Origin of the sequence: Arthrobacter sp. Helios (assembly GCF_023167125.1) — a bacterium.
GTDB lineage: Bacteria > Actinomycetota > Actinomycetes > Actinomycetales > Micrococcaceae > Arthrobacter_B > Arthrobacter_B luteolus.
Map to the genome: position 1 here is coordinate 3751050 of NZ_CP095402.1, position 56567 is coordinate 3807616.

Annotated in this window: 50 protein-coding genes, 1 tRNA gene and 1 riboswitch (2 of these 52 cut by a window edge); of the genes, 21 read left to right on the top strand and 30 right to left on the bottom strand. The window is 67.0% G+C overall.

Annotated elements, in window-relative coordinates; genetic code table 11:
- On the top strand, nt 1–851 hold the 3' portion of the coding sequence (locus ArtHe_RS17210) for an MFS transporter (protein WP_248318090.1). It extends 466 nt beyond the left edge of the window; only the last 851 of its 1317 coding nucleotides appear in the window; its start codon lies beyond the left edge, outside the window; its stop codon occupies nt 849–851.
- Between the two features lie 137 nt (nt 852–988).
- Here the strand turns inward: ArtHe_RS17210 and ArtHe_RS17215 are convergent, their stop codons facing one another.
- Genes ArtHe_RS17215 through ArtHe_RS17235 form a run of 5 tightly spaced genes read right to left on the bottom strand, consistent with a single transcriptional unit; the run spans nt 989 to nt 5208 of the window.
- Entirely contained in the window at nt 989–1660 is a 672-nt protein-coding gene (locus tag ArtHe_RS17215; RefSeq protein WP_248318091.1) for a FadR/GntR family transcriptional regulator, read from the bottom strand.
- 38 nt (nt 1661–1698) lie between these two features.
- Nucleotides 1699–2889: an ABC transporter permease gene (locus ArtHe_RS17220; RefSeq protein WP_248318092.1), complete on the bottom strand. Its 1191-nt coding sequence runs from the start codon at nt 2887–2889 to the stop codon at nt 1699–1701.
- A complete protein-coding gene (locus ArtHe_RS17225; RefSeq protein WP_248318094.1) occupies nt 2886–3575 on the bottom strand; it encodes an ABC transporter ATP-binding protein in 690 nt (229 codons plus the stop codon). The genes ArtHe_RS17220 and ArtHe_RS17225 overlap by 4 nt, the downstream gene beginning before the upstream one ends.
- On the bottom strand, nt 3572–4690 hold the full coding sequence (locus tag ArtHe_RS17230; RefSeq protein ID WP_248318096.1) for a peptidoglycan-binding protein: 1119 nt from the start codon (nt 4688–4690) through the stop codon (nt 3572–3574). Before ArtHe_RS17230 ends, ArtHe_RS17225 begins: the two co-directional genes overlap by 4 nt.
- A gap of 2 nt (nt 4691–4692) precedes the next feature.
- Entirely contained in the window at nt 4693–5208 is a 516-nt protein-coding gene (locus ArtHe_RS17235; protein ID WP_151724006.1) for a hypothetical protein, read from the bottom strand.
- Nucleotides 5209–5371: 163 nt separating this feature from the next.
- Between ArtHe_RS17235 and ArtHe_RS17240 the strand changes: the two genes are divergently transcribed.
- Nucleotides 5372–6034 carry a response regulator transcription factor gene (locus ArtHe_RS17240; protein ID WP_066299948.1) on the top strand — a complete coding sequence of 221 codons (663 nt, stop codon included), beginning with the start codon at nt 5372–5374 and terminating at the stop codon, nt 6032–6034.
- Nucleotides 6015–7310 carry a HAMP domain-containing sensor histidine kinase gene (locus ArtHe_RS17245; protein ID WP_248318098.1) on the top strand — a complete coding sequence of 432 codons (1296 nt, stop codon included), beginning with the start codon at nt 6015–6017 and terminating at the stop codon, nt 7308–7310. The genes ArtHe_RS17240 and ArtHe_RS17245 overlap by 20 nt, the downstream gene beginning before the upstream one ends.
- On the opposite strand, the gene ArtHe_RS17250 is transcribed toward ArtHe_RS17245, so the two are convergent.
- Nucleotides 7297–8121 (bottom strand): crotonase/enoyl-CoA hydratase family protein, encoded by an 825-nt coding sequence (locus ArtHe_RS17250; RefSeq protein ID WP_066299954.1) that lies wholly within the window; start codon nt 8119–8121, stop codon nt 7297–7299. The two genes, ArtHe_RS17245 and ArtHe_RS17250, sit on opposite strands and share 14 nt — an antisense overlap.
- A gap of 104 nt (nt 8122–8225) precedes the next feature.
- Here ArtHe_RS17250 and ArtHe_RS17255 point away from each other — a divergent pair, with 104 nt between their 5' ends.
- Entirely contained in the window at nt 8226–8894 is a 669-nt protein-coding gene (locus ArtHe_RS17255; RefSeq protein ID WP_248318099.1) for a hypothetical protein, read from the top strand.
- Here the strand turns inward: ArtHe_RS17255 and ArtHe_RS17260 are convergent.
- The 6 genes from ArtHe_RS17260 to ArtHe_RS17285 form a co-directional block, all read right to left on the bottom strand.
- Nucleotides 8891–9913: an aldo/keto reductase gene (locus ArtHe_RS17260; protein WP_248318100.1), complete on the bottom strand. Its 1023-nt coding sequence runs from the start codon at nt 9911–9913 to the stop codon at nt 8891–8893. The two genes, ArtHe_RS17255 and ArtHe_RS17260, sit on opposite strands and share 4 nt — an antisense overlap.
- Before the next feature lie 104 nt (nt 9914–10017).
- The gene (gene lhgO / locus ArtHe_RS17265) at nt 10018–11220 is read right to left on the bottom strand and encodes an L-2-hydroxyglutarate oxidase (RefSeq protein ID WP_248319836.1); all 1203 of its coding nucleotides are present in this window, start codon (nt 11218–11220) and stop codon (nt 10018–10020) included.
- A 53-nt stretch (nt 11221–11273) separates the two neighbouring features.
- On the bottom strand, nt 11274–12632 hold the full coding sequence (gene mgtE / locus ArtHe_RS17270; protein WP_248318101.1) for a magnesium transporter: 1359 nt from the start codon (nt 12630–12632) through the stop codon (nt 11274–11276).
- Nucleotides 12633–12988: 356 nt separating this feature from the next.
- A tRNA-Ser gene (locus tag ArtHe_RS17275) sits at nt 12989–13079 on the bottom strand.
- Between the two features lie 72 nt (nt 13080–13151).
- Entirely contained in the window at nt 13152–15278 is a 2127-nt protein-coding gene (locus ArtHe_RS17280; RefSeq protein ID WP_066299964.1) for a prolyl oligopeptidase family serine peptidase, read from the bottom strand.
- A gap of 10 nt (nt 15279–15288) precedes the next feature.
- Entirely contained in the window at nt 15289–15483 is a 195-nt protein-coding gene (locus tag ArtHe_RS17285; RefSeq protein ID WP_248318102.1) for a hypothetical protein, read from the bottom strand.
- A gap of 80 nt (nt 15484–15563) precedes the next feature.
- Here ArtHe_RS17285 and ArtHe_RS17290 point away from each other — a divergent pair, with 80 nt between their 5' ends.
- From ArtHe_RS17290 to ArtHe_RS17300, 3 genes are all read left to right on the top strand, one after another.
- Nucleotides 15564–15980, top strand: coding sequence for a hypothetical protein (locus ArtHe_RS17290; RefSeq protein WP_248318103.1), 417 nt, complete (start codon nt 15564–15566; stop codon nt 15978–15980).
- An 87-nt stretch (nt 15981–16067) separates the two neighbouring features.
- Nucleotides 16068–16739: a DUF6766 family protein gene (locus tag ArtHe_RS17295; RefSeq protein ID WP_248318104.1), complete on the top strand. Its 672-nt coding sequence runs from the start codon at nt 16068–16070 to the stop codon at nt 16737–16739.
- A gap of 129 nt (nt 16740–16868) precedes the next feature.
- Nucleotides 16869–17507 (top strand): TRIC cation channel family protein, encoded by a 639-nt coding sequence (locus tag ArtHe_RS17300; RefSeq protein ID WP_066299967.1) that lies wholly within the window; start codon nt 16869–16871, stop codon nt 17505–17507.
- Between the two features lie 45 nt (nt 17508–17552).
- Here the strand turns inward: ArtHe_RS17300 and ArtHe_RS17305 are convergent, their stop codons facing one another.
- The 3 genes from ArtHe_RS17305 to ArtHe_RS17315 all read right to left on the bottom strand — a co-directional run bounded on the left by ArtHe_RS17305 (nt 17553) and on the right by ArtHe_RS17315 (nt 21495).
- Nucleotides 17553–18215: a dihydrofolate reductase family protein gene (locus ArtHe_RS17305; protein WP_161599352.1), complete on the bottom strand. Its 663-nt coding sequence runs from the start codon at nt 18213–18215 to the stop codon at nt 17553–17555.
- Nucleotides 18216–18380: 165 nt separating this feature from the next.
- Nucleotides 18381–19997 (bottom strand): amidohydrolase, encoded by a 1617-nt coding sequence (locus tag ArtHe_RS17310; protein WP_248318105.1) that lies wholly within the window; start codon nt 19995–19997, stop codon nt 18381–18383.
- Between the two features lie 37 nt (nt 19998–20034).
- Nucleotides 20035–21495: a cytosine permease gene (locus ArtHe_RS17315; RefSeq protein WP_248318106.1), complete on the bottom strand. Its 1461-nt coding sequence runs from the start codon at nt 21493–21495 to the stop codon at nt 20035–20037.
- A 110-nt stretch (nt 21496–21605) separates the two neighbouring features.
- On the opposite strand from ArtHe_RS17315, the gene ArtHe_RS17320 reads away from it, so the two are divergent.
- The 5 genes from ArtHe_RS17320 (at nt 21606) to ArtHe_RS17340 (ending at nt 24586) form a co-directional block, all read left to right on the top strand.
- The gene (locus tag ArtHe_RS17320) at nt 21606–22238 is read left to right on the top strand and encodes a TetR family transcriptional regulator (protein ID WP_248318107.1); all 633 of its coding nucleotides are present in this window, start codon (nt 21606–21608) and stop codon (nt 22236–22238) included.
- A 102-nt stretch (nt 22239–22340) separates the two neighbouring features.
- A complete protein-coding gene (locus ArtHe_RS17325; RefSeq protein ID WP_248318108.1) occupies nt 22341–22670 on the top strand; it encodes a PadR family transcriptional regulator in 330 nt (109 codons plus the stop codon).
- Between the two features lie 2 nt (nt 22671–22672).
- Nucleotides 22673–23056 (top strand): DUF1048 domain-containing protein, encoded by a 384-nt coding sequence (locus tag ArtHe_RS17330; RefSeq protein WP_248318109.1) that lies wholly within the window; start codon nt 22673–22675, stop codon nt 23054–23056.
- On the top strand, nt 23037–23825 hold the full coding sequence (locus tag ArtHe_RS17335; RefSeq protein ID WP_282568731.1) for an ATP-binding cassette domain-containing protein: 789 nt from the start codon (nt 23037–23039) through the stop codon (nt 23823–23825). The genes ArtHe_RS17330 and ArtHe_RS17335 overlap by 20 nt, the downstream gene beginning before the upstream one ends.
- Nucleotides 23822–24586, top strand: a complete 765-nt coding sequence (locus tag ArtHe_RS17340; protein ID WP_248318110.1) for an ABC transporter permease — start codon at nt 23822–23824, stop codon at nt 24584–24586. Before ArtHe_RS17335 ends, ArtHe_RS17340 begins: the two co-directional genes overlap by 4 nt.
- Nucleotides 24587–24627: 41 nt before the next feature.
- Here the strand turns inward: ArtHe_RS17340 and ArtHe_RS17345 are convergent, their stop codons facing one another.
- The 11 genes from ArtHe_RS17345 to ArtHe_RS17395 all read right to left on the bottom strand — a co-directional run bounded on the left by ArtHe_RS17345 (nt 24628) and on the right by ArtHe_RS17395 (nt 37520).
- A complete protein-coding gene (locus tag ArtHe_RS17345; protein ID WP_248318111.1) occupies nt 24628–25137 on the bottom strand; it encodes a hypothetical protein in 510 nt (169 codons plus the stop codon).
- A 65-nt stretch (nt 25138–25202) separates the two neighbouring features.
- Complete coding sequence (locus ArtHe_RS17350; protein ID WP_248318112.1) at nt 25203–26807, bottom strand: bifunctional hydroxymethylpyrimidine kinase/phosphomethylpyrimidine kinase; 1605 nt, start codon at nt 26805–26807, stop codon at nt 25203–25205.
- On the bottom strand, nt 26804–27511 hold the full coding sequence (gene thiE / locus ArtHe_RS17355; RefSeq protein ID WP_248318113.1) for a thiamine phosphate synthase: 708 nt from the start codon (nt 27509–27511) through the stop codon (nt 26804–26806). Before thiE ends, ArtHe_RS17350 begins: the two co-directional genes overlap by 4 nt.
- On the bottom strand, nt 27508–28332 hold the full coding sequence (gene thiM / locus ArtHe_RS17360; RefSeq protein WP_248318114.1) for a hydroxyethylthiazole kinase: 825 nt from the start codon (nt 28330–28332) through the stop codon (nt 27508–27510). Before thiM ends, thiE begins: the two co-directional genes overlap by 4 nt.
- Nucleotides 28323–28412: riboswitch (TPP riboswitch) on the bottom strand. (Overlaps the previous gene by 10 nt.)
- A gap of 699 nt (nt 28413–29111) precedes the next feature.
- Nucleotides 29112–29633, bottom strand: a complete 522-nt coding sequence (locus tag ArtHe_RS17365; protein ID WP_248318115.1) for a MarR family transcriptional regulator — start codon at nt 29631–29633, stop codon at nt 29112–29114.
- Between the two features lie 85 nt (nt 29634–29718).
- Complete coding sequence (locus ArtHe_RS17370; RefSeq protein WP_248318116.1) at nt 29719–30393, bottom strand: response regulator; 675 nt, start codon at nt 30391–30393, stop codon at nt 29719–29721.
- Nucleotides 30390–32900 carry a DUF4118 domain-containing protein gene (locus ArtHe_RS17375; protein ID WP_248318117.1) on the bottom strand — a complete coding sequence of 837 codons (2511 nt, stop codon included), beginning with the start codon at nt 32898–32900 and terminating at the stop codon, nt 30390–30392. Before ArtHe_RS17375 ends, ArtHe_RS17370 begins: the two co-directional genes overlap by 4 nt.
- A 3-nt stretch (nt 32901–32903) precedes the next feature.
- The gene (kdpC, locus tag ArtHe_RS17380) at nt 32904–33506 is read right to left on the bottom strand and encodes a potassium-transporting ATPase subunit KdpC (protein WP_248318118.1); all 603 of its coding nucleotides are present in this window, start codon (nt 33504–33506) and stop codon (nt 32904–32906) included.
- A 49-nt stretch (nt 33507–33555) separates the two neighbouring features.
- A complete protein-coding gene (kdpB, locus tag ArtHe_RS17385; protein ID WP_248318119.1) occupies nt 33556–35742 on the bottom strand; it encodes a potassium-transporting ATPase subunit KdpB in 2187 nt (728 codons plus the stop codon).
- Entirely contained in the window at nt 35743–37431 is a 1689-nt protein-coding gene (kdpA, locus tag ArtHe_RS17390; protein WP_248318121.1) for a potassium-transporting ATPase subunit KdpA, read from the bottom strand.
- A complete protein-coding gene (locus ArtHe_RS17395; RefSeq protein ID WP_248318122.1) occupies nt 37431–37520 on the bottom strand; it encodes a potassium-transporting ATPase subunit F in 90 nt (29 codons plus the stop codon). Before ArtHe_RS17395 ends, kdpA begins: the two co-directional genes overlap by 1 nt.
- Before the next feature lie 326 nt (nt 37521–37846).
- On the opposite strand from ArtHe_RS17395, the gene ArtHe_RS17400 reads away from it, so the two are divergent.
- The 3 genes from ArtHe_RS17400 (at nt 37847) to ArtHe_RS17410 (ending at nt 41437) form a co-directional block, all read left to right on the top strand.
- Nucleotides 37847–38032: a hypothetical protein gene (locus ArtHe_RS17400; RefSeq protein ID WP_066300030.1), complete on the top strand. Its 186-nt coding sequence runs from the start codon at nt 37847–37849 to the stop codon at nt 38030–38032.
- 74 nt (nt 38033–38106) lie between these two features.
- Nucleotides 38107–40143 carry an FAD/NAD(P)-binding protein gene (locus ArtHe_RS17405; protein ID WP_248318123.1) on the top strand — a complete coding sequence of 679 codons (2037 nt, stop codon included), beginning with the start codon at nt 38107–38109 and terminating at the stop codon, nt 40141–40143.
- 190 nt (nt 40144–40333) lie between these two features.
- On the top strand, nt 40334–41437 hold the full coding sequence (locus ArtHe_RS17410; protein ID WP_248318124.1) for an SDR family oxidoreductase: 1104 nt from the start codon (nt 40334–40336) through the stop codon (nt 41435–41437).
- 150 nt (nt 41438–41587) lie between these two features.
- Here the strand turns inward: ArtHe_RS17410 and ArtHe_RS17415 are convergent, their stop codons facing one another.
- Both ArtHe_RS17415 and ArtHe_RS17420 read right to left on the bottom strand, forming a co-directional pair.
- Complete coding sequence (locus ArtHe_RS17415) at nt 41588–42232, bottom strand: NAD(P)-binding domain-containing protein (protein WP_248318125.1); 645 nt, start codon at nt 42230–42232, stop codon at nt 41588–41590.
- A 105-nt stretch (nt 42233–42337) separates the two neighbouring features.
- Nucleotides 42338–42769: a DoxX family protein gene (locus ArtHe_RS17420; RefSeq protein ID WP_248318126.1), complete on the bottom strand. Its 432-nt coding sequence runs from the start codon at nt 42767–42769 to the stop codon at nt 42338–42340.
- A 215-nt stretch (nt 42770–42984) separates the two neighbouring features.
- Here ArtHe_RS17420 and ArtHe_RS17425 point away from each other — a divergent pair, with 215 nt between their 5' ends.
- The 6 genes from ArtHe_RS17425 to ctaD all read left to right on the top strand — a co-directional run bounded on the left by ArtHe_RS17425 (nt 42985) and on the right by ctaD (nt 51218).
- Complete coding sequence (locus tag ArtHe_RS17425) at nt 42985–43641, top strand: helix-turn-helix domain-containing protein (protein ID WP_248318127.1); 657 nt, start codon at nt 42985–42987, stop codon at nt 43639–43641.
- Nucleotides 43642–43690: 49 nt separating this feature from the next.
- Nucleotides 43691–45394, top strand: coding sequence for a urocanate hydratase (hutU, locus tag ArtHe_RS17430; RefSeq protein ID WP_248318128.1), 1704 nt, complete (start codon nt 43691–43693; stop codon nt 45392–45394).
- A gap of 103 nt (nt 45395–45497) precedes the next feature.
- The gene (locus tag ArtHe_RS17435; RefSeq protein ID WP_248318130.1) at nt 45498–46697 is read left to right on the top strand and encodes an allantoate amidohydrolase; all 1200 of its coding nucleotides are present in this window, start codon (nt 45498–45500) and stop codon (nt 46695–46697) included.
- Nucleotides 46694–48103, top strand: coding sequence for a formimidoylglutamate deiminase (locus tag ArtHe_RS17440; protein WP_248318131.1), 1410 nt, complete (start codon nt 46694–46696; stop codon nt 48101–48103). The genes ArtHe_RS17435 and ArtHe_RS17440 overlap by 4 nt, the downstream gene beginning before the upstream one ends.
- Nucleotides 48104–48144: 41 nt before the next feature.
- Entirely contained in the window at nt 48145–49332 is a 1188-nt protein-coding gene (hutI, locus tag ArtHe_RS17445) for an imidazolonepropionase (protein ID WP_248319838.1), read from the top strand.
- 134 nt (nt 49333–49466) lie between these two features.
- Complete coding sequence (gene ctaD / locus ArtHe_RS17450) at nt 49467–51218, top strand: cytochrome c oxidase subunit I (RefSeq protein WP_248318133.1); 1752 nt, start codon at nt 49467–49469, stop codon at nt 51216–51218.
- Between the two features lie 131 nt (nt 51219–51349).
- Here the strand turns inward: ctaD and ArtHe_RS17455 are convergent, their stop codons facing one another.
- Together ArtHe_RS17455 and ArtHe_RS17460 are read right to left on the bottom strand one after the other, a co-directional pair.
- A complete protein-coding gene (locus ArtHe_RS17455; protein ID WP_248318135.1) occupies nt 51350–52654 on the bottom strand; it encodes a chaplin family protein in 1305 nt (434 codons plus the stop codon).
- A 1286-nt stretch (nt 52655–53940) separates the two neighbouring features.
- Nucleotides 53941–56567, bottom strand: the 3' portion of a protein-coding gene (locus ArtHe_RS17460) for an ExeM/NucH family extracellular endonuclease (protein ID WP_248318137.1). It continues 1840 nt past the right edge of the window; the window shows 2627 of its 4467 coding nt (coding positions 1841–4467); its start codon lies off the right edge, out of view; the stop codon is at nt 53941–53943.

The following is a 56567-nucleotide window of genomic DNA, read 5'->3' on the forward strand; positions in this document are numbered from 1 at the left end:
GCGCGTGGGTACAACAGGGCTCTCCCGCCGGCTCGATCCTGGCGACCCTGATGTTCCTGGTGGTCGGGGGACTGCCGGACGATGCCTTCCTCTCCTGGGGCTGGCGCGTCCCGTTCCTGTTCTCGGCCCTCCTGGTGTTGGTTGGCCTGCTGATCCGCCTGAAGGTGGAGGAATCCCAGGACTTCATCGAAGCCAAGGCCCAGCAGGAAGTGGTCAAGGTTCCGATTGTGGAGGTCTTCCGCAAGGCCCCGGCGTTTGTCTGGCTCGGCGTCGCGGCGTCTGTGCTCGGTATTGCGGTGGCCTTCTTCAACAACACCTTCCTGCTCTCGTGGACCACGAGTGAACTGGGCATGCCGCGGCAGACCGTCCTGAACATCCTGCTGATCATGGCTGTCCTGCAGTTCATCTGGCAGCCGCTGGCTGCCCTGCTGGCGGAGCGGGTCGGTGCCATCCGCGTGATGATCGGCGGCCTGCTCCTGAACCTGCTCGTCATCGTGCCGATGTTCCTGGCGATCATGTCCACCAACCCCGTGTTGATCGCCGTTGTCCTCGGTGTGGCCACTCTGGGCGGCACTGCGTATTACGCAATGCTGGCCAGCTTCCTGACCTCAGCGTTCCCGGCCAACGTCCGGTACACCGGTGTGGCCCTCGCCAACGGATTGTGTGCCTCCTTGATCGGCGGCTCCACGCCGCTGATAGCGCAGTTCGTCCTCACCTCGGTAGGCCCGTGGGGTGTGGCAGCCTTCTACGCGCTGATCGCGGTTGTCACGGTCGGCGGAGTATGGGGGCTGCACCGCCGGATCACCCGGCGGGACACCGAAGCGTCCGTGCTGGAACCCGCTGCTTCCTAACGGGAGCGTCTTAACTGCCGGCGTCTTAGCGGTCCGGGTCTTGGTGGCCCGGGCCGCAGCCGGCGGGGCATTCCTCTTTAAACCCTGCTTTGATGCCAGTTCGTCCTCACCCGATTGGTCCGTGAGGTGCACCAAGGTCAGAGGGCCTGGCGAAGCCAGTTCTCCACGCCGCTGACATGCACCGTCATCAGGGCCCGGGCCAGATCAGCGTCCTTCCGCGCCAGGGCAGCGGCAATGGCGGTGTGTTCGGCGAGGGTGGCGGACACCGCTTTGTCCTGCGTCAGGCCGCGCCAGACCCGGGCCCGGACGGTGCTGCTGGAGAGCCCGTCGAGCAGGCTTTCCAGATAGGAATTCCCGGACGCCTTGGCGATCAGGCTGTGGAAGGCGAGGTCATGGGCCACCAGGTCCTCCACCGAGGTGTCCTCGTGCACGGTGTCCAGGGTGGCGGTCAGCTCGGCGAGCTGGTCCCCGGTGATCCGCTGGGCAGCAAGGGAGGCGGAGCCGGGTTCCAGGATGCGGCGGACCTCGAAGAGTTCCAGGACCGACGTGTCCTGGTGGAGGTCGACGACGAAGGCCATGGCTTCGGTCAGCAGCTGCGGCTCGAGGCTGGTCACGTAGGTGCCGTCACCGCGGCGGACGTCCAGGACGCGGATCAGTTCCAGTGCCTTGACCGCTTCCCGCATGGAGCTGCGGGACAGGCCGAGGCGCTCGCTGAGGTCCTTCTCAGGGGGGAGCCGGTCACCCGCCTTGAGCTCACCGCTGATGAGCATGTCCTTGATTTTGGTGATCGCTTCATCCGTAACAGCCATAGACCCATCCTAATGGTCGGATGTTTCGCGGGTGTTGCCTAGCTGCTGAGCGCGGCGGTGGGCGAGGTGCGCGCCGCCCGCATGGCAGGCAGCACGCCGGCAACCGCGCCCACGGCCACTGTGACCACAACGCCGGCGGCAAGCACTTCGGGCGGGATAGCCATGGCCCAGCCATTGCTGTACGCGGCGATGGCGGTGATCACCCACCCCAGGAAGGTGCCGGCGAGTCCGCCATAGACGGACAGCAGCATGGCCTCGAAGAGGAATTGCAGACGGATGTGCCGGCGCGTGGCGCCCAGGGAACGCCGAAGCCCTATTTCACGCTGCCGCTCCAGCACCGAAATGACCATAGTGTTGGCCACTCCGATTCCTCCGACCAGAAGAGCGATGGAGCCCACCCCGACCAGCAGTCCGGTGAACGCCTGGTCCACAGTGTTCTTCGCGGCGAGAGCATCAGATGGTCGGCTGACTTTCACCTCGCTAGGCGACTCAGGGTTGATGGTTGGCGGCAGCATGCTGCGCACATCCGCGACCAGGGCCACTTCTGAGCGTTCGTAGAGGGTGGTGGGGTTGCCGCCATGGCCGAACAGCTGTGCTGTGATGGGCTCACCGATCAGCGCCGACGCGTCCAGTTCCGGGGCCAGCGGGGAGCTGTCGAGGATGCCGGCCACAGTGAAGTGCTGGTTGCCGAGCCAGACGCTGGAACCCGGGCTTTGAATGCCCAGGCGTTCAGCCGTGCCGCGGCCGAGTACGACTACGGGGTACTGGGCGGTGGCTTCGTTGAGCCAGTTTCCGTGCAGGAGCTCAGCCCCCGTGGCCGCCAGGAGATCCAGATCGGTGGCAGCCACGCTGAGGCCGCCGGTGCGGGAGGGAGAGATTTCTGAGTTTCGGTAAATGTGGACGTTTTCAAGCACACTGGTGGAGCTCGCGTGCAGCACCCCGGGGATACGGCGCACTTGGGCCACAGACTCCGGAGGGAGCTGGGCTTCCTTCCCGAACAAGTCGTCCCCGGCGGTGACGGTGAGCAGGTTGGTGCCCAGCTCGGAGAGCTTCTCCTTCACCAGCGCCTGGCTGGAAGTGGAGATTCCAATAACCGAGATCATTGCGGCAATGCCGATGGCAATGCCAAGGGCGGACAGGACGGCACGACCCGGCCGGGCACGGGATCCGTGAAACCCCAGGGCCAGGAGATCGCCGGGGCGCAGCCGGGAACGCTTGATGGAACTCATGAAAAAACCTTTGCCGTATCTGAGATGATCTGCCCGTCACGAAGGCGCACCTGACGCGGCAGGCCGTCTGCGAGTTCCTGATCGTGGGTAATGACCACAACGGTTGTGCCGCCGGCGTTCAGCACCTGCAGAATCTCCATAACTCCCTGGCCGGACTTGGTGTCGAGGCTGCCGGTGGGCTCATCGGCGAGGAGCAGCGCCGGTTCACCCACCACCGCGCGCGCTATGGCGACCCGTTGACGCTCACCGCCGGAGAGCTGGCGGGGATGGTGCCTGAGCCTGTGGCCCAGGCCGACCTTCTCCAGGGCAATGACGGCCCGGCGCCGGCGTTCCCGGGCGGGAACGCCGGTATACAACAGGCCTGCGGCTACGTTATCGATGGTTGCCACACCGTCCGAGAGGTGGAACTGCTGGAAAATAAAGCCAATGGTGTCGGCACGCAGCGCGGACAGCTCGGTATCGCTGAGCTGCGCAATGTCATTGCCGGCGATCCGGGTACTACCCGCCGAAGCGCGGTCAAGGGAGCCAATAATATTCAGCATGGTTGACTTGCCCGAGCCACTGGGGCCGACGATGGCCAGCATCTCGCCTTCGACGATGCGCATGTCCACTCCGTCCAGTGCGACCGTTGGCGGGGACCCGTACTCCCGCCTCACTCCGCTGAGCTCAACAATCGCGGAGTTCATTTGGCAACCACCACTTTGTCGCCCTCAGCCAGCCCGCCGCCCGTGACTATGACCTGGCCATCGGCGAAGGTTCCGAGTTCCACCTCCACACGTTCCGTCGTCGAACCGCTGAGGCGTTCGACGGCGAAGCCGCCCCCGGGCTGTGCCAGCAAGGCCACAACTGGAACCAGCAGCGAGTCTGTGCCCAGGACCCGGCTGAACACCGTAGTCACTGCAACATTGTCCAGGTTTTCGCCGGCGGCGGGGTCATCCAAGGACAGGACCACAGGAACCTTGAGACTGGTACCCGTGGCTCCCTCCACCTCCGTGGGAGCATCAAGCCGGGTGACCGTTCCGGCGGTTTCCGAGCCGCCCGGGAGCACGACGGTCACTTTCGTGCCCGGTGCGGCCAGGGACTGCTGGGAAGTTTCAACGTTGACCTGCACAACCTTGTTGGTGTCGGTGACGGAGACGATCTCCGTGCCGGCCGCATCCCCAACCTGTGCCTTGTGGTCCTGGACCCGCAGGTCTGTGGGAGAGAAGAAGATCCTGCCCAGCTCGACCTTGCCCCTTACTTCCAGGCCTGCGGTTTTCTGCCAGTATCGAAGGGCATATCCGGTATTTGCATCAAAGTTCTCATCCGGCGCAAACCCGAAGAACCCCAGGGCGGAAAGGTTTTCTTCAAGCTGGAGCACGTCGCCGCCTGGAACCATGCCCTGCTCAAAGCCCCGCCACGCCGGAATTTCGCCCGACATCAGGATCACTGGACTCTCATTGACGCGGAAGAGTTCCTCACCGGCCGTGACCACGGTGCCGGCGTCGGGCAACTCGGTGAGCGTGCCTTCCAGAACGGTCCCCACGGCGCGTGGCTTGGAGTAGCCCAGGGTGCCCTGGAGCCTCAGCTGTTCCGTGAGATCCCCCCGGGCAACGGTCTGGGTTTCGAGGTTGAGATGGTTTTCTCCGGCGGCGTCATTGTCGGCGTTGCTGGGGGATGTGGGCAGGATGGCTACCGCTGTCACGACGGCGGCCACGGCGGCGATGCCCACAGCCGACACGACCAGTGCGCGGCGGGACGGGCGGCGCGTGGTCCGCTTTGCGCTGCGGACATCGGTGTGGAGCTGGTCCTCATTCGCCATCGCTAGTTGACCTGCTCCATGGACTGCTCTGAGCACTTGTCCACAACGTCGGGGTCGGTTTCGGGCCCGAGAGCCGAGGTCATTCCGCCCTTGACCGGGTCGGGGAAGTCGAAGCCGGCATCACGCATGCACTTAGCGAAAATGAGCTGGGATTCAAAGATCTCATCATCTGTGGGCTGGCTTTCATCCACTGGAGGTTCCCCGACCTCCTTGCTGCATGCCTGTGCCACCCGGTCGAAGGCCTCCATGTCGAACTGGGTCGTGTCGACGCTTCCGCTTCCACCCTCCGGGCCGCCCTCGCCGCCACTGATGTCAAAACCGGCGTCCAGGAAGCAGTCGTCCATGTCCTGCCGCCAATCCGCCATGGACATCTCATAGGAATCGGTCTTTAGCTGCCCGTCTTCGGGCTGGGCGGGGGAACAGGCAGAAACAGTGAGGAGCAAAGCGGAGGCCGCTATCAAGGCTGCTGATTTCCGGAGGCTAAGGTTGGCTTTCCTGAAGGTGGCGTTGGCTTGCAATCTACAGTCCTTTTTCGGGGTTCCCCGGGCGGTTGTCCGGGCAACTACCACTTCACCAGCGCAGGGGTTACGGGAAGGTAAAGCGCTGGCCTTACCTTTCCGTAACCCTCCATCTGATTGACTTAAGGTAGGGCCGAACGGGTATGCGCAAGGAGAGGGGCACATGAGGGTACTGATTGTCGAGGACGAGGAGTTCCTGGCCGAAGCCATCCGATCCCGGCTGGAAATGGACGCCATCGCAGCGGACATCGCCGGGGACGGCACCAACGCGCTGCTGGCTGTTGAAGACAATGATTACGACGTCGTCCTGCTGGACCGGGACATCCCCGGTGTCCACGGCGACGACGTCTGCCGCCAGTTGTCCGAAGACCCGGCCAGTCCGGCCATCTTGATGCTCACCGCCTCGGGCAGCCTCAACGACAAAGTGGGCGGGCTTGGGCTGGGCGCCGACGATTACCTGGCCAAGCCTTTTGAATTCCCCGAGCTGATCGCCCGCCTGCGGGCGCTGAACCGGCGGAAGTTCACATCCCACCCGCCTGCGCTTGAATGTGGAGCGCTACGGCTGGATCCTTTTCGACGCGAAGTGTCTTTGGAGAGCCGGTACGTGCAACTGACGAAGAAGGAATTCTCCGTCCTGGAACTGCTCATGAAGGCTGGCGGCGGCCCTGTCAGCGCTGAAACCATCCTGGAGAAGGCCTGGGACGAGAACGCCAATCCGTTTACCAATACCGTGAAGGTGACGATCAGCAACCTCCGCCGCAAGCTCGGCAATCCGGCCATCATCACCACCCTTCCGGGAGTCGGCTATGCCGTCAGCAGAGACTGACCCGGCCGCAGCGGAGCCCGTTCTGCGCCGGTACCGCCTGACGGTGCGGGCCCGGCTGGCCCTGACGTATTCGGCGCTGCTGACCGGTGCTGGAATCGTGATGCTTGCCCTCGTCTACGTGTTTATGCGTTTTGTGCCCACCTACGAATTCGCGCAGTCCGCGAGTACTCCGGCCATGACCGGGGAAAGCACCGAAGCCATACCCGCGATGCCTGTTCCACCGGGTGCTGCTGACAGCAGCCCTGCACAGGTGACTACTCCGGCAACGACCCTGCACATCGACTCGCCCGAACAGATGCTCAACGTCCTGCTCATTGCCTCAGCCGTGGTCCTGCTCCTGCTCGCAGTGACGGGTGTCGCCGCAGGCTGGATCGTTGCCGGGCGGATGCTCAAGCCCCTGCAGTACATCAACACTGCGGTGCGGAGCGCGGCGGCCGGGGACCTGGGGCATCGGATCGGCCTTGTCGGTCCGCGCGATGAAATATCCGATCTGGCCATGAGCTTTGACGACATGCTCAGCCAATTGGAGCGGTCCTTCACCGCGTCACGCCGTTTTGCCCAGAACGCCTCCCATGAGCTCCGCACACCCCTGGCTACCACCCGGGCCATGCTCGACGTCGCTATCGCCCGGCAGGAAGTGCCCGACGCGGAAATTCTGGCCAAGCTGCGGATCATGAATGAACGCAGCATCGAAACAGTCACGGCCTTGCTGGATCTGGCCAGCATCGAATCATCCACCACCCAGCCTGAAGTGATCGACCTGGCCGCGAAGGCCCGGGATGCGCTGCAGAGTTTCAGCGTGGAAGCTTCAGTGCGGGGAACGATAATCCGGCAGAACCTCGACACGGCAGAAGTGGCCGGCGACCCTGTGCTGATCCGACAGCTGGCGGGCAACCTCGTCCAGAACGCGATCCGGCATAACAACGACGACGGATTCCTCTCCGTGGCGACGCGGACCTCGGCCAGGGGAACCGCCATCATCGAGGTGGCCAACAGCGGCGCCCAGCTGGACGGGGCCACGCTCGCCCAGCTTACGGAGCCCTTCCGCAAAGGTGCCGGACGAACGGCCGGACAGGCTGCGAAGGGCCACGGGCTGGGTCTGTCCATCGTGGCCGCCATTACCGAACGGCATCGCGGTACGTTGGAGCTTGAGGCCAGGAAGGGCGGGGGACTGGTGGCCAGAATTGAGTTCCCTCCAGTGGAGGCCGCAAATCCACGGAATCACAGGCCCAACGCCATGGCCGGGGAATCCGCAGCCGGTGTCAGTCCCCGGTGAAGGACGCTGGCCGCCGCTCCGCGAACGCCTGCGCCGCCTCCGCAAAGTCACGGCTGGGCAGGAAAGCCGTGTTCCACACCTGGACGTAATCGAGGCCCGCCTGCACTGATGCCTCGGCCCCCTGGTCCAGGACCCGCTTCACTCCCTGGACCACCAGCGGTGGATTCCCGGCAATTAGGGCGGCCAGCCCGCGGCCCCGAGCGACGACGTCGTCCGCCAGTTCGGTGACCAGGCCCAGCTCCAGGGCACGCGGGGCGGAGAAGTCCTCGCCCGTCAGGGCCAGATGCCGGGTGGCTCCGGAGCCAATTATCCCGGGCAGGCGCTGCAATGATCCGAGGTCCGCCACGATTCCAACCCGAACCTCCCGGATACTGAACTTCGCGTCCGGCGAGGCGATCCGTAGATCTGCCGCCGCGATCAGGTCCACACCACCGCCAATGCACCAGCCGTCCACTGCGGCGATAACCGGTTTGCCGCAGCGGGCAACAGAACTGACAGCATCCTGCAGATCTTTGATCTTCAGCCGGAATCCGTTCCGCAGCCGGGCATCGGTGCCACTGGATTCCAGCAGCGGACGGAAAACCGGCTCCATGGCGGGCAGATCCAGTCCGTAGCTGAAATTACCGCCGGACCCGTAGAGCAGGATGGCACGGACCTCATCGTTGGCGCCCAGCTCCGCGAAGACGCCGGGCAGTTCAGCCCAGAAGTCCGGCCCCATGGCATTGCCCTTGGACGGCCCGAGCAGCTGCACCTCGGCCACCGGGCCGCTGATCTTGACATGAAGGGACCGCAGGGCGGAATCGGGTGTCATGGCATCCTTCACTGACGGGCCGGGAAATCCGGCGTGGCTGGACCTTGGGCGTCAATATACAGCGGCCGGGCGAACCACGGCGCTGGAAAAGCTAGGATCAAGGTATGGAGTTTGTGGTCATTATCCTGTTCGTTGCCGCGATCGTGCTCGTGAACTTCCTGGTGGGCCGCGCCCAGCGCCGCCGGGCGGGACGTCCGGCTGCACCGAAGGCGGCACCAAACCAGGCCCAGGGGACCAGGTCCCCCGGGCGCGCCCCGGCAGGCGCATCGCCGGAAGCCTCCCGCGAAGCAGTGTCCCGCCTTGATGAAGCCGGGCATCGGCAGGTCTATGCAGCAATCGCCCAAGGGCAGCCCATCCGTGCCATCCAGGTCTATGCGCAGCTGACCGGCTGCGGCCTCCGAGCAGCAAGTGCCGCCGTGGCGTCGCTGGCCTCGCACCCGGTCCCGTACACAAAACCGGCACCGAAGCCGGCAGCTGAGACGCCCTCCGCTGAAACTCCCTCCGGTGAAACCGGCAGGCCGGAGGACAACGGCACTGAAGACACGAGGCCCGCCGGCGCTGAAGACACCAAGGCTGCACCGCCGTTGAAGGAAGCCGGGGAAACGGGCAAAGACCCGGGGACCGCAGCGGCAGCCCCGCCGGAAAAGGCCGGAACAGACGCGCCCGCCCCTGGCACACCCAAGGACGCGGGTAAGCGGAACAATCCCCAGACACTTCCCGACGAGGCGGAGATCAGTAAATGGGCGCAGAACCTGCGCCCCGAAGACTTCTAGCCCAGCCGGCGTGAGCGCTGGGTGAGTCCGTCCCGGCCATAGGGGTAGTTCCCCACTGCTGGGGTGCTGACGTCGTCCAGTTCCTGCCGTTCCGCCGCCGTCAGCTCCAGATCCGCCGCCTGCAGGTTTCCTTCGAGCTGTTCCGGGGTCCGGGCGCCCAGAATGACCGAGGTAACCCCCGGGCGTCCGGCGAGCCACGCCAGTGCGACCTGCGCCGGAGCTGCGCTGTGTGCGGAGGCGATCCGGTGCAGGGCATCGAGGACGTGCCAGGTCTGCGGGTTGCTGCTGCGCAGGTCCCAGCCCTGGAACTGGCGGGCCGGATTTTCACCCACCCTGGTATTGCCGGCCGGGACGGTTTCCCGGTGGTATTTACCCGTCAGCCAGCCGCCCGCCAGCGGCGACCAGGGAAGCAGGCCCAGGCCGGCGTCGAGCGCTGCCGGCACGATTTCCGATTCGATTTCCCGTTCCAGCAGGTTGTACTGCGGCTGCAGCGTCACCGGCGGCTGCCAGTTGTGCAGCCGGGCCAGCCAGGCGGCTTTGGTGAGCTGCCAGCCGGTGAAGTTGGAAAACCCGTAGTAGCTGATCAGGCCGGAGGACACGGCGTCATTCAGGAAGCCCAGGGTCTCTTCCAGGGGTGTCAGGGGGTCCCAGGAATGCAGCTGATACAGGTCGAGGTGCTCCACGCCCAGCCGCCGGAGCGAGCCTTCGAGGGCGCGGCGCAGGTGGCGGCGGGAGTTGCCGAGGTCGTTCGGACCGTCCCCGGTGGCAAACCGGCCTTTGGTGGCCAGGACCACCGAGTCCCGGGCGGCCTGGTTGGAGTGCAGCCATTTACCCACAATTTCCTCGGATGCGCCGGAATTGTAGATATCCGCCGTGTCAATGAAGTTGCCGCCGGAGTCCAGATAGTCCTCCAGGATGCGGTGCGAGGTCCGCTCATCCGTTTCGTTGCCGAACGTCATCGTGCCAAGGGCGTATTTGCTGACAACGGCTCCGCTGTTGCCCAGCAGACGCATTTCCATGAGTTCCCTCCCAGCCGGTACCTGTGCTCCGCTCCACCCTATGCCCGTGTCCCGGGCCGGAACAGTGCCGCCGGGGAGGAAAGCAGGCTCGGGCCGGCCGGCGGCTAGGCCTGCAGGTATTTCTCCAGCAGGAAGTCGGCGATGGCCATGGAGGACGTCGCCGCCGGCGAGGGCGCATTGCGCAGCAGGGTCACCGGTCCCGCCTGGTCCACCGCGAAGTCGTCCACCAGGGATCCGTCGCGGCCCCAGGCCTGGGCGCGCACGCCGGCGGCCGTCTTGGCAGTGAGGTCGGCCATCCGCAGCTCGGGGATGAAGCGCCTGGCCCGGCTGAAGTACACGGGTTTAAGCAGGGACTCACCGACCGTGTCGATTCCCATCTTCCAATACCGCCGGGCCAGTGGCAGGGCGCCCGGCCAGCGCAGCGACTCGAAGGTGTCCCGCGCTGATATCCGGGACCAGCTGTAGCCCTCGCGGGCCAGGGCGGGAACCGCGTTCGGGCCCACATGGACGTCGTTGTAGACCCCGCGGGTGAAGTGCACGCCCAGGAACGGGAAGGCCGGGTCCGGGACCGGATAGATCATGCCCTTCACCAGGTGGCTGCGTTCGGGGTCCAGCGCCCAGTATTCGCCCCGGAATGGCAGGATCCTGGGCGAAGGATCGGCCCCGGCCAGCTGGGCCACAATGTCCGACTGCAGGCCCGGGCAGGCCACAACCCGGTCGAAGACCTGCTCGGACACAGGGGTGCGGACACGGACCTTCGGACCCTCAACCGTCAGGGCGTTCACTTCCTGTCCCAGCAGAATGGTTCCCCCGGCCTGCCGCACCTCCTGGGCCATGGCTTCGGTGACAGCGGCGTAGTCGACGACGGCGGTGCGCGGGGAATGCACGGCGGCGATGCCTGCCACGTGCGGTTCGATTTCGCGCAGCTTTGCCGGATCGTCAATCCGCGCCAGATCCGGGACACCGCCGGCAAGGGAGCGCCGCTCGATGTCCGCCAGGGCCGGCAGGTCATTCTCGTCGACGGCGACCACCAGTTTGCCTGCCTCACGGTAGGGAAGGGATTTCTCCTGGCAGTACTCCTGGAGGGCAATCCGCCCGGCGGCGCACAGCTTTGCCTTCAGGGAGCCAGGTTGGTAGTACAGGCCGGCATGAACCACCCCGGAGTTGTGCCCGGTCTGATGCGCGGCAAGGCGGGCCTCCTTTTCAAAGACCGTCACCTCGCCCAAGCCCCTGAGCATGAGGGCGCGGGCCACGGCGATGCCCACGATCCCCCCGCCGATGACGGCAATGCGGTGGTCATTCACCATGTTCACTCACTCCCGTGCCCTTCACCTGGTCCTGAAGAGAGTGTAGAGGGCAGCTAAAGACCCAGGACGGCCGACGCGATCAGGAAGTAGATGATCAACCCCGTGGCGTCCACGAAGGTGGAGATAAAGGGATTGGAAAACACCGCAGGGTCCACTTTGAGGGCCTTCCCCAGCAGCGGCATCAACCCTCCGACGGTGGCGGCCATGGTGCAGACCCCCAGCAGGGTCAGGCCGATCACCAGGCCGAGGGGCACGGTGAAAATGACCGCCGCCACGGCAAAGCCCAGCCCGCCGAGCAACAAGCCCAGCCAGGCGCCGACCCGGACCTCCCGGGCAACGACCTTGAGGACGTCCCTGGGCCGCACATCTCCCAGCGCCAGGGCGCGGGTGATGGTGGTGGCGGCCTGGTTCCCGGTGTTCCCCCCGGTGCCGATGAGCAGCGGGATAAAGAGGGAGAGCACCACCTGCTCGGCCAGGGTGGCTTCAAACGTGTCCATCACCTGCACCGTCAGGGTTGCGCCAAGCGCCAGGACCAACAGCCAGACGACGCGGGCCCGCACAATGCTGCGCACCGGAGTCGCCAGGTACGGGCGGCGCAGGGGCTCGGAGCCGCCGGCCCGGGCTGCGTCCTCACTTTCCGCGTCCTCGAGGATCCTGAGCGCATCGTCCACGGTCAGGATCCCGACCAGCCGGTTCTCCGCATCAACGATCGGCAGGACCAGGACTTTCGCGTCAGCGCAGTAGCGTGCCGCTTCCTCGGCGTCCAGGGTGGCCGGAGCGGAAATCGGGTCCTTCATCAGTTGCGAGACCAGGTCTGTTTCCGCGGCGCGCAGCACGTCCCGCAGTGACACCACGCCGACCAGGTGGCGGCTGTCATCCGTGACCGGGATCGTATAGATGCTCTCGGCGTCGTCAAGCTGTGCCCGCACCCGGGCCAGCGCCTGGGCCGCCGTCGTCCCGGGGTGCGTGGTGACGAACTGCGGGCTCATGTAGCGGCCCACGGCGCCCTGCGGGTAGCCGAGCACCATGGTGGTGAGCGCGCGGTCCTTCTCGCTGAGCCCCAGGATCAGGCGGTTGGCCACCGACGCCGGCAGCTCATCCAGCAGGGCCACCCGGTCATCCGGGCTCAGTGCGGCAAAAACCTCGGCCACCTGTGCATCCTGCAGCCCGGACACCAGGTCCGCCTGCAGCCGTGCGTCGAGCCGCTCGAAGACCTCCAGCGCCCGGCCTTTGGGGAGGGTGCGGTAAGCCAGCGCCCGGTCGATGGTGTTCAGCCGTTCGAGCTGTTCCAGCGTTTCCGCCACGTCAAGCGGCTGCAGGGCACGGGCCACCTGGGGGAGGCTGTTGTTGCTAAGGGCATCGGCCAGCAGTTCGGCGCTGGCATCGAATGAAAGAGTGGGTGATTTGATCATGATCCGCTTCCCTACGGTGGGGCGCACATAAAGAGAGCCGCGGCAGGACCGCGGTATGTGCAAAAAATGGGTGAGGCGTGCCGGGGTGCAGTACCGCAGCCGCGCGGGCTCAGGCCGGGAAGGGGAATCGAGGGGTTCGGCTGGAAAGGGCGGAACCGGCTCGGAAGCTGCCGCTAACGGCAGGAATCGTCAGACACCTGGGTGGTGTGTGGAACGGCTTCCCCGGGGCGAAGGCGAGGCCCGCGCGGTGCGGTAGATCGACTATGTCCGTCGTCCATGCGTGCGGTTCACCTCCAGTCTTTCGAGGAATGATCGGATATGGAAACACCCCGGTCCAAAGGCCGGGGTGTTTCCGTTGGCGGAGACGGGGGGATTTGAACCCCCGGTGGGCTTTAGGCCCACACTTCATTAGCAGTGAAGCCCATTCGGCCGCTCTGGCACGTCTCCAATTACCCTGGCGATTTCACTCTGCCAGCCTGTCAAGACTACCCACAACGGGGGGCTTTCGGCAAAACAGGTTCAGGACAACCGGCCGGTGAGCGCTTCCCAGAGGAACTCATAGGACATGGCGTGCATCCGCGCGGACTGCCGGTTGTCCGCAGCCCCTGCGTGCCCGCCTTCCAGTGCCTCGTGGAACCAGACCCGGTCCACACCGAGTGCCTGCATCCGGGCCGCCATTTTCCGGGCCTGGACGGGGCCAACCCGGTCATCGCTGGTGGCCGTCCAAATCAGTGACGGCGGATACTGAACGTCCTCGCGCAGCAGGTGGTACGGGGAAAACGTCTTGATGAACTCCCATTGCTCCGGGTCGTCCGGGTCGCCGTATTCGGCAATCCAGGAATGGCCGGCGGAGAGCTTGGTGTAGCGGCGCATGTCCAGCAGCGGTACTCCGCAGGACACCGCTCCGAAAAGCTCCGGGTAGAGGGTAAGCATGTTGCCCACCAGCAGGCCGCCGTTGCTGCGGCCGGTGCAGCCCAGATGGTCGCGGGAAGTTACTCCGCGGGCAGTGAGGTCCCGGGCGACGGCGGCAAAATCCTCGTAGGCCCGGTGCCGGTTCTGCTGCAGGGCGGCGCGGTGCCAGTCGGGGCCGTATTCTCCGCCGCCGCGGATGTTCGCCAGGACGTAGACGCCGCGGCGGAGCGTCCCGCCGTCGTCGGTGTAGCTGCGCTCCAGCCAGCCGCGCCCGACCACGCCGCTGTAGGCGGGGGTGAGGGCCTGTTCGAACCCGCCGTAACCGGACAGCACAGTGGGGTTGCCGCCGTCGAGCGCCATTCCCTGGTGCGCCACCTGGAAGTACGGGACCCGGGTGCCGTCGGCGGAGACGGCGAAGTGCTGCTCCACCGTGCAGTCGGAGGAATCAAAGAACGACGGCGAGGACTTCACCGCCGCGGCGGTCCCCTCGTCCGTTCCCGGGGCGGCGCCAAGCGTGCCGCGGGAGAGCGTGGACGGTGTGGTGAAACCGGTGCTGATCAGCCAGTAGTCGTTGCCTGCGGTCTCGTCCTCGTCGTCGACCGCGTACGCATCCACTGTGTGCAGCGGCGGGCAGGCATCCAGTGCGGTGGCCTGCCAGCCCGCGGCGGGCTCCAAAACCTGGATTTCGGAGGAGACGTCCCGCAGCAGGTTCAGCAGCAGATAGTCCCGCGTCCAGCTCCAGGACTGCAGGGAGACGGTGGGTTCCGGAGTGAAGAGGGTGTGAAGGCTGCGTTCCCCGGCGAGAAATTCCTCCAGGTCCGCTGCCAGCAGCGATCCTGCCTTGTGCAGCGTTTCGCCGACCAGCCAGTCGGTGCGCGGGCGCATCAGCAGCCACTGGCGGTGCAGGTCAACAGTGACGTCCAGCGGCACCTCGACGCGCTGCCAAGCATCATCGCGGCGCAGGTAGGTGATGCTGTCGTAGAAGTCGATGATGTCCAGCGCCACGTCCCGTTCAAACCCGGGCGTCTGGTCATGGTGGACGTAGCCCATCATGTGGTCCTGCGGAACGTCGAAGTACAGTTCGGCGTCGGCGGGGTCCTGGCCGCGGTGCACGGTCCGCACCATCCGGGGATAGGAGGAGGCGGTCATGCTGCCGGGCCCAAAATCGGTGGCCACGTACAGGGCATCCGGAGCTGCCCAGGACACCTGCGTTTTGGCCACGGGCAGGTCGAAACCACCCGGGACGAAGGCGCGGTCGACGACGTCGTACTCGCGATAGCGGGCGGCGTCACCGCCGTCGGGGGAGAGGATCACCAGCGCGCGGCGGTAGGACACTCCGTCCTCCGGCCGCAGGAACCGGGCTCCGCCCCAGACCCATTCGGTGTCCTCCGCAGCGCTCAGGGCATCCAGGTCCAGCAGGGTTTCCCACTGCGTCTCCGCGGCGGCGTAGCTGTCCCAGGTGGAGCGGCGCCACAGGCCTTTCGGATGCTCGGCGTCCCGCCAGAAGTTGTAGTACCAGTCGCCGCGTTTGACCACCATGGGAATCCGGTCGGTGGAGTCCAGGACTTCCAGCAGCCGTTCCTCGGTGCGTTCAAAGTCCGTGGCGGAGAGCAGCGCCTCCGTCTTGGAATTCTGCTCCCGTACCCAGTCCAGCTGCCTGTCGCCGTAGATGTCCTCCAGCCAGAGGAATTCATCTGCTGTGTCCTGCGGGGTTTCTGCGCTCGCGGATGTCATGTAGCCCATCCTAGGGGCGGATCGGGACAGTCTTGCCGGGAGAGCCGCTGCCCGCTTCGGTGGACACCAGGGCACGGACTTCCACCGGGGAGCTGTCAGCCAGGAGCACGCAGGCATCCGGGAGGCTGTCCAGGTCCGGAACGTCCACCAGGTTGTAGCCGCTGATCTGTTCCACGGTCTCGGAATACGGTCCGTCGGTAATCACTGTGCGGCCTCCGCTGTTGTTCCGGGAAATCCCCCTAGGTGGCTTATGGTGATGAACAAACCAGTCCGGCAGGAGGTTCCATGTTCCGCTCCCCACTGAAGACCGTGCTTGCACTGGCGGCGCTGCTGTCCATGGCCGCATGCAGCGGCAACGGATCCGGCCCGCCAGGAGCGGAACAGGCCGCGAAAACCTTCCATGCAGCGCTGCAGGACGACGACTTGGCGGGCGCCTGCAGCCTGCTGGCCCCGGCCACGCTGGAAGCCATGGAACAGGCCGAGAATGGGGAGGCACGGTCCTGCCCAGACAAATTGGCGGCCGTGTCCCTGCCGCAGGCCGGAAAGGTCATTGCAAGCCAGGCCTACGGCCGGAATGCCCAGGTGCGGTATGAGGAAGACACGCTCTTCCTAACGCTCTCCGGCGGCGAGTGGAAGGTAACGGCAGCGGGCTGCACTGAACGAGGCGACCGCCCGTACAGCTGTTTGGTTGAGGGGGACTGACATGCGAGCACGCTGGGCTTTTGTACTGTGCCTGGCCTTCATCGGCCTGGGTCTGGCCTACATGATCACGGTGGGAGCACTGGGGCGATGAAGACCTTGAAACGCAACGGTTTGTTTATCGTTTTCTTCTCCCTGTTCCTGCTCTCCCTAGCGGGCCAGGCGCTCGCCGGAGTGGGCCTGTTTAACGAGCAGCAGGTCGCCGCCGGGCTGGAGCAGGTCAGCCTATGGCAGTACCTGACCACCTCGAGTTTCGCCGTCGATGTCGCGGAGAACTGGCAGTCCGAATTCCTCCAGTTCCTCCTGCTGATTCTCGCGGCGGTCTGGTTCGTGCAGCAGGGTTCACCGGAGTCCAAGAAGCTGGGTTCCGAAGGACTCGAATCGGATAAGGAACAGCTGATTGGCCGGTACGCCCGTTCGGACTCACCGGCCTGGGCCCGGGCCGGGGGATGGCGCACCCGCCTCTATTCGAATTCCCTGGCCGTCGTGATGGGAACAATCTTCCTGCTCTCCTGGTTCGCGCAGTCGGTTGCCGGGTTCAGCGCGTTCGCCGAGCAGCAGCTGGCCGGCCTGCAGGATCCTGGGACCTGGGGTGAGTATGTGCTCTCTCCGGAATTCTGGGGGAGGACACTGCAGAATTGGCAGTCCGAGTTCCTGGCCGTCGCATCGATGGTCATTCTGGCCGTCTACCTGCGCCAGCGCGGTTCTCCGGAGTCGAAACCGGTGGGCGCCGCCCACTCGGCCACCGACGTCGAAGGCTAGGAGAGTTCACCGAACGGTGAACGGGCTCCAGTGCCCGGTACGCCTGGACCCACGGTGCTGACCATTCATGGGCTAAATTGGGGCACGCCCTGAGGGGGCACAGTCCCAGCAGGGACCGGGAGGGGCATCATGGCACAGTTGATCGTCGATCTGGCAGGCACGTTCTTTTTTGCCGTTTCCGGGTCGCTGCTGGCCGCCCGGCGGAATTTCGACGTCGTGGGGTCGCTGCTGCTGGGATCCCTGGCCGGGCTGGGCGGCGGTGTGCTGCGGGACGTGATTATCGGCAGGGGTGTTCCGCAGGCATTTGCCGATCCGGTGTATCTGCTGCCCCCGGTACTGGCAGTCCTGCTGGTCTATGTTCATCCGCTGGGCGTGCTGCGTTTCCGCAGGACGCTCCTGACCTTTGACGCAGCCGGGCTGGCCCTGTTCTGCGTCTCGGGTACGATCACCGCCCTGGATTCCGGGATGCACCCGGCGACTTCTGCCGTACTCGGCGCCATGACTGCCGTGGGCGGCGGCCTGCTGCGCGACGTCGTCGCAAACGAAATCCCGCAGCTGTTCAATCCCCGCGGCGTATACGCGGTTCCGGCCATGTTCGGTGCCGGCCTGGTATCCCTGCTTTCCGTCGCGGACATCTACAACCCATTCATCGGGCTGGGGGTGATGCTTCTGGTTTTCTCGCTGCGGATGCTGTCGCTGCGCTACGGCTGGCGGATTCCCCTGGCGAAGGGCCGCGCAACGGATCTGGAGGGTCCCGCTGGTGCCTAAACCGGTGGGTACGGCCCCCTTGGCCCCGGGCACCGGCGTCGAGGGCTAGAAGACCAGGTCGCGGGCGGCGGCACCTGGCTCCCGCGGAGCAGAAGGCCGGTAGCGCGCGTGCAGGGTGCCGCGCCAGTGCCGGACGTTGTGCAGCTGCAGCAGGAGGGACCGTTCCGGAAAGGCACGCAGGCCCTCCCCGAGCATGATCGGGGCGATGAAGAGGTCCAGCTCGTCGACTTCCCCGGCTTCCAGCAGGGCGTGGACAACGCTCACCGAACCCCAGATGAGGAACTTTCCACCCTGGCTGCGGCGTTCCCGGACGTAGCTGACGGCATCCGGAACGACGGCGGCCTCCGGGTAGGCGCCCCACGGGGCTGAGGAGAGGGACCGGGAAGCAACTGTTTTCCGGGCCGTGTTCAGCGCGCCGGCAATCGGCTCGTCCGCCGTGGGCCAATATGCGGCAAAGAGCTCATAGGTAGTCCGGCCCATCAGGATTTCATCGACGTGCGGCAGAAGCCGCATGTTCCAGTCCTGGCCGGCTGCGCTGGTTTCCGGAGCCACGGCGGCGAAGAGGTCGGATTCGCCGCGGGGCCCGGCCGCAAATCCATCGAGCGAGATCCATTCCTGCACGATCACCTGGACTCCGGGCTCCGGCACGGCCGGTGCTGTCTTATCCGGTTCTTTGTCTGGGATGGTCTCCGGCGCGTCATCTGTCATGCCCGCCATTGTGCCCGCGCAGCGCGGTGACGGCCAGAGCCAGCAGCCCGCCGATGGCTCCAATGGCCGCACCGGTCATCAGACTGCCCGGCACGGCTGCCAAGCGCAGGGCCGGCCGGGGCTGGGCGGCCGGCCCACAACCACAGCCGGCCGCCTGCGCGGATATTACTCGGCGGTTTCGTACACACAGCGCCCGCCGACGACGGTGCGCAGGATCCGGGCGTCCAGGAGCGCAGCCGGGTCATCTGCCGCGAGGACGTCGGTGTCCAGGACGATGAAGTCCGCGTAGAGTCCGGCGGCGAGCCGGCCGATTTCCTGCTCGGCGCCGGCCGTCCAGGCGGAATCGCGGGTGGCATGCTCGATCGACTCGGCCAGCGGCAGCGCGAATTCCGGAACGTTGGTGCCAGCTGATGCGTCCAGCGCCGAGGCGCGGGTTGCAGCGACGTACATGTTCGGCAGCGGGGTGTGCGGCGAGGTCGGGGAATCGGTGCCGAACGCGAGGCAGCCCCCGGCATCCGTGATCCAGGGCCAGGGGAATCCGCGGTCCACGCGCTCGTCGTCGAGCTTGGCGCGCCAGTTGCTGCCAATCGCGGGATCGGCGTGCACCGGCTGCATGCTGGCGGTGATGCCCAGTGCGGCGAGGCGGTCGACGTCGGCCCGGTCCACGAGCTCCAGATGCTCGATCCGGTGCCGCCGGCTGCGGGGACCGTTCTGCGCCACCGCCTGCTCAACAGCGGCGATCGCAATCCGTACGGACTCATCCCCGATGGCATGCATCGCCACCTTCAGCCCGGCGGCATCGGCGGCCGCGACCACCGGCGCGAGCTCTGCCAGGCTCCAGATGGGCTCGGCATTCGATCCGTCGGCGTAGGGGGTGCCGAGCACAGCCGTGCAGCCGTCAATGGTGCCGTCGATGATGACCTTGACGCCAACCACCCGCAGGAACGGTGACTGATGTTCGGCGGCCAGGGCGGCCGCCCGTTCGACCTGCTCCAGGTTCTGTTCGAGGGAGCCGGTGTTGTTCAGCCGCCAGTAGGCAATGAGCCTGCTGGTCAGCGTTCCGTCCTCCGCCGCCCGTGTGAACGCCTGCAGGTCCGTCTCGTTGAACCCCATATCGCAGGCGGTGGTCACCCCGGACTCCCGGTAGGCCTGCTGGACAGCTGCGATGCTCGCGGCGTGTTCGTTGTCGCTGACCTGGGCATCGAGGAACGGAAGCACGACGTTGTAGAACGCGTTCTCGTCGAGGTAGCCGGTGGCATGCCCGTCGGCACCGCGTCGGATGGTGCCCCCCAGCGGATTCTCCGTCTCATCGGTGATCCCCAGTTCCGCCAGTGCTGCGGAGTTCACCCACACCGAGTGGAAGTCGTAGGCAATGGCGTACACCGGCACGCCGGGGAGGGCGGCGTCGAGCATCCCGGCGTCCGGTACGCCGCCGGGAATCGCACCGTGCAGCCAGCCGGTGGCCAGGACGCGGGCGGAACCGGGGCGTTCGGCGTCCCAGGCCTTGATGCGCTGCTGGATTTCCGCCACGGATCCCGCACCCCAGAGGCTTACCTGGCCCAGGGCTTCGCCGGTGCCGACCACGTGGGCATGGCCGTCAACGAAGCCGGGAAGCAGCAGCCTGCCCTGGAGGTCAATCGTTTCGGCTCCCGGGGCCAGCCGTTCCGCCGTGACGGTGTCGCCGACGTAGAGGATCCGTTCGTCCTGGACCACCAGGGCCTCGGCCCACCGCCGGGTATCGGCGGTGAAGATGCGGGCGTTGGTGTAGAGGTGCGTAGTCACGCGGTAACTTCCTTTGGTTTGGAACAGGCAGGGGTGGTTAGGCCGGGACGTCTTCGGCGGTGCGGACCGGCGGGCTCAGCGGGGCCGGGGCCAGACGCGACCAGAGGACGTACACGCCCGAGGTAACGGCGAGGGCGACCGGAACCGATAAGTCGATGTTGCCCATGGCCGCGGAGAGAGGGCCAACATAGAGGCTGGTGTTGAGGAACAGGGAAGCTGCGCCGGCGCCGAGTACCGCAGCCAGGAGCCCGGGAATGTTCCAGCCGCCGGTGTACCAGAAGGCCCCGCCCGGACGTTCCTGAAAGAGGTCCGCACCGTTGTAGCGGTTGCGGCGGAGGATCACATCCGTGGCGAAGATCGCCATGGTGGGGGCGGAGATGAGGATCAGCAGCTGCAGCAGCAGGTTGACCGCCTCAAGGAGGCTGGTCGACGTCACCAGGTAGACGGTCAGCGCGGCACCGATCACGCCCACCACCACCGCTGAGGGGATGCGCCGGATCGGGATACCGATGGATTGGAATGCCATGCTGGCGGTGTAGGTGGTCATTCCGTTGAGCGAGATCGTATTGATGATGACGCCGGCCACGAAGATCGGCCCGAGCCACGCGGGAAGGAGCGCCAGGAGCGCTGCTTCGATGCCGGGTTCCATGGCCGCTGCGCCGATTCCGGTGGCGAGCAGGGCACCTACAGCGGTGAAGAAGATGCCGGGCAGCGCACCGCCGAGAGCCGTGGCCGCGATGATGTGTGAGGGTTTGGTGGACCGCGGCAGGTACCGCGCCATGTCCGGGCTGTTGGAGAAGGAGAGGGGGCCTGACGCGAGGATGGCAAATCCGATGGTTACCGCGGACCACAGCGGCAGACCCTGCAGGGACTCCGCCGGTGCGTAGTTCCAGTTCACATGGGGCAGGATGAACGCCGTGACCAGCAGGAAGATCACCAGCAGCACCGAGGCCACAACGGGGTAGATGCGCAGGATCAGGCCGTGGCCGTAGACGGCTACCAGGACGGTGATCGCCGCGACGACGACCGTGATGAGTACCGGACCGAGCACGGGATCGGTGAAGCCGGTTCCGGCCAGCAGCTCGGCGCCCATGAACGACGCCGCGAGCCAGTTGAGTGCCAGGAAGACGGCGGAGATGAACCATCCGTAGAAGGCGACAATGACCTTGTTGCCGCGTATTCCATAGATGGCCCGGGTAATCACAGACCCGGATGTTCCGGCTGCCGGGCCGCTGATGGCCACCAGGCCGGTCAGGATCCAGAGCAGGTTGGCCGCGATGATCACAGCGAACACCTGCCACAGCTCCAGCCCGAGCAGGATCAGGGAGGCCCCGATGGTAAAGCTCAGGACGCTGACGCTAGGTGCCGCCCAGACCGAGAAGAGGTCGCGGGCACGTCCGTGCCGTTCGGAGTCTTCGACCAGTTCGATGCCGCGCTTTTCGGGCTGGGTTAGTGCTTCAGGGATGCTGACAGTGTCAGCGACACGGGGCTCGGGCAACGCTGTTCCTCTCGGGACGGTTCGGCACAAACGCTGGGAGACGAACCCGGCTGTCTGTTGGTCGAGCGACCAACAGTGATATTGGTCACTAATCCAATAGACTGCGGGGCATGATGTCAAGCCCTGCCCCGCGGGTCCGGAAACATCCGGAAGAACGCCGGGCTGAAATCGTTTCCGAGGCGGCTTCCATAGCGCTCGCCGAAGGGTTGGAGCGGGTCACGCTGCGCGCTGTTGCCGACGGTCTGGGGGTCCGCCCCGGGCTCATCAGCCACTACTTTCCAGCTGCGGAGGACCTGGTGGCGGCGGCTTTCGTCCGTGCCGTTTCGGATGAGCGCGAGGATCTTTTTCCGGACCTGGCGGATCCCATCGAGCGGATGGCCTGCTTGATTTCGCGGATAGAGGGGGCGCCTGAACTGACGCAGCTGTGGCTCAATGCCCGGCATCTGTGCCGCTTCAGCCCGGCCCTGCGGGAGGCACTGCGGCACCAGGAACAGCTGGGCCACCTCCGCCTGACCTTGCTGATTGAGGACGGCGTGGCCCGGGGTGCCTTCAAGGTGGGCGAGCCCGGCGCTGCTGGAACGCGGATTCTGGTTGCCATTGACGGTGCCGGCACCTACATCAACTATGTTGGCGCCGCGGAAAGCGAAATGCTGACATCGTTCGTCACGGAGGTCGCTGAATGGACGCTGGGCCTGCCGCCCGGCGAATTGCGGGCCGCCGTGGAGCGGCACCGGAGCGGCTGAGCCGCGGGCGGCCCCATTTTTTGAGGAAAGGCTCTTGTTTCCGGAGTACTCAGCGTTACTATGTACTGGTAGTCAACGTTACTAAGTAGCAAGGGGTATCCGATGGGCAAGCAGGCGACAGAGATGCTCAAAGGCGTCCTGGAAGGCATCGTCCTCGCGATCCTCTCCGGACGGTCAGCCCACGGCTATGAGATCACTGGGTGGCTGCGGGACCAGGGGTTCACCGACATTGCTGAAGGAACCATCTACGCGCTGCTCATCAGGATCGAACAGCGCGGACTCGTCGACGTCGAAAAGGTTCCGTCCGAAAAGGGCCCCCCGCGGAAGGTGTATTCCCTGAATGCGGCGGGGAAGGACTATCTCAACGAGTTCTGGAGGACCTGGAGCTTCCTCTCGGAACGTCTGGAGCAGCTCCATAAGGGAGAAAAGTGACCATGTTGATTGAAAAGATAGTTGGCGACTTCGGCGACAAGCGCCGGTGGCGGGAGTACAAGGCGCGGATCAAGGCGCTTCCGGCTCCCTACCGCACTTCCGTTGAGGCAATCGAGCGCTACCTGACCTACTTCGGCGCCATCACCAACGGCAGCACCATGATGACGATGGTTGAGGACCTGGCCGATCTGTTCGAACGCGCGGCCGTTGACGGAACCCCCATCCGGTCCGTGGTTGGAGAGGATCCGGTGGAATTCGCAGAGACCTTCCTCCGGAACTACTCGGACGGCCAGTGGATTAACAAGGAGCGCCTGCGCCTCATCCAGGCAATCGACGCCGCCGAGGAAGAGAACGGCGGTGAGAACCGTGACCGCCCGCCTGAGTGACCGCCCGGCGATCCGGGTGGCCGGACTCGAAAAGTCCTTCAAGGAGCTGGGTGTGCTGCGGGGCGTGGACTTCGACGTCGCACCCGGGAGCATCTTCGCCCTCCTCGGCTCCAACGGAGCAGGTAAAACGACGGTGGTGCGGATACTGGCGACACTGCTGAAGGCGGATGCCGGAAGTGCAGTGGTCAACGGTTTCGACGTCGCCGCCGATGCGGCGGACGTGCGGGAATCGATCAGCCTTACCGGACAGTTCGCCGCCGTCGACGAGGTACTCAGCGGCCGGGAAAACCTGATCCTGGTGGCGCAGCTGCGGCGCGTCCAAAAGCCTGGCGTGGTGGCGGACGAACTTCTGCAGCGGTTTGCACTGGCCGATGCCGGCGGGCGGAAAGCCGGGACCTACTCCGGTGGGATGCGCCGCCGCCTGGACATTGCGATGAGCCTCATCGGCAGTCCGTCCGTCATCTTCCTCGACGAACCGACGACCGGCCTGGACCCGCAGGGGCGCCTCGAAGTGTGGGAAACGGTGCGGAAGCTGGCCGCCCAGGGGGCCACGGTACTGCTCACCACACAGGACCTTGACGAGGCCGAGCAGCTCGCTGACCGCATCGCCGTCCTCCATCAGGGCCGGATCATCGCCAACGGAACGCTTGCCGAACTCAAGCAGCTCATTCCACCGGCGACGGTCGAGTACGTGGAGAAACAGCCGACCCTCGAGGAAGTCTTCCTCGCCATTGTCGGCAGCGATGAGAACCAGGGGCAAGGACGATGACCGCAACCCATTTCTACGGCAACACCACTGTGCTCACCCGGCGTTCGCTGCGGCATATCCTGCGCAGCCCGGACACCATTATCACCACGGCCATCATGCCGATCGCCATCATGGTGATGTTTGTGTACGTGCTCGGCGGAGCGATCAACACCGGTGCCTTTCAGTACATCGACTACATGCTGCCCGGGATCCTGCTGATCACAGTTGCATCGGGCATCGCGTACACAGCCTTCCGGCTCTTTACCGATCTGCAGGGCGGCATCTTCGAGCGTTTCCAGTCCATGCCCATCGCCCGGTCCAGCACCCTCTGGGCGCATGTCATGACGTCTCTGGCAGCCACCCTGATCTCGCTGGCCATTGTGGTGGGCGTTGCCCTGCTGATGGGTTTCCGCACGGGAGCAGGCCTGGGGGAGTGGGTCGCGGTTGCCGGAATCCTGTTCCTGTTCACCCTGGCGCTGACCTGGGTTGCCGTGTTCGCAGGCCTGTCGGCAAAAACAGTTGAGGGTGCCAGTGCCTTCTCTTATCCGCTGATTTTCCTGCCGTTCATCAGCTCGGCCTTCGTGCCGACGGAAACAATGCCTGGTCCGGTGCGCTGGTTCGCTGAGAACCAGCCGGTGACCTCGATGGTCAACACGATCCGCGCGCTGTTCGCCCAGCAGCCGGTGGGGACCGGGATCTGGATTGCCCTCGCCTGGTGTGCCGGGATCCTGGTTGTGGCGTACGCGCTCTCGATGGCTGCGTACCGGCGCCGGATCGGCTAGTACGCCCAGGCAGCTGCGGACATGCCGGGGAACGTACCCGCCTACCGGGCCACGCTGTACTTGGCACCGAGCTGGTCAGCCAGGTCCTGCAGATCGAGTTTTCGCTCCGGAACCGCGCCAACCGCAACTTCGGAGACATCGGCGACGAACCAGTTGGCGCCCTCCACCAGGTAGACGGACGTGCCTCCGGCGGCACTGCTGGCCGCACCCTGGACAACCTGTTCCATGGGCTCGCCGTCGTCGAACCACATCACGATCACTGTGTTGGTGCACATCTGTGCTTCGCCGGGGGTGTCCCCGGGCAGGATCATGACGGTGGGCGGTTCCGGTGCGTCAGCGGAGCAGTCCACGGCGCCGTCTACGGCGGCAAAGGTCTCCGCCAAGGACGAAAACGCGGGGAGCGCCTCTGGACTCGTCGACGGATTCCCGTCGTCATTCCCACCGTCACCCTCAGCTGCACTGCCGCAGGCGCTTGCCAGCGGTGCCAAGCCGAGGACCGCGGCCAGGGCCAGCAGCCTCATCGTCCGCGGTCCTGCTGTTTTCGAACGCATAACCATTTCCCCCTAGAAATGCCGGACAGGCCACGGTTCCGGCAGATCCCAGGAACGGCGGCAGGTTAGGGCAGCATACCCGCCGCGAAGAAGTCGTGCTCCCACTGCACCGAGCCGGTGAACGCCTCCTGTGCGGCCTGCCGTTCGGCGGCGTCCCCGGCCAAAACGGATTCCAGGATCCCAATGGCCTGTTCGGTGGCGGCGGCAAAACCCGGATCCGCGTAGGTGTCCAGCCATTCCCGGTAGGGGTGGGTGGCATGGTTCAACTCCTGCAGCCGGGCTCCCACATCCGCATAGACCCAGAAACAGGGGAGCACCGCTCCCACCAGGCGGGCGTACTCTAGGCTGTCCTCCGCATCTCGGTCCCTGCCGAGCAGATGGTTCAAATACCCGCGTGTGACCGGCCCTGCGGCCGCAAGGTCCGTGCCCGCGGGAGCGGAGAGGACCTGCTCGACGCCGGTGCCGCCCGCAGGCCCAAGCCAGTTCCGGTGCAGATCGAGCTCGGCGTCGAGGGCATTGCGGGCCCCCGCAGCCCAGAAAACCTGCTCCTGGAGCCGGGGTGCCAGCTCGCTTGCCCGGGCCATCGCGCGGGCGTACCCGCGCAGATAAACCGCGTCCTGGGCCAGGTAGAAGCCGAAGGACCGGTGATCCAGTGACCCGTCGCCGAGGCCGCGGACGAAGTCCAGTTCATCGATCCGGGTCCGCAGCCCGGCGGTCGCTTCCCAGAGGCCGGCGGTCAAGCTGCCGGCAGGGGCCGGCAGAACGCGTTCGGGCACTGCAACCTGCCCGGGCAACGGGGCCAGCCCGCGCTCCCAGACTCCGTGGAAATGGTTCACCGGGCCGTGGCCGGTGCCGACGTCCAGGAGGTCGGCCGTTTCGAGTGCCTCCTGCAGCCAGGCTTTGGCCGCCGTCAGCGTCTGGCCCCAGTTCCCGGTGCGGGCAAACAGCGTGGCCATGGCAGCGGAGAGCGAGCAGCCGGTCCCATGGGTGTTCTTGGTGGCAACCCGCGCCGAACTGACCTCAGTGACCGCAAACCCGCCGGCGCCGTCGGGCACCACCAGGGCATCCGGGGCCGCGTCCCCCATCAGGTGGCCGCCCTTGACGAGTACAGCGGTCGAGTAGGCAGCGGCCAACCGGCGTCCCTGGTCCAGCGCCTGGGACCAGTTCTGCGCCGGGTCCTCCCGCAGCAGCGCCGCAAGCTCGGGCAGGTTGGGGGTCACCAGATCCACCCGGTGCAGCAAGTCCCGCAGGGCATTCTCGGCACCCTCGCTGAGCAGGCGGTCGCCGCTCGTAGCCACCATCACCGGATCCAGCACCACCACCGGGGGCCGGGCCTCCGCGAGCCAGCTGCCCACCGTCCGCGTCACCTCGGCGGTGCCCAGCATGCCGATCTTTACGGCGTCGATCACGACGTCGTCACTCACCGCTTCCAGCTGTTCGCGCAGAAAGTCCGGCGGCGGCGTGAGGACGGACCGGACGCCGTGCGTGTTCTGCGCGACCAGCGCCGTCACAGCAGCCATGCCGTACCCGCCCGTGGCGGCAATGGACTTCAGATCAGCCTGGATACCCGCGCCGCCGCTGGGGTCGGTACCGGCGATGCTCAGCACCCGGGGAATGCTGCGGGCGGCGTCCGTGGAATTTGCGGTCTCCGTGCTGGACAGGGGGCTCATGCATTCCACGCTGCCACCAGCTCCCGGGCACTGCGCAGCGGATCCGCTGCCGTGCAGATGGCCGAAACGACGGCGGCGCCGGAGGCCCCGGCGGCACGAAGGGCAGGGATGTCCGCCAGTTCAATGCCGCCGATCGCCACGCAGGGGACCGGTGACTCGGCAGCGAAGGCCTGGAAACCCGCTACGCCGAGTGGCTCCGGATGGTCCGGTTTGGTGCTGGTGGGACGGATGACGCCGGCACCGAGATGATCCACGGTCCCCGGTGTGAGTGCCCGGACGGCATTGAGGTGTGCCGCCGTGTTTGCGGTCAGGCCCACGACGGCGTCTGGGCCCACGATGGCCCTGACGGCGGCGGCGGGAAGGTCGCTCTGGCCCACATGCACACCGTGGACCCGGGCACCGGCGGCCCATGCTGCCAGATAAATGTCCACCCGGTCATCCACCAGCACCAGCGTCTGGCCCCCACCGGCCTGGTCACTCACTGCCTGGGCGACGGCGAGGACCAGCGCGTAAAAGTCTGCGGCTGAGGCGTGCTTTTCCCGGATCTGCACGGTCCGGATACCGCCGGCGACGGCGGCGCGCACCGTGTCCACGACGCCGCGGGCACCGCACTGGGCAGTGTCGGTCACCAGATAGATGCCCGTGTTCAGGGCCAGGTCCCGGGGCCGGAGGACGGGGGAGAGGCTGCCGGCTGCGGGAATCATGCCGCCACCAGCCTTGCGTTGATGCTTTCGCCGGTAAGGTCCGCAAGGGAATCCAGGAACGCCGGGACGAAGCTGCCCGGCCCGGCAGACTGGGCGGCGGCCAGCTCGGCGGCCAGCGTGTACACGGCGGTGGCCGCGGCCACCGCCGCCAGTCGTCCGCTGATGTCCGCTCCGCCGTCGTCCGCCACTGAGAGGAAGGCCGCGGTGACCACACCGAGGGCGCAGCCGCCACCGGTGACCCGGGTGAGCAGCGCGTCTCCGTTGCTGATCCGCAGCGTGGAGGTGCCGTTCGTGACGACATCGGTGGGGCCGGAAACGGCCACGATAGTGCCGTATTTCTGCGCCAGGAGCGTCGCGGCGGGAAGGGCGTCCTCGGCGTTGTCCGTGGCGTCCACCCCTCGTCCGCCCGCCCCCAGCCCGGCCAGGGCCATGATTTCCGAGGCGTTGGCGCGGATGGCGGTGGGGCGCAGTTCCAGCAGATCCGCGGCGAGGGCGGTGCGCACGGGCAGGCTGCCCACGGCAACGGGATCCAGGACCCAGGGGGTGCCGGCGTCGTTGGCCGCATTGGCGGCCTCCAGCATGGCGGTGCGCTGCTCCGCGTGGGGTGTGCCGAGGTTGATCAGCACTCCGGAGGCAATCCGGGCGAACGGCCCGGCTTCCCCGGGAATATCCGTCATCGCAGGGGCGGCGCCAAGAGCCAGCAGCACGTTCGCGGTGAAGTTCGTGACCACGGTGTTGGTCAGGCACTGCACCAGCGGCGGTTCGCTGCGTACGCGGGAAAGCAGGGTGGAAACGGTCAATGGTGTCAGGCCAATAGTCATGGCGACATCCCTTCGCTAGTCCTAACTAGATCAGGTTCGACGGGTCTTATCTCAGCCAAGCGGCACCCCGTGTCACTGCCCACGACTCTATGGTGGAACCGGGCGGTTGGCCAACCGGCCCTCCAACTGCGGAGACGAAAGTCCGCCGGCAGGCTCAAGGCTGACGACTGTTCCCGTCCACTAAGGAGTCAGCCAAGCCTGATTTCCGCTTATCCCAGGGCCAGGGCCAGGGTCAGGGCCAGGGCCAGCGCCACCGGCTTCCAGGCCCGGGGTGGGTGCGGCTTCGATCTGTTCCTGCGTCCCGGAACTTTCCTTGTTCAGCGCCGCCTCATCATTTCCCTCCGCTTTGGGAATCCCTCGACATGTTGTGACTCTGGTCCCTCCGTTTTGGGAATTTCCCACGGTTTTGTGACTCTGTTTTCCTCCGCTTTGGGAGAAACCAGCCTTTATGGGATTTCCCTCCGCTGCGCTCTGGCAGGGAATTGCCAAATGAGACGATTTAACCCAGAACGGAGGGAACCGGACGGCAGGCAGGGAAAACGGGGAAGGTGTCCTGCAGGGAAGCGGGTGTGAAAACGGAACAGCGTTCCCAGATGCACGATCCCGCGGGCACGATCCCGCAGGCACGGTTGAACGGGCACGGTTGCGCGGGCTGTGTGCCTTCCGGCCTGGCGGATCGGCGGCGCCTACAGCCCCCCGCGGCGCCTACAGCTCCGGCGGCGCTTACAGCCCGCCGCCGCTCCTACAGCTCCGGCGGCGCCTACAGCCCCCCGCCGCTCCTACAGCCCCGCGGCGCCCATAGCCCCCGCTGCGCCGTTAGCCTCAGGGGAGCCCTGCACGAAGGCGGCCAGCCGCCCGATCAGGGCCTGGAACTGGCTGGACTCACGCTCGTCCAGCCCTGCCAGCAGCTCCCGTTCCGTCTGCGCGACCAGCTGCTCGCAGCGGGCCAGGGTTTGGCGTCCCGCGGCTGTGGCGATGACCTTGCGCGCCCGGCGGTCGGAGGGGTCGGGGATCCGCTCGACAGCTCCGGCGGACGCCAGGGTGTCGAGCAGATAGGTCAGCACCGTCCGGTCGATGCCAACCCGGGCGCCGAGGGCCTGCTGGTTTTCCGGAGCATGATGGACGACGGCGGAGACCACCTGGTAGCCGCGCAGGCCACCGGGCATGTCGGCCAGGACCTCCTCCAGCCGGGACTGATAACAGCCCGCCGTCACCGCAAGGTTCCAGGCGAGGCTGCCGGGAACCGATTCCGGGTCCAATGTCCCGCTTGCCCCGCTTGCCCCGCTGCTGCCTTTGCTCATGGCCCTCATGATAGCCCCGGCATGTGGGCGTTGAGATATTCTGCCAGCTAAATAGTCTGCTGCGGAACCTACCTGAGCCGGGGGATCAGGGCTGGAACCGGTACCCCATGCCGTGCTCGGTCAGCAGATGGGCGGGTGCGGCGGGATCCGGCTCCAGTTTGCGGCGCAGCTGCGCCATGTACAGGCGCAGGTACCCGGTGTCCGTGGTGCCCGGTCCCCAGACCTCGCCCAGCAGCTGGGCCTGCGTCTGGAGCCGTCCGGGGCGCTGCAGCAGGGCGGCAAGCAGATGCCATTCGGTGGGCGTCAGGCGGATGGCCGCACCGTCGTCGAGCCTTGAAACCCGGCGGGCCGCAAGGTCCACCCGGACGTTCCCGAACAGGACCTCCGGGCTGTCCTGCACCGCTGCGGTCCGGCGGCTCAACGCCCGGATCCGGGCCAGCAGCTCCTCGGCGGAGAACGGTTTGGTGACGTAGTCATCGGCGCCCAGGTCCAGGGCCCGGACCTTGTCCGCGGAATCGGACCGGCCGGAGATCACCAGGATGGGCATGGAACTCCAGCCGCGGACCGCCTCGATGACTTCCATGCCGGTGAGGCCGGGCATACCCAGGTCCAGGACCATCAGGTCGGGATGGGCGTCCACGGCCTTGCGGACGGCGGCGGCACCGTCCTGGACCGCCACTACGTCGTACCCGTAGGCCGTGAGGGTGATGCGGAGTGCGCGCAGGATCTGCACATCGTCGTCGGCCAGCAGGATCTTCACTCTGCCACCTGCGCATCCGCGGGGCGGCGGGCATCTGCTGCGGGCAGGGACAGGACCATGGTCAAGCCGCCGCCGGGCGTCTGATCGGTCTCCAGCGTTCCTCCCATGCCTTCCATGAATCCCTTGGCGACCGCGAGGCCCAGGCCCAGCCCTGTCTGGTTGTCGGTGTCGCCGAGCCGCTGGAACGGCACAAACATGTCCTCCCCGCGCCCGGGAGATACTCCCGGACCGTAGTCTATGACGCGGATTTCCACCTGGCCCCCGAACTCGCTGGCGGTCAGCAGCACCTTGGCATCCGGTGGCGAAAACCGCAGGGCATTGGCCAGGACGTTGACCAGGACCCGCTGCAGCAGCACGGCGTCGCCCAGGACCGGCGGCAGTCCGCTGCGGATGTCCAGCTGCACCTCTGCCGGCCCAATGTTCAGTTCCTCCAAGGCAGGAAGCACGGCGTCCGCGGTCTCCAGCGGCGCCAGGGTCACCGCCAGCGCTCCGGCCTGCAGCCGGCTTACGTCCAGCAGGCTGGTCACCAATCCGGACAGGGTGGCCAGGGATTCCTCCGCGGTGGCCAGCAGCTCCGCCCGGTCCGCAGCGGACCACTCCACGTCCTGGGCGCGCAGCCCGGTCACCGCTGCGGTGGCGGCGGTCAGGGGGCGGCGCAGGTCGTGCCCGACGGCGGCCAGCAGGGCGGTGCGCACCCTGTCCGCGGCGGCCAGCGGCTCCATGCCTTCGGCCCTCGCGGACAGCTCCCGGTACTCCAGCGCGGCCTGCAGCTGCGCCGTGACCACCGCGAGCAGCCGCAGGTCTGTCCCTTCCAGGACCCGCCCGTGGAGCAGCAGCTCCGCGTTTTCGCCCACCGGCACGCGGGCTGACGGGAGGCCCGACGGCGGCACGGTGCCGGCGCGGGCCAATTCCGTCTCCCCTGTGCGCAGGGCCACCCCGGTAAGGCTGAAAGCCTCCTGGACCCGGTTGACCAGGGCCTGCACCGCGTCCTCGCCGCGCAGTACGTTGCCGGCGACGGCGGCCAGCAGGTCCGATTCCGAGGCTGCCCGCCGGGCGGCCCTGGACCGCCGCGCGGCGCGGTCCACCACGTAGCTGACCAGCATGGCGTTGGCGGCGTAGAGCACCAGGGCGAACAGGTGCAGGGGGTCGGCCACGGTCACCGTGTACAGGGGCCGGATGAAGAAATAGTCCAGGGTCACCCCGGAGAGCAGGGCAGCGAAAAGCGCCGGCCAGAAGCCGCCGGCAAGCGCCACCAGGATGACCAGGAGCTGGTACGCCAGCACATCGCTGGTAATGGAATCCGGGGTGCTGACCCGCACCAGCAGCCAGGTGAGCAGCGGCCCGCCCGCGAGCGCCAGCGCAAACCCGGCCCACCGGCGCCGGGCGCTGAGCGCCCCGCCCAGCCGCGGCAGTCCGCGGTGCCCGCCGGCGGCCCCGTGGTTGACGATGTGCACGTCGATGTCCCCGGACTGCCGGATGACGGTGGCGCCGATTCCCGGTCCGCCCAGCAGGGCCCGCAGCCGCGGACGCCGGCTGACGCCGATGACCAGCTGGGTGGCGTTGACCGAGCGGGCGAACCCGACCAGGGCCTCCGGGATGTCGGTGCCGACCACCTGGTGGAGCGTGCCGCCCAGCTTCTCCACCAGCGAGCGCTGCACGGCCAGCTCGCCGGGGTGGCTTTCGCGCAGACCGTCGGGGTTGGTGACATGCACGGCGAGCAGTTCCCCGCCGGCTGACCGCGCCGCGATCCTGGCGCCCCGCCGGAGCAGGGTCTGGCCCTCGGGTCCGCCGGTCAGAGCGACCACCACCCGTTCCCTGGCCTCCCATTTGCTGCGGATGCCCTTCTCAGTGCGGTACCGGTTCAGGGCAGAGTCCACCTCGTCCGCGAGCCAGAGCAAGGCCAGCTCCCGCAGGGCAGTGAGGTTCCCCATCCGGAAGTAGTTGGACAGGGCAGCGTCCACCCGGGCAGCGGGGTAGATGATGCCCTCGGCCAGCCGGCCGCGCAGCAGTTCCGGGGCAATGTCCACCAGCTCAATCTGATCCGCCGCGCGCAGCACGCTGTCCGGAACGGTTTCCCGCTGCACGGTTCCGGTGATGCCCTCAATCACGTCGTTCAGCGAGTCGATGTGCTGGATGTTCACGGTGGAGAGCACATTGATGCCGGCGGCCAGCAGGGCGTCCACGTCCTGCCACCGTTTGGCGTGTGCCAGGCCGGGTGCGTTGGTGTGCGCCAGCTCGTCCACCAGGGCATAGTCCGGCCGCCGCGCCAGGACGGCGGGCAGGTCCATCTCCTCCAGCTGCAGTCCGCGGTGTTCGAGCTGAAGCCTGGGAACCAGTTTCAGGCCCTGCGCGACGGCGGTCGTGGCGGCCCGGCCGTGGGTTTCCACCACGGCCACCACCACGTCCAGGCCCTCGCCGAGCAGCCGGTGGCCTTCCTCGAGCATGGTGTAGGTCTTGCCGACGCCCGGAGCGGCGCCCAGGAAGACCCGGAGTTCTCCGCGTGTCATCCGTTAAGTGTCCAGCTCCTGCAGGGAGATATTGAGTTCCAACACGTTTACCGCCGGTTCGCCGAGGACTCCCAGCGCCCGGCCGTTGACGAATTCCTCCACGAGCGCCCGGACGGCCGCCGGATCCAGGCTGCGTGCCGCGGCGACCCGGTCCACCTGGAGGTAGGCGTACTCCGGGCTGATGTGCGGATCCAGCCCGGAGGCGGAGGCAGTCACGGCGTCCGCAGGAACCTCCTCCGGAGCCACGCCCTCGAGCTCGGCCACGGCGGCCCGCCGGCCGGCCACCGCCTCGGCCAGCCCGGCGCTGTTCGGACCCAGGTTCGTGCCGCCGGAGGCGGCGCCGTCGTAATTCCCGGCCGAGGGGCGGGACTGGAACCACTGTGGCAGCGGCGCACCGGCGCCGTCGGTGAAGGACTGCCCGATCAGCACCGAGCCTGCTTCCGTGCCGCCCGCGGAGACCAGCGAGCCGTTTGCCAGGGAATGTGCGGTGACCTGCGCCGTGCCCGTGGCGATCAGGGGATAGGCAACGCCCAGGGTGAGGGTGAGGATCAGCAGGGCCCGGGCGGCGGTGCCGAGCTGGCGGGCGGTGGAACGGAACACAGTCATGGTCTGTCCTTGGTGGTGGTGGAGTGGAACCGGCGGTGGGCGGAAATCATCAGAACCCCGGCAGGAGGGAAACGGCCAGGTCGATCAGCTTGATGCCAATAAACGGTGCGATCACGCCGCCGACGCCGAAGACCAGGAGGTTGCGGCTAAGGATCCCGGAGGCGCTGGAGGCGCGGTATTTCACGCCGCGCAGGGCCAGCGGGATCAGGGCGAGGATCACCACGGCGTTGAAGATGATGGCGGAGAGGATGGCTGACGCAGGGGAGGCCAGGCCCATGATGTTCAGCACCCCCAGCCCCGGGAACAGTCCCACGAACATCGCGGGGATGATGGCGAAGTACTTGGCGACGTCGTTGGCGATGGAGAACGTGGTCAGCGCACCGCGGGTGATGAGCAGCTGCTTGCCGATCCGCACAATGTCGATCAGCTTGGTGGGATCCGAATCCAGGTCCACCATGTTCCCGGCTTCCTTCGCCGCCGAGGTGCCGGTGTTCATCGCGACGCCGACGTCGGCCTGGGCGAGTGCGGGTGCGTCATTGGTGCCGTCCCCGGTCATGGCCACCAGCCGGCCGCCGGCCTGCTCGCGGCGGATCAGCGCGATCTTGTCTTCCGGTGTGGCCTCGGCAAGGTAGTCATCCACGCCCGCTTCCGCGGCGATGGCCTTGGCGGTGCGCGGGTTGTCACCGGTGACCATCACGGTGCGGATGCCCATCAGCCGCAGCTGCGCGAAACGCTCCTTCAGCCCCTCCTTGACCACGTCCTTCAGGTGCACAATGCCCAGGATGCGGGCGGTGCCGGACGCGTCGCGGACAGCCACGACCAGCGGGGTGCCGCCGTTAGCCGAAACCTTGTCCACCCGGTAGGTCAGGTCGGCGAGCACCGAAATTTCAACGCCGCCGGCGGCCTCCGCCCACTCCAGGACCGCGGAGCCGGCGCCCTTGCGGAGCTGTGAACCGTCGGGAAAGTCCAGGCCGCTCATCCTGGTCTGTGCGGTGAAGGGAACGCCGGTGGCCCCGCCGTCCGGGCCGGGCCGGACCCCGAGGGAGGCGGCCAGGTCCACAATGGAACGCCCTTCCGGGGTGGGGTCCAGGGCAGAGGACCGGGCGGCGGCGAGAATCAGTTCGGCCGGGTCCGTTCCGGCCACCGGGATGAACTCCGCGGCCTGCCGGTTGCCGTAGGTAATGGTTCCGGTCTTATCCAGGAGCAGCGTGGTGACATCCCCGGCGGCTTCGACCGCCCTGCCGGACATGGCCAGCACGTTGTGCTGTACCAGCCGGTCCATTCCGGCGATGCCGATGGCGGACAGCAGCGCCCCGATGGTCGTGGGAATCAGGCACACCAGGAGAGCCACGAGCACCGGCACGCTGACCACCGCCCCGGCGTAGCCGGCCATCGGGTTCAGGGTCAGCACCACCATCAGGAAAACCAGGGTGAGGGCGGAGAGGAGGATGTCCAGCGCTGTTTCGTTGGGCGTTTTCTGCCGGGACGCTCCTTCCACGAGGCCGATCATCCGGTCCACGAAGGTCTCACCCGGACGGCTGGTAATCCGTACGACGATCCGGTCCGAGAGGACGCGGGTACCTCCGGTGACGGCGGAACGGTCTCCGCCGGACTCCCGCACCACCGGAGCGGATTCCCCGGTGATGGCGGATTCATCCACCGAGGCGATGCCGGCAATGATGTCCCCGTCGCCGGGAATGATTTCCCCGGCGGAGACCACCACCACGTCGCCCTGCACCAGATCGGCGGAGGCCACATCCTCGGTGGGAGTGCTGAGGGCGGCGGCGTCGGAAACCGGGTCGTAGTGCGGCACGCGTCGGGCCGCGGTGCTGGTGCGGGTGGCGCGCAGGGTGGCGGCCTGCGCCTTGCCGCGTCCCTCGGCCACGGCTTCGGCGAGGTTGGCGAAGAGAACGGTCAGCCACAACCACAGCGCGATCAGCCAGGTGAAACCGGCCGGTACCGGGCTGCCGCCGGAATCCGGGGAGGCGCCGGTGAAGGACTCCGCGACGGCGATGGCGGTAATCAGGACGGCACCGGCCTCCACGACCAGCATGATCGGGGTGCGCCACATCAGCCGGGGGTCGAGCTTGCGCAGGGCCACCGGAAGGGCGGCCGCGAGCTGGGACCAGGAGAGGCCGCTGCTGCGCCGGGTTGGGGGGCGGGAGGGCTCCGGCGCCGGCTGGCTGCCGGGCTCTCTGCCCGGTTCGGGACGGTGTTGCGTGGTGAGGGTGGACATTCAGATCAGTCCTTCTGCCAGGGGGCCCAGCGCGAGTACGGGAAAGAAGGTAAGGGCGGTAACGATCACCGTGATGCCGGCCAGCATCAGCACGGACTGCGGCCGGTGGGTGGGCAGCGTCCCGGCGGTAACGGGCACCTTGTGCTGCGCGGCCAGGGCCCCGGCGAGCGCCAGGACGAAGATGATCGGCAGGAAGCGGCCCAGCAGCATGGCCAGGGCCAAAGCCGTGTTCAGCCACGGTGTGTTGGCGGTCAGCCCGGCAAATGCCGAACCGTTGTTGTTGGCCGCGGAGGTGAAGGCATAGAGCACCTCGCTGAAGCCGTGCGGCCCGCTGTTCAGGATGGAGGTACCGGCAATCTCATCGCGGATGCCCGGCAGGGCGAAGCTCAGCGCCGTGCCGGTGAGGACCAGGGCGGGCATGGTCAGCACGTACAGGCTTGCCAGCTTAATTTCCCGGGGGCCGATCTTCTTGCCCAGGTATTCCGGCGTGCGCCCGACCAGCAGGCCGGCCACGAAGCAGGTAACCACGGCGAGGATCAGCATGCCGTACAGTCCGGAACCCACCCCGCCGGGGGCGACCTCGCCGAGCATCATGTTCAGCATGGCCATCATTCCGCCCAGCGGGCTGAAGCTGTCATGCATCGCGTTCACCGCGCCGGTGGAGGTCAGGGTGCTGGTGCTGCCGAAGAGGGTGGAGGCGGCGATGCCGAACCGCTGTTCCTTGCCCTCCAGTGAACCCGCTGCACCCTGCGCCGCCTGGTATTCGAGCAGTGTCATGGCCGTGACGGACACCAGGAAGATGCCTGCCATGGCGGCCAGGATGGCATAGCCCTGCCGGCGGTCGCCGATCATGGTTCCGAAGGTGCGCGGAAGGCTGAAGGGGATGATGAGCATCAGCAGCACCGACACCAGATTGGTCCAGGCGCTCGGGTTTTCGAACGGGTGGGCGGAATTCGCGTTGAAGAAGCCGCCGCCGTTGGTGCCCAGCAGCTTGATGGCCTCCTGGGTTGCCACCGGGCCGCCGGGAATGCTCTGGGTCCCGCCGGTGAGGGTGGTCAGTTCGGTGAAGCCGTTGAAGTTCTGGATCACCCCGCCGAGCAGGAGCAGGGCTGCGCCGAGCACGGCCCCGGGCACCAGCAGCCGGGTCAGGGATCGGGTGAGGTCCACCCAGAAATTGCCGATCGTGGCGGAGCCGCTGCCGGATCCCCGGTCCGCGGACCCCCGGCTGGCAAATCCCCGGACCAGGGCTACGGCCACGGCCAGGCCGACGGCGGCGGAGAGGAAGTTCTGCACGGCCAGGCCGGCTGCCTGGACGGCGTAGCCCATCGTGGCCTCGGGGGAGTAGGACTGCCAGTTGGTGTTCGTGACGAAGGACGCGGCCGTGTTGAAGGCGAGTCCTTCCGGAACCGGCGGGAGCCCGAGGGAGCCGGGCAGCAGGTGCTGGAGCCGCTGCAGCAGATACAGGGCCAGGACTCCCGCTGCCGAAAAGAGCAGGACACCGGACAGATAGGCCTGCCAGGACTGGCCGGACCGGGGGGCCACTCCGATCAGCCGGTAAAAACCGCGTTCCACGGCCAGGTCCTTGTCCGAGGCGTAGAAGCGGGCCATGTAGTCCCCGAGCGGCCGGTGCGCCAGCACCAGCACCACGGCAACAGCGAGGAACTGGCCGAAGGCCAGCCACACCGTCATCAGAATTTCTCCGGCCGGAGCAGGGCCGCCAGGACATAAACGACGGCGCCGGCGGCGAGGACCAGGGCCGCGTAGTCGAAGAACGTCACAGCTTCTCCACCACCCGTGCCACCAGGGCCAGGACGGCGAAAACCGCCACCGTGCCCAGAATTGCCAATACATCCACCAAGGGGTTCCCCCAAAGAAACTCGTTCCACTCCCGCCGGTCCGGAGGGAGGGCGCGTGCAGCGCCTCAACGAGTACAAACCGCCCCGGCCCCCGTTCGCGGAATCCTCACGGATTCTTAACGCGGGGCCGCCGAACCATAACGAAATCCAAGCGGTTCGGGGCTGGGGCGGCCGGCTGGTACCGCGGCAGCGGCCCTCCCGGTAGAGTCGCCAGCACGCAGATCCGCTGACGCCCCAGGGGGCCCGCCGTGCCGATTCTCACCACCGTGCTGCTGTTCGCCGGAATCATCGCCGCCGTCGTCCTGATTGTGCTGATCTTCCGCGGGTCACGGGTGCCGGAGGCGGACATCGAGGGCAGGAAACGGGTCAACCGCTGGTTCTGGATCCTGGGCGTGTTCGTGGCGGCGGTTTTTATCTTCGTGTCCTTTACCTAGGGCATACCCAGGGGGCGGGCCCAGCCGGACTGCCACGGCCCGGCCGGGGGTAAACGGGCAGATACCCTTAGACCATGGACAAATCCCAGGGACTTCGCGTTGCCGTCATCGGAGCGGGCCCACGCGGTATCTCTGTCCTGGACCGGCTGCTCGCCAGATACCTCGAACTGCCCGCTGAGGACCGCCCGGCACTCGACATCCGGATGGTGGACCCCTTCACACCCGGCCCCGGGCACGTCTGGCGCACCGGCCAGCCCCGGCTGTTTCTGATGAACACTCCGTGCCTGTTTCCCACCGTGGCCCCGGCTCCGGGCGAAGGATTCGCCCCTTCGATCTCCGGACTCTCCTTCGGCGACTGGGCACAGGCCATGGCGGCAGATCCGGCACCGGCCCTCAGTGCAGGGGACCGGGAGGAAATCGCGCGCCTCGGGCCGGGGGACTTCCCCAGCCGGGCCGTGTACGGCCGTTATCTGGAATGGACCTATGCCCGCCTGGCCGCAGCGGCAGCGCAGGCCGGCGCCGCCGTCGTCCATCACCGGACCGAGGCACTGTCACTGGCCCGCACCGACACCGGTTTCACCCTGGAACTTGCAGGCGAGGCAGCCCTGGCGGCAGACGCCGTCGTTCTCGCCCTTGGGCATCTGCCCGCGGCCCTGAACCCGGAACAGTCCCGGCTCAACGACGCGGCTGCGCGGCTGGACCTGCGCTACCTGCCGCCGGCCGTGCCCTCCGACGCCGACTTCTCCGTGCTGCCCGCAGGGGAACCCGTGCTGGTGCGCGGCCTGGGACTGAACTTCTTCGACATTATGGCGCAGGTGACGCTCGGCCGCGGAGGGCAGTTTGTGCCCACCGCAGAACCCGCGGGGCGGGCACTGCGCTACGAACCCAGCGGCCGGGAACCGGTGCTGATTGCCGCCTCCCGCCGCGGGACACCTTACCGGGCCAAGGCACAGCTGCAGAGCTACCTGCCGCGGAGCGTGAAGCTGCGCTGGCTCACCCGCGAAGCGGCAGGGAGTTTCGCCGCCGAAGGAATCCAGCCCGGGTTCGACCACGACTTTTGGCCGCTGCTGCACCGGGACGCCATCTGGGCGTACTACTCCACGCTGGCCCGGACCGCCCCGGGCTGCCTGACCGTGGCTCCCGGCGCTTTCCTGCGGGAGTTGGAAGCCGCGCTCAACGTGGACGGCCCGGACTGGGACGCCGCCAAGGAAGAAGTGCTCCGCCGCTGCGTTCCCGCCGGGCGCCGCACCAGCCTGGAAGCCCTCGCCCAGCCGCTGGGCCGGCGGCCCTTCAGCGATGGCGCCGATGTGGACGCGGCCGTGCTGACCTATCTGGAAGCCGACGCCGCCGGATCAGCCAGGGGCGAGGACGATCCGCTGAAGATGGCGATCGGAGCGCTGAACGCCGGACGCTCCGTGCTCAAGGCAGTGGTGGCCGACGGCGGCCTGTCCGAGGAATCCTGGCTCACCGAACTGCGTGGCTGGTTCGAACCCCTGGTTGAGGGCCTTGCCAGCGGCCCGCCGCCGGAGCGGATCGAGCAGCTGGCTGCACTCACCCGTGCCGGCCTGATCCACTTTGTGGGCCCGGATCCGCGGTTCGACGTGGATGAAGCCCGAGCCGTCTTCACTGCGTCCTCCCCCTGGTCGCCGGAGGAGTATGCGGCGAAAACCCTGGTCGAGGCCATGATGCCGGCCAACCGGGTCAGCGCCAGCCTGTCCCCGCTGCTCGAAGGAATGCTGCACCGGGGCCTGGCCCGCACGAAGGTCATGATGGCCGCCGACGGCACCCCGGTAATGACCTCCGGGCTGGACGTTTCCCTGCCGCCGTACCGTCCGCTGGACATCAAGGGCGAACCGCAGCCGGACCTCTATGTGATCGGCCTGCAGCTCTCCTCCGTGCAGTGGGGCACGGCGATCGCGGCCGAGGCCGGGGCCCCGGCCGACGCCGGCGCCCGGACCCTGCGGGACGCCGATGACATTGCCGCGGCCATCCTTGCCGGTCCGGGCCAGGACGGCCGGGAGGTTGCCGGAGGCCATGCAGGGGATTCCGCCGAAGGCCAGGGACTTGAGCCGGCCGGAACGGGTGCTGCCGCGGTTCGTGCCGGGGCGTAACCGTCTGCTCCCGCCCATCTGCTGGTCCCCCCCGCGAGCCGTTTCCCGCTAATGGCAAGGGTTATGTCAGCCGGCAGCGGCCTGGGCCCGAGCTGGGCAGGAATATCATGTAACCCGGGCGAGGGTAATCCTCCCGCCTGCATAGCCGGTCCTGCCAGACTCCCTTCCCACCCCTTCAGGAGAAGCATTCATGCTGAGAACCGCCAGCAACCGAAACGCATCCGCGGCCCCGACAGCACTCGTGGCGGGCGCCACCGGAATTGCCGGCGCAGCACTCGTCGACCTTCTCGCGGACCGGGGCTGGAACGTGCTGGCACTCTCGCGGAAGGCAAACTCCGAGGCGCAGGCCCGCCCGGGAGTCACCCCCGTCGCAGCGGACCTCACATCTTCCGAAAGCCTTTCCGCGGCGCTCGGTACAGCCCGCCCCACTCACGTCTTCTTCACGTCGTGGTCCCGGCAGGAGACCGAGGCGGAGAACATCCGGGTCAACGCCGCGATGGTCCGCAACCTGCTGGCGGCGCTCCGGGACGCACCTCTGGAGCACGTCGCACTCATGACCGGCCTCAAGCACTACATGGGACCGTTCGAGGCCTATGGTGAAGGGCAGATGCCCGATACGCCGTTCTCCGAAGCGGAACCCCGGCTGCCGGTGGCCAACTTCTACTACGCGCAGGAAGACGAAGTAATGGAAGCGGCCCGGAACCAGGGGTTCGCCTGGTCAGTGCACCGGGCGCACACGGTGATCGGATTCGCCGTCGGCAATGCTATGAACATGGGCCAGACGCTCGCCGTCCAGGCCACCCTCTGCCGCGAACTGGGGCTGCCGTTTGTCTTCCCCGGCTCGCACACGCAGTGGAATTCCGTCACCGACATGACCGACGCCGGCCTGCTTGCCGAGCATATGCTGTGGGCCTCCACCGATGAGCACACGGCCAACGAGGCCTTCAACGTGGTCAACGGTGATGTCTTCCGCTGGCGTTCACTGTGGCCGCGGCTGGCCGCCTGGTTCGGTGTTGAGCCCGAGGGTTTCGCCACGGAGCCCCGGCCCCTCGAGGAACAGATGGCCGGCATGGAGGACACCTGGAGGACGTTGGCTGAGCGCCATGGGCTGGCCGAACCAGACCTCAGCCGGTTGGCCTCGTGGTGGCACACGGATGCGGACCTCGGCCGAAAAATGGAGGTGCTGACGGACATGAGCAAGAGCAGGATGGCCGGTTTCACCGGATACCGCCGTACGGAGGACGCCTTCATCAGCCTCTTTGAGCGCCTTCGCGAAGAACGCTTGATTCCCTAAGGCCTGGTTTCGGTCCCTGCCTGAGCGGAGGAAGCGATTTCGCCAGGCACGCCAAGCGGGCGGGGCTGCTAACCGCCCTGCCGCGATCGTATACGGGCCGGGCCGCCCTCCCGCGGGGAGCGCGGCCCGGCCCGGCCTGCATCGCGCTGCCTATGCTGCCGGGACGACCTTCAGCGCCGAGTTCCACTGGTAGGCGGGGAGCTGGTCGTTGGCCGAGAGCAGGATGTGCAGGAAGCCGGTCTGCTCGAGCTGCCGGGCACGGCGCTGCGGTCCCACGACCACCGGGTTGAGCCCGCCCGCGGAGGCGAAGTCAGCAACGGCCTGGACTGCGGCTTCATCATCCCCGGCGATCAGGACGTCCAGGGGCTGTCCAGCTACGGAGCCCTCTCCCAGCGTGGCAGCGAAGGTGGTGTTGAACGCCTTGATGACCTTCGCTCCGGTGGCCTTCTGCAGTTCCTCCGCGGCCGAGCTGTCGGCTGGAACGGAAAGGGACTCGAAGGTGGCGAAGTCGATCGGGTTGGTGATGTCGACGTAGACCTTCCCGGTCAGGGAGTCTCCGTACTGGGCGAGAATTTCCTTTGAGGCGTCGAAGTAGACGGCTGGGATCACGAGGTCGCTCGTGAGCTCGTCACCCAGCAGCCCTGCGGAGACCGGGCCGCCGAGTTCTGCTGCGAGGGCATCTGCCTTCGCTTTGTCATCGTGCGCGAGCAGCTGGACGGTCTTTCCGGCGGCAACTGCCCGGGCTGCGAGTCCGCGGGCCATGTTGCCGGTTCCGATGATGGTGATATCAGTCATTTTCTTCTTCTTTCCGAAAAGGTGGGACAGGAAATTCATGGCGATCGTTTCATTGGGAGTTGCAGTTCGGGAGGGAAGTGAACGTTCCGGCACCTGAATGAGGGGCTATACGAGTGCTTTGAACCTGGTGCGGCTGAACAGGGCGTGATCGGCTGAAAGGCGTGCGGGGCCGAAGAACGCGATTGCGGCGGCCGCGGCGGCGAGCAGGAGTACCAGTTCATAACCGCCGTCGGCGGCAAAAATTCCTGCCGGTGCGTGAACGAGGAAGAGAGCGCCGAGCATATCCAGGGCGAGAAGCGCCGCGAAGACCCTGGTGAGTACACCGAGGATCAGGGCGGCCCCGCCCACGAGCTCCAAGGCGGCAACAACAGGGGCTGCCAGGTCGGCAGCCGGGACACCCATCTGGGCGAACGATGCCTGCGTCCCGGTGATGGTGAACTGGTTGAACTTCTGCCAGCCGTGGGCTGCGAAGATGAAGCCGGCAATGACGCGGAGTACGGTCACGGCCGTGGTCGGGGAGGGAGAGGAGCGAATCATGATTCTTACCGTTCTTTCGAGGAGTGAATGCGCGGAACGTCCGGCAGTCACCCGGTCTATTGCTTGAAGCTTCAAGTAGTGTTTCAGGTTTTAGTTGTACTTTCAACTAAGTGAACGTATCGGCTGCCTCTGGCCACCTAGTGAAATTGCTGTTTTACTAGGTGGCAACAGTTGGACAGGTGGACGGCACTAGCCGGCCGAGGGAAAGCAGGCGCATGGCCGAGGCAGTGAAGGCAGACAGCACCACCCGGACAGTCGAACGCGCGCTGTCCCTGCTCAGCGTGGTGTGCCGGCAGGGAGCCGTGACGCAGTCGGAGGCTGCCAAAGCCGCAGGCCTCTCCACCAGTACGGCGCTGCGGCTGCTCCGCACCCTGGAAGGAACCGACTTTGTGCGGCGGAAAGAGAACGGAACCTACCGGCCAGGGCCGGCCATCGTGCAGCTCGGAGTGCTCGCCCTTAGCCAGGAGTCGCTGATTGCCACGTACCGCGGCGCCATGGACCGGATCGTTGAGCTGACTGGGGAATCCACGTACCTCAGCGTTCCCGCCGCGGGCGGCCACGGCCTGTACATCGCCATCGCCGAAGGCACGCAGTCCGTCCGGCACGCCAACTGGGTGGGCCGGCGCTTTGTGCTCGAAGGCAGCGCCGCCGGGAAAGCCCTCCACAACGACGCCGGACCGCAGGGCTGCGCGGTGGTGAGTGACGGCGTCGAACCCGACGTCACCGCGATTGCCGTTCCCCTGACCGCCGGCGGGAAAGCCGTGGCGGCAATGAGCGTGGTTGTCCCCAGCTACCGGATGACGCCCGCCCGCATCGAAGACATCTGCCAGGTGCTCACGGCCGCAACAGCCGCGGTCCATGCACCGGGCTAACCGCACAGCTGAACCACCCCACCGCCCGGCAAAGACGACGGAGAACCCCATGACCACAAATAACCCCGTAACCACAGCAAACACCCCGCGGACCGTCCGCGCACCCCGCGGTACCGAGCTGAATGCCAAGAGCTGGCAGACCGAGGCACCGCTGCGGATGCTGATGAACAACCTGGACCCGGAGGTCGCCGAACGCCCGGAGGACCTGGTGGTTTACGGCGGCACCGGCAAGGCAGCCCGGAACTGGGAATCGTTCGACGCGATCGTCCGCACCCTGAAGACCCTCGACGACGACGAAACCCTCCTGGTCCAGTCCGGCAAACCCGTCGGTGTGTTCCGCACCAACGAATGGGCGCCCCGGGTGCTGATCGCCAACTCCAACCTGGTGGGGGACTGGTCCACCTGGCCCGAGTTCCGCCGGCTCGAGGCCGAGGGACTGACCATGTACGGCCAGATGACCGCCGGTTCGTGGATCTACATCGGCACCCAGGGCATCCTGCAGGGCACCTACGAGACCTTCGCCGCCATCGCCAAAAAGCTCTTCAACGATCAAAACGCAACGCTCGCCGGCACCGCCACCCTCACGGGCGGCTGCGGCGGAATGGGCGGTGCCCAGCCGCTGGCCGTGACGCTGAACGGCGGGGCGGTCCTGATTGTCGACGTCGATGAGTCCCGGCTCCGGCGCCGGGCCGGCAAACGCTACCTCGACGACGTCGAAACCGACCTCGACGCGGCCCTCGCCAAGGTGATGGCGGCCAAGGCCGAGGGACGGGCCCTCTCTGTGGGTCTGGTTGGCAACGCCGCCGAGGTTTTCCCCGAGCTGCTGCGCCGCCGGAATGCCGGGGAAGGCGCGGACTTCGACATCGTCACCGACCAGACCTCGGCCCACGATCCGCTGAGCTACCTGCCCGAGGGCATCAGCGTCCAGGACTGGCACCGCGAGGCCGAGGCAGACCCGGAAGGCTTCACCAAAAAAGCCCAGGCCTCCATGGCACGGCACGTTGAAGCCATGGTCGGCTTCCAGGACGCCGGGGCCGAGGTTTTCGACTACGGCAACTCCATCCGCGACGAAGCCCGGCAGGGCGGCTATGAGCGGGCCTTCGACTTTCCGGGCTTCGTTCCGGCCTACATCCGGCCGCTGTTCTGCGAAGGCCTGGGCCCGTTCCGCTGGGTGGCACTGTCGGGGGATCCGGCGGACATCGCCGTCACCGATGCCGCGCTGAAGGAACTCTTCCCCGAGAAGGAACACCTGCACCGCTGGCTGGACGCCGCGGCGGAGCACGTCGAGTTCGAGGGACTGCCGGCCCGGATCTGCTGGCTCGGCTACGGCGAACGGGCCAAGGCCGGACTGCTGTTCAACCGGCTGGTCGCCGAGGGCAAGGTCTCCGCGCCGATCGTGATCGGCCGCGACCATCTGGACTCTGGTTCCGTGGCCTCCCCCTACCGGGAAACAGAGGCCATGAAGGACGGCTCCGACGCGATCGCCGACTGGCCGCTGCTGAACGCCCTGCTCAACACCTCCTCCGGTGCCACCTGGGTATCGATCCACCACGGCGGCGGCGTCGGCATCGGCCGGTCGCTGCACGCCGGGCAGGTGTCCGTGGCGGACGGCACGGAACTGGCGGCCCGCAAGCTGGAGGCCCTGCTCACCAATGATCCCGGTACCGGAGTCATGCGGCACGTCGACGCCGGCTACCCGGAAGCGGAGGCAGTGGCCGCAGAACGCGGCGTCCGCATCCCCATGGCTGAATAACCCGGGTTCAGCCCCGCACGCGCCGCCGCTTCAGCACCCCAGCGCCAGCCTCCCCACCGGCAACCCTCCCCATCAGCAACTCCCAGACCCAGCAAGGAACCGCATGGCCACCGTCACCACCCTCTTGGACGCCATCTCCGGCATCGGCCGCGACCCGGTCCGCGGCGGCTACAGCCGTCCCGTGTTCTCGGCCGCGGAAACGGACCTGCGGGCCTGGTTCACTGCGGAGGCACGGGCCCGCGGGCTCGGGGTGGAGACGGACCGCAACGGCATCCTCTGGGCCTGGTGGGGCGAACCGCACAAGGGTGCACTGGTCACCGGCAGCCACCTGGACTCCGTCCCCGGCGGTGGGGCATTCGACGGGCCGCTCGGCGTCGCGGCGGCGCTGGCCGCCGTTGACGTCCTGAACGAACGCGGCGTACAGCCCAACCGGTCCCTGGCCATCACCGTTTTCCCGGAGGAGGAAGGCTCCCGCTTTGGTGTCGCCTGCCTCGGCTCGCGGCTGCTGACCGGCACCATCGACCCGGACCGGGCACGCGCCCTGCGCGACGCCGACGGCACTTCTTTTGCCGATGCCGCCCGCGCCGCCGGGCTGGACCCGGAACACCTCGGCCGTGATGACGAGTCCCTGGCCCGGATCGGGGATTTCGTGGAGCTGCACGTGGAACAGGGGCGCGGGCTCGGCGAGGACGGTCCCGCCGTCGCCGTCGGCAGTTCCATCCTGGGCCACGGCCGCTGGAAGCTTACCGTGCACGGGCAGGGCAACCACGCCGGAACCACCCTGATGGAGGACCGGGCGGATCCCATGGTGGCTGCGGCACAGATCATCACGGCTGTGCAGCAGGCGGCCGCCGCGCAGCCCGGCGCACGCGCCACGGTGGGCCGGATCCAGGCGGTCCCGGGCGGCACCAACGTGATCGCCTCCCGGGTTCAGCTGTGGCTGGACGTCCGGCACGAAGACGACGCGGTCACCGCCCAGCTCGTGGAGGCCATCCACGGCAAGGCGCAGAAGACCGCCGCGTTCGAAGGCTGCACCGTGGCCCTAAGCCAGGAATCCTTCAGCCCCACCACGTCCTTTGACCTGGCGCTGCAGCGCCAGCTGCAGCTGGCCCTGCCGCAGGCCCCCGTCCTGGCAACGGGCGCGGGGCACGACGCCGGGATCCTCGCCGGTCACGTCCCGGCGGGCATGGTTTTTGTCCGCAACCCCACCGGGATCTCGCATTCTCCGGAGGAATATGTGGAAGACGCCGACGCCGACTACTCAGCGCAGGCGCTTGCCGACGTCCTGGAGGCCCTGCTGTGAACCCGCGTACCCGGGGTGTGTGGTGTGAACGGGCGGTATGGGACGGGCAGGTTGAGTCCGGTGTCCGGATGACCGTGGATTCCGCCGGAGTCGTGGCGGCGGTAGAAACCGGCGCCGCTCCCCGCCCCGGCGACCTGGTGCTGCACGGCGTTGTGTTTCCGGCTGCCTCGAACGCCCACTCGCATGCCTTCCACCGGGTCCTGCGCGGCCGCACCCACGTTGGCGGAGCGGACAGTTTCTGGACCTGGCGGCAGGCAATGTACCAAGCCGCCGGCTCCCTGACCCCGGAACTCTACGAGGAGCTGGCCACCGCTGTCTTCGCCGAAATGGTGGCGGCGGGTTACACCAGCGTCGCGGAGTTCCACTACGTGCACCACCGCCCGGACGGCACGCCTTATCCCGGGCACGCCATGGAACTGGCGCTGGGCCGCGCCGCTCAGGCCGCCGGCATCCGGCTGACCCTGCTGGACACCTGCTATTTGGCCGGCGGTTTCGGGGAGCCGCTGAACCAGGAACAGCTGCGCTTTGGCGACACCGGCCCCGAGGGCTGGCTCCGCCGGCTGGCTGCCCTGCGGACCGCTGTGGAAGCGGAGTTCGATCCGGCCGAAGTAAGTGTCGGCGCGGCACTGCACTCGGTGCGGGGGGTCCCGGCGGACGCGCTGCCGGTCATCGCCGCCGGTTTGGACCCGGACCTGCCCCTGCACATCCATCTCTCCGAACAGCCCGCGGAAAACCAGGCCTGCCTGGCGGCCACCGGCCTGACCCCGGCGCAGCTGCTGCACCGGCATGGACTGCTCAGCCCGCGGCTATCGGCCGTCCACGCCACCCACCTCACGGACACGGACATTGAACTGCTGGGCGGCGCCGGAGCCACCGTGGTGATGTGCCCCAGTACCGAGGCCGACCTCGCGGACGGCATCGGCCCCGCCGCGGCGCTCGCTGCTGCCGGCGCGCGGATCGCCCTGGGCTCGGACCAGCACGCCGTACTGGATCCCTGGCTGGAAATGCGGGCATTGGAACACGGGGAACGCCTGTCTTCCGGCGTCCGCGGCCGGTTCACCCCCGCGGCGCTGCACACGGCAGTGTCCGACGCCGGTGCTGCCGCCCAGCACCGGCGCGCACCGGGCTTCGCCGCGGGCAGCCTGTGCGATCTGATGGCCGTGGACCCCGCCAGCACCCGGACCGCCGGCTCCGACCCGGCCCAGCTGGCCCTCGCCGCCACCGCCCAGGACGTTACCGCCGTCGTCGTCGGCGGCACGCTCACCGCCGAACACGGACGGCACCTGCGGCTCGGAGACCCCGGCCTGCTGCTGGCCAACGCGATCCGGAGACTCGATGAAACCGCACCCGCCCCCGGGGAAACCCTCAAGGGCATGCGCGGAACCGCAGCGAAAGGACAGCCGTGAGCACCTCGACCCTCATCACCAACATCGGTGAACTCTCCACCATGGACCCTGCCCGCGGCGCAGCTTCGGTGCTGACGGATGCTGCGCTGGTGCTCGAGGGCGAACGCATCTCCTGGATCGGCCCGGCCGCTGCCGCACCCGCGGCGGATGAGCTGCACGACGCCGGCGGGCGGGCGATGCTGCCGGGCTGGGTGGACTCGCACACGCACCTGGTGTTCGCGGGGGACCGCAGCGCCGAATTTGTTGCCCGGATGGCCGGGGAACCGTACCAGGCAGGCGGCATCGCCGTCACCACCGAAGCCACCCGCGCCGCCGGCGACTACGACCTCACCCGGATGCTGCTCGCCCGGCAGGCCGAAGCCGCCGCCGGCGGCACCACCTGGCTGGAAACAAAAACCGGGTACGGGCTCGACGTGGAGCAGGAGGCCCGCAGCGCCCGGATCGCCTCCACCGTAGTAGACGATGTGACGTTCCTCGGCGCCCACCTGATCCCCGCCGGCAGCGACCCGGAGGAATACACCGACCTGGTCTGCGGGCCCATGCTGACGGCGGTACGCCCCTACGTGCAGTGGGCCGATGTCTTCTGCGAGCGCGGCGCCTTCAGCGAGGAACAGTCCCGCCGGGTGCTCACCGCCTGCCGCGACGCCGGCCTGGGGCTGCGGGTGCACGGCAACCAACTGGGGCCGGGGGCCGGGGTGCGGCTGGCCGTGGAGTTCGGGGCCGCGAGTGTGGACCACGTCAATTACCTGGCGGACGCCGACGTCGAGGCGCTCGCCGGTACCTGGGCCGGCTGGGAACCCGGGAATGCCGGATCACTGCCGGGCACGGTCGCTACCTGCCTGCCGGCCTGCGACCTGTCCACGCGGCAGCCGCTGGCGCCGGCCCGCCGGCTGCTGGACGCCGGTATCGAGGTTGCGCTGGCCTCCAACTGCAACCCGGGAACGTCCTACACCTCTTCCATGAACTTCTGCGTCGCCACGGCCGTGCTGCAGATGGAGCTCAGCGTCGCTGAGGCCGTCCGCGCCGCCACGTACGGCGGGGCGCTGGCGCTGCGGCGGCACACCGGCGCGGATGAGGACGGGAAGCGTGCGGTGGGATCGCTCGCCGTCGGGCACCGGGCCGATCTGCACCTGCTGAACGCCCCGGCCGCCGCGCATCTGGCCTACCGGCCCGGCATGCCGCTGACAGCCGCAGTCTGGCGGGCCGGGGAAAGGGTGCGCAGGCCCTAACGGCTGCGGCGGCAGGAAACCGGTTCCTACTCTGGACTGCCATCCACCGGGGTTTTACAGTACAAGGCAGACTGGGCTGCGTTGTTCAGGTACGGCGGCCGGGCTGAATTTCCTGCGGACCCAAGGTGGCGCTGATGTCTACTCTGAAGTACACAGCCGATGACGGAACGGCGGTGCCGCCGCGGGTGGTGCCGGTGTCCAAGGGCAAGGTGGTGGTGGACTGGCTGACCACCACGGACCACAAGAAGGTCGGTTACCTCTATCTGATCACGTCGTTTATCTTCTTCTGCCTGGCCGGTGTGATGGCACTGATCATCCGCACCGAACTCTTCCAGCCGGGGTTGGAAATCGTGGCCTCGCGGGAGCAGTACAACCAGCTGTTCACCATGCACGGGACCCTGATGCTGCTGATGTTCGCCACCCCGCTGTTCGCCGGGTTCGCGAACGTGATGATGCCGCTGCAGATCGGCGCACCCGACGTCGCCTTTCCCCGGCTCAACGCGCTGGCCTACTGGTTCTTCCTGTTTGGATCATTGATCGCGGTCGGCGGATTCCTCACGCCGCAGGGCGCAGCGTCCTTCGGCTGGACTGCGTACGCGCCGTTGTCCAACACTGCCTTCTCTCCTGGCATCGGAGGTGACCTTTGGGTCTTTGGGCTCGCCCTGTCCGGGTTCGGAACCATCCTGGGATCGGTCAACTTCGTCACCACGATCATCTGCCTGCGCGCACCCGGAATGACGATGTGGCGGATGCCGATTTTCACCTGGAATACGCTGTTGACGGCCATCATGGTGCTGATGGCCTTCCCGCCCCTGGCCGCCGCCCTGTTCGCGCTGGGAATCGACCGGAAGTTCGACGCCCACATTTTCGATCCGGAGAACGGCGGTGCCATCCTCTGGCAGCACCTGTTCTGGTTCTTTGGCCACCCCGAGGTCTACATCATCGCTTTGCCCTTCTTCGGCATCATTTCCGAGATTCTTCCGGTCTTCAGCCGCAAGCCGATCTTCGGTTACAAGGGCCTGGTCTTCGCCACGATCGCGATTGCTGGACTGTCGATGACCGTCTGGGCGCACCACATGTACGTCACCGGTCAGGTCTTCCTGCCGTTCTTCGCCATCATGACCATGTTCATTGCCGTCCCCACGGGGGTGAAGTTCTTTAACTGGATTGGCACCATGTGGCGGGGCTCCATCACGTTTGAAACGCCGATGATGTGGGCGCTGGGCTTCCTGATCACGTTCCTCTTCGGCGGACTGACCGGGATCATCCTGTCAGCCCCGCCACTGGACTTCCACGTCTCTGACACCTACTTCGTCGTCGCGCACTTCCACTACGTGGTCTTTGGCACGGTGGTGTTCGCGATGTTCGGCGGCTTCTACTTCTGGTGGCCGAAGTGGACCGGAAAGATGCTCAACGAACGGCTCGGAAAGATCCACTTTTGGCTGCTGTTCCTGGGCTTCCACCTGACGTTTATGATCCAGCATTGGCTTGGGGTGCTGGGTATGCCCCGGCGGTACGCCGACTATCTGGTGGAGGACAACTTCACCGGTATGAACCAGCTGTCCACAATCGGGTCCATGATCCTGGGCTTCTCGATGGTCCCGTTCTTCTGGAACGTGTACATCACCTGGCGGCGCGGCAAGAAGGTTGAGGTGGACGATCCCTGGGGCTTTGGCGGTTCCCTGGAATGGGCTACGTCCTGTCCTCCGCCGCGGCATAACTTTACTTCCCTGCCCAGGATCAGGTCCGAGCGGCCGGCCCTGGACCTGCACCATCCGGAGCTCAAACCGCGTGCCAACCAGAAATCCGATTCCCTTGCCGCCAGTGTCCTGGGCGCCGCGGACATGGGGTCCGAGGATCCGAAGAACCCCGATCCCCGGCAGTAGCCGTTCCTAGCACGGGGTGCCCTTCTGATCGGTCAGGTCCCATGTGCGTCCCGGAAGCCGTTGCCGAACACAACGGAAAGGCCGGGGTTCCGGCAGCACCGGAACCCCGCCTTGTCCGCCGGGTTTACGGGTTAGCTGCTTTGCCGGCCTGCTCGCCTGATCAGTACCAGTCCGGCACCGAGCAACGGAAGCGCAAGCCACAACAGGACCATGCCCGCTGCTCCGGTGTCAGCCAGGTTGCTCGATGAAACCTCAGCCGTCGCCGCGGATGTCCTGAGCGGTGTTTCGGTAGCGGGTACGGAAGTAAACCGGGTCGTTTCCTCCGCAACGAAGGACACAGATGTCGGCTCAGGTCCTACATTCGGCTGTGTCCCTGCAGGAGGCGTGGTTCCAGCAGGAATCACTACGGGAAGTGTGACTCCTGGACGTGGCCCGACTGGGGGCACAGAGCCCGGGGTGCTGGTCCCGGTGTCCCTGGTGGTCTCGGTGGTGGCTTCGCCGAGGACTGCTAGGGAGTTGGTGCCGAGGTTGACGGGGATGGTGATGGGTGCGGTGATCTGGGTTCCGGAGAGGAGTCCGTCGGAGCCGGAGGTTACGGGTCCGGTGCTCTCTGCCGGTGTCCCGGTTGCCGCGTCTGTCCCGGTGTTCCCGGTGGTCTCGGTGTTCCTGGTGGTCTCGGTGGTGGCTTCGCCGAGGACTGCTAGGGAGTTGGTGCCGAGGTTGACGGGGAGGGTGATGGGTGCGGTGATCTGGGTTCCGGAGAGGAGTCCGTCGGAGCCGGAGGTTACGGGTCCGGTGCTCTCTGCCGGTGTCCCGGTTGCCGCGTCTGTCCCGGTGTTCCCGGTGGTCTCGGTGTTCCTGGTGGTCTCGGTGGTGGCTTCGCCGAGGACTGCTAGGGAGTTGGTGCCGAGGTTGACGGGGAGGGTGATGGGTGCGGTGATCTGGGTTCCGGAGAGGAGTCCGTCGGAGCCGGAGGTTACGGGTCCGGTGCTCTCTGCCGGTGTCCCGGTTGCCGCGTCTGTCCCGGTGTTCCCGGTGGTCTCGGTGTTCCTGGTGGTCTCGGTGGTGGCTTCGCCGAGGACTGCTAGGGAGTTGGTGCCGAGGTTGACGGGGAGGGTGATGGGTGCGGTGATCTGGGTTCCGGAGAGGAGTCCGTCGGAGCCGGAGGTTACGGGTCCGGTGCTCTCTGCCGGTGTCCCGGTTGCCGCGTCTGTCCCGGTGTTCCCGGTGGTCTCGGTGGTGGCTTCGCCGAGGACTGCGAGGGAGTTGGTGCCGAGGTTGACGGGGATGGTGATGGGTGCGGTGATCTGGGTTCCGGAGAGGAGTCCGTCGGAGCCGGAGGTTACGGGTTCCGCGCTGGCCGCGGTTGTTCCAAGGGCCAGCAATCCTCCGGCAAAGAGGGTGCCGAGCAGCCCTCGTCGAATAGTGCAACGCATAGCAATTCTCCTGACAAGTTATTGGGATGGGGCCCATGGGGCCCGAATGGCATTTGTCCGGCTGCATAACGGACAGAGGCCTAACTAATCAGGGAACGACTCGTGATCCAGCGACACACGTGAGGGGGCTTTCATCAGCTCCGTATAGGCGGGCAGCGCAGCCAGTGCCGGAATGTTGAGATGCTGCCCGGATAGGCAGCCGGGCAGTAAGGGGCCTGCTGCTGAAGGGCTCACAACCGACGATCCGGAGCCCACCGGCATGAGGCCACCTTGCGGTGCTCCCGCTGGACCCCCGGAATCCGGGCCAGAAGACACGGATAGTGCGGCCTCTGGCGAGACTTCAGCGCAGGACTCTGCCGTACCCACAGCCGTATCTCCATGACTGGTCATGACCTCGGATACCGCAGGGGCCAAGGCATCTTCATCCGCGAGCTGTTCTGTTGCCGTCGGGAGCTGCTCAGGGGCCGGTTGGCGGTCTGGGGCAAAGCGGGGGCTGTCGGCTGTGCCCTCTGTCACCGCGTCGATGTCCGGAAGCGCTGGAATTACCGGGCTCCCGCTGCAGCCAGCCGCGGGAGGGGCAGCGGGATCTCCCTGGCCTTCGGGACAACCCTGGCCAGCCCCGACGTCGTTGGCCGGGGGGAGGACGGGATGCAGAGTCTCGAGGAGGCCGTCTGCGGTCGGCCGAATTGTCTCTACCGCAAAGCCGGCAATGTCGTCGACCACAGTCAGGATGGGATCCGTGGCTGCAGGCAACGTCTGCGCGGGTACCACCGTCCTCACCACCGGAACGGTCTGTACCAGCTCGTCGACTGCCGTTGCTACCCCATGGACTGCCGGCTGGAGACGGGGCACATCTGGCAGGGAAATTTCCGGCGCGGGAGCCTGGGCCGGTGTCTGTGAGGAAGGCAGCAGGCCGTCCGTCACCTGATCGACGGCATTCACGGCGGAATCCACGAGGCCCGCAGCAGAAACACTCACGCTTGCTGGAAGGGAATCCGGTTCAGGCAGGGGGTCGGCCGAAGCACCGGTGGCCGACAGAGTCAGCCAGGAGGCGGCTGCGGCGGCTCCCAGGAGCACAGGGCGGACGAACCGCCAAGCTCCTCGTGACGCCCTCATTCCGATGCCCCCCAGTCCAACAAATAAGCACTTCCTTCACTATAAGCACAGTAAAAACAGGGTGTCTACAGTCTGGCTCCCGTCCTGAACGAGAAGCGGCGCCGCCCGGTGGTCTTGAACCCCGGACGGCGCCGCTTGGTCAGCGCTCAGAATTAGCTAGCAGGTGCGGACTAGCCGCGGCCCACCGTGCAGAGCAGATACCGCGCGTAGTCAACCGCGTATTTCAGCCAGCCGCGCAGGTCCCACCAGTTTTTCGGCGGGATTGGCCGCACGCAGGTCGGCTGCTGCGGTCCGGCTTCGACCGTGACCGGAATCGTCACCGTGGTTCCCGATGGAGCCGCCGTGAGGACCAGCGAACCGCCGCCGGATGCCGACGCCGGGATGGCTGCGCTAACGCTCGCCGCTCCGCCGGTCACCGGAACCGATCCCAGGGCGATGGCTGCACCGGCGGCCGGAACCCAGCTCACTGCGAGCGTGGTGTTGGCCGGGCTGCCCAGCGAGGTCAGGTCCAGCTTCTCCACTGTGAAGGAGGCGCTGGAGCCCGCCTTCACGGTGGCTGGAGCGCCCTTGACGATCACGCCCTGCCGGGCGAAATCGGGGGAGACCGGGCTGTTGGCCTGGAGGTAGCTGATCCAGGCATCGCGGTCGATCAGCCCGGAATCCCTGGTGTCGGTGCCCTGCGCGAAGGTGGAGAAGTTGTCTCCGCCCTGTGCCAGGAAGCTGAACGTCCCCACCCGGTAGGCCCGGGCGGTGTCCAGCGGAGCGCCGTTGACGGTTACCGACTGGATCCTGGAACCGCGGGCCAGGTCCGGGTTATAGGTGTAGGTGACGTTGTCGGAGAGGCCCAGTGCCAGGAACGGCCGCGAACTTCCGTCCGGCTGCCACTGCTCCTCCAGGACTGCCTTCAGCTGCGCACCCGTGAGCGTGGTGGTCCACAGGTTGTTCACGAACGGCAGGACGGCGTTGGCTTCGGCGTAGGTAATGACACCATCCGGGCCGTAATACAGCTCCGCGCGGAGCCCGCCGGGGTTGGTGATGCCGATTTCCGCACCGCCGCGCTCGGGAGCGCCCAGCGAAGAGAGCAGCGAGTCCGCCACGAGGTTGCCCAGCGTGGATTCGTTGGACCGGTCATCCCGGGAGGCGCCGGTAAAGGCAGTCGTGATGTCCGCGGTTACCGAGCCGACCGGCTGGTTGCCGACCTCGGCCGCGAACGCCAGGGCGGCGTCGACAATCCGCTTCACTTCAGCGACGGCCGGGTAGGCCGCCACCAGTTCGGCAGCAGGGGTGGTGGTCCGTGCGACGTTACCGGCCGTGTAGGAAAGCACCTCGTCCGTCTCGGCGTTGTATTCGAGCTCGATCTGGCCGATGAACTCACCGTAGGAACCGGTCTGGACCACGGGGCGGGTTTTGCCCTCGACGCCGGGAACCGGTGCGTCCCACGCGTACTGCTTGTGCGTGTGCCCGGTGTAGATGGCATCCACCAGCGCGCTGGTTTCCGTCACGATCTCCGCGAACGCACCGCCGCCGGCAACCTCCTCCTCGAGGGTGGCGCCGTCGGGCGTGCCCGCACCGGCGCCTTCGTGGTATTCGGCAATGATGACGTCGGCCAGGCCTTCAGCCACGAGCCGTTCGGCCACGCGGTTCACGGCTTCCACCGGGTCCCCGAACTCCAGGGCGGCGATGCCGCCGGGGCTGACCAGCGTTCCGGTCTCCTCGGTCACCGCGCCGATCACGGCCACCTTCACGCCGTTGACGTCCAGGAGGGCGTACTCGGGCAGCGCCGGAGTGGTGGTGCCCTTGAGGTAGACATTGGCGCCGAGGTACTCGAAGTCCGCGGCAGGAACCACCCGGTCGGTGAGGTCGGCGAAACCGCCGTCGAACTCATGGTTGCCGACCGCCGAGGCCCGCAGGCCCAGGGCGTTCAGGACGTCGATGGTCGGCTGGTCCTGCTGCACCGAGGAAGCGAACAGGGAAGCGCCGATGTTGTCGCCGGCGGAGAGGAACAGTGAACTGCCCTCCGGCGCGGCGGCCTTTAGCTGTTCAACGGTTCCGGCGAAGTTGACGGTGTTGCCGTCGATCCGGCCGTGGAAGTCGTTGATGTTCAGCAGGTTCAGCTCGGTGGTTTCCGCCTCGGCCGGGGTCAGGTTCAGGCCCACCAGGATGGGGTCATGGTCCGAGGACCGGTAGGCGTCCGGAGCGTAGAAGCTGGTCACGTTGTAGTTGAACCGGCTGTATTCCAGTGCCACGGATTCCACGGAGTTGATGTTCCAGATGTCCGTTCCGGTGACGTCTTCGGCCGCTGCCGGGGACGCCAGGATGTGGTCCAGGGACCCGACCAGGCCGCCGAAGGCGTAGGAGTGCTTGCCCGTGGCGTTACCCAGGTTCACATATCCGGCCTCTGCCAGGATGCGCATGGGGTCCTCGGCGGCGTAGGAGTTGAAGTCACCCAGCAGGAAAACCCGCTCCGTGCCCGCGTCGGCCGCCACGGTGTCAGCGAAGGACACCAGTGCCTGCGCCTGGCGGACCCGGTCGGCGTTCCAGCCGCCCTGGCCGTTGTCCGCGTTTTCCCCGGAGGCCGGGGGCGAGCCCTTGGACTTGAAGTGGTTCGCGATGGCCACGAAGGATTCGCTGTCCGCTCCGCCGGCAGGCTTGAAGGCCTGGGCCAGCGGTTCACGGGCGTTGGAGAACACGCTTTCGTCATTGAGGATCACGGATTCGCCGACAGGTTCAGCGTTCGCGGTCCGGTAGATGAAGGCCGTGCGGATGACGTCTTCGGCGTCGGGGAGGGCCGCGGGGG

Bases quoted from the DNA above. Each gene is read 5' to 3' on its own strand.
- ArtHe_RS17215 (WP_248318091.1), bottom strand. From the start codon at position 1,660: ATGGCTGTTACGGATGAAGCGATCACCAAAATCAAGGACATGCTCATC.
- ArtHe_RS17220 (WP_248318092.1), bottom strand. From the start codon at position 2,889: ATGAGTTCCATCAAGCGTTCCCGGCTGCGCCCCGGCGATCTCCTGGCC.
- ArtHe_RS17225 (WP_248318094.1), bottom strand. From the start codon at position 3,575: ATGAACTCCGCGATTGTTGAGCTCAGCGGAGTGAGGCGGGAGTACGGG.
- ArtHe_RS17230 (WP_248318096.1), bottom strand. From the start codon at position 4,690: ATGGCGAATGAGGACCAGCTCCACACCGATGTCCGCAGCGCAAAGCGG.
- ArtHe_RS17240 (WP_066299948.1), top strand. From the start codon at position 5,372: ATGAGGGTACTGATTGTCGAGGACGAGGAGTTCCTGGCCGAAGCCATC.
- ArtHe_RS17245 (WP_248318098.1), top strand. From the start codon at position 6,015: ATGCCGTCAGCAGAGACTGACCCGGCCGCAGCGGAGCCCGTTCTGCGC.
- ArtHe_RS17250 (WP_066299954.1), bottom strand. From the start codon at position 8,121: ATGACACCCGATTCCGCCCTGCGGTCCCTTCATGTCAAGATCAGCGGC.
- ArtHe_RS17255 (WP_248318099.1), top strand. From the start codon at position 8,226: ATGGAGTTTGTGGTCATTATCCTGTTCGTTGCCGCGATCGTGCTCGTG.
- ArtHe_RS17260 (WP_248318100.1), bottom strand. From the start codon at position 9,913: ATGGAAATGCGTCTGCTGGGCAACAGCGGAGCCGTTGTCAGCAAATAC.
- lhgO (WP_248319836.1), bottom strand. From the start codon at position 11,220: ATGGTGAATGACCACCGCATTGCCGTCATCGGCGGGGGGATCGTGGGC.
- mgtE (WP_248318101.1), bottom strand. From the start codon at position 12,632: ATGATCAAATCACCCACTCTTTCATTCGATGCCAGCGCCGAACTGCTG.
- ArtHe_RS17280 (WP_066299964.1), bottom strand. From the start codon at position 15,278: ATGACATCCGCGAGCGCAGAAACCCCGCAGGACACAGCAGATGAATTC.
- ArtHe_RS17290 (WP_248318103.1), top strand. From the start codon at position 15,564: ATGTTCCGCTCCCCACTGAAGACCGTGCTTGCACTGGCGGCGCTGCTG.
- ArtHe_RS17295 (WP_248318104.1), top strand. From the start codon at position 16,068: ATGAAGACCTTGAAACGCAACGGTTTGTTTATCGTTTTCTTCTCCCTG.
- ArtHe_RS17300 (WP_066299967.1), top strand. From the start codon at position 16,869: ATGGCACAGTTGATCGTCGATCTGGCAGGCACGTTCTTTTTTGCCGTT.
- ArtHe_RS17305 (WP_161599352.1), bottom strand. From the start codon at position 18,215: ATGACAGATGACGCGCCGGAGACCATCCCAGACAAAGAACCGGATAAG.
- ArtHe_RS17320 (WP_248318107.1), top strand. From the start codon at position 21,606: ATGATGTCAAGCCCTGCCCCGCGGGTCCGGAAACATCCGGAAGAACGC.
- ArtHe_RS17325 (WP_248318108.1), top strand. From the start codon at position 22,341: ATGGGCAAGCAGGCGACAGAGATGCTCAAAGGCGTCCTGGAAGGCATC.
- ArtHe_RS17330 (WP_248318109.1), top strand. From the start codon at position 22,673: ATGTTGATTGAAAAGATAGTTGGCGACTTCGGCGACAAGCGCCGGTGG.
- ArtHe_RS17340 (WP_248318110.1), top strand. From the start codon at position 23,822: ATGACCGCAACCCATTTCTACGGCAACACCACTGTGCTCACCCGGCGT.
- ArtHe_RS17345 (WP_248318111.1), bottom strand. From the start codon at position 25,137: ATGCGTTCGAAAACAGCAGGACCGCGGACGATGAGGCTGCTGGCCCTG.
- ArtHe_RS17350 (WP_248318112.1), bottom strand. From the start codon at position 26,807: ATGAGCCCCCTGTCCAGCACGGAGACCGCAAATTCCACGGACGCCGCC.
- thiE (WP_248318113.1), bottom strand. From the start codon at position 27,511: ATGATTCCCGCAGCCGGCAGCCTCTCCCCCGTCCTCCGGCCCCGGGAC.
- thiM (WP_248318114.1), bottom strand. From the start codon at position 28,332: ATGACTATTGGCCTGACACCATTGACCGTTTCCACCCTGCTTTCCCGC.
- ArtHe_RS17365 (WP_248318115.1), bottom strand. From the start codon at position 29,633: ATGAGCAAAGGCAGCAGCGGGGCAAGCGGGGCAAGCGGGACATTGGAC.
- ArtHe_RS17375 (WP_248318117.1), bottom strand. From the start codon at position 32,900: ATGACACGCGGAGAACTCCGGGTCTTCCTGGGCGCCGCTCCGGGCGTC.
- kdpC (WP_248318118.1), bottom strand. From the start codon at position 33,506: ATGACTGTGTTCCGTTCCACCGCCCGCCAGCTCGGCACCGCCGCCCGG.
- kdpB (WP_248318119.1), bottom strand. From the start codon at position 35,742: ATGTCCACCCTCACCACGCAACACCGTCCCGAACCGGGCAGAGAGCCC.
- kdpA (WP_248318121.1), bottom strand. From the start codon at position 37,431: ATGACGGTGTGGCTGGCCTTCGGCCAGTTCCTCGCTGTTGCCGTGGTG.
- ArtHe_RS17405 (WP_248318123.1), top strand. From the start codon at position 38,107: ATGGACAAATCCCAGGGACTTCGCGTTGCCGTCATCGGAGCGGGCCCA.
- ArtHe_RS17410 (WP_248318124.1), top strand. From the start codon at position 40,334: ATGCTGAGAACCGCCAGCAACCGAAACGCATCCGCGGCCCCGACAGCA.
- ArtHe_RS17415 (WP_248318125.1), bottom strand. From the start codon at position 42,232: ATGACTGATATCACCATCATCGGAACCGGCAACATGGCCCGCGGACTC.
- ArtHe_RS17420 (WP_248318126.1), bottom strand. From the start codon at position 42,769: ATGATTCGCTCCTCTCCCTCCCCGACCACGGCCGTGACCGTACTCCGC.
- ArtHe_RS17425 (WP_248318127.1), top strand. From the start codon at position 42,985: ATGGCCGAGGCAGTGAAGGCAGACAGCACCACCCGGACAGTCGAACGC.
- hutU (WP_248318128.1), top strand. From the start codon at position 43,691: ATGACCACAAATAACCCCGTAACCACAGCAAACACCCCGCGGACCGTC.
- ArtHe_RS17435 (WP_248318130.1), top strand. From the start codon at position 45,498: ATGGCCACCGTCACCACCCTCTTGGACGCCATCTCCGGCATCGGCCGC.
- hutI (WP_248319838.1), top strand. From the start codon at position 48,145: ATGGACCCTGCCCGCGGCGCAGCTTCGGTGCTGACGGATGCTGCGCTG.
- ctaD (WP_248318133.1), top strand. From the start codon at position 49,467: ATGTCTACTCTGAAGTACACAGCCGATGACGGAACGGCGGTGCCGCCG.
- ArtHe_RS17455 (WP_248318135.1), bottom strand. From the start codon at position 52,654: ATGCGTTGCACTATTCGACGAGGGCTGCTCGGCACCCTCTTTGCCGGA.